The organism is Microbacterium bovistercoris (assembly GCF_003387575.1).
GTDB classification, from domain to species: domain Bacteria; phylum Actinomycetota; class Actinomycetes; order Actinomycetales; family Microbacteriaceae; genus Microbacterium; species Microbacterium bovistercoris.
In genome coordinates this window covers 114,447-169,393 of the sequence record NZ_QUAB01000015.1, presented here as the reverse complement: position 1 = coordinate 169,393, position 54,947 = coordinate 114,447, and the positions used below count along the sequence as shown (strand labels likewise).

Here is a 54,947-nt window from a genome sequence, read left to right as displayed (position 1 = left end):
GGATGCGCGACGCGAGCGTGGCCAGCACCTCGTTCATGTTCATGTTCGACGAGGTGCCGGAACCGGTCTGGTACACGTCGATCGGGAACTCGCCGTCGAGCTCGCCGGTCACGACCTCGTCGGCCGCCTGTGCGATGGCGTCGGCGATGGCGCCGTCGAGCGTGCCGAGCTCCTTGTTGGCGAGGGCGGCGGCCTTCTTGATGCGTGCGAGAGCGGCGATCTGGGCGGACTCGAGGCCCTTGCCCGAGATGGGGAAGTTCTCCACGGCGCGCTGGGTCTGCGCGCTGTAGAGCGCGTTCGCGGGCACGCGCACCTCGCCCATCGTGTCGTGCTCGATGCGGTAGTCGGTCATTCCGATCCCTCCTTGGTCGCGGGGTTCATCCCGTCGTCGATGCCCACCGAGATCACGGGCACGGCGGTGCCCTCGGCGAGGCGGTAGTTGGCGCCGACGATGCCCAGCCGGCCCTCGGCGACGGCGGCGCTGATCAGTTCGGACGACTGCAGCAGGTTCGCCACCGTGTTGCGAAGGTGCTCACGGCCGACGAGCTCGGCGTCGATGTCGGCCGGCGTGGATCCGCCGGTCTCGGCCAGCACCTTGCGTGCGGCGGGAACGATCGGCGAGATGAGCTTCCAGATCGCCGGAGGCAGCGGGGCGGCATCGATCGCCGTGCCGTCGATGGCGGCGCGCACCGCGCCGCACGAATCGTGGGCGAGCACGATGATGAGCGGGACGCCGAGGATCTCGACGGCGTACTCCAGGCTCGCGACGATGGACTCACCGATCACCTGGCCGGCGTTGCGGACGACGAACAGATCCCCCAGGCCCTTGTCGAAGATGATCTCGGCGGCGAGACGCGAATCGGAGCATCCGAACAGCGTCGCCACGGGCGCCTGGCCCTCGGTCAGCTCGTGACGCTTCTCCACGTCCTGATGAGGATGCTCGGGTGTGCCGTTCACGAACCGGCGATTGCCTTCGAGCATCTCCTGCCATGCGGCGGACGGGGTGAGGGTCACTGTGCCTCCTCGAGCTTCTCGATCTGGGGGGTGAGGGTCTTCGCGAAGTCGGCGGTCTCGTCGGCGCTGCGCGAGCCGTAGAGCAGCACGTAGTCCGATCCGGCCTGCGTGCCGAGCGCGTAGGTGATGTTGCCGGATGCCTCCGGGTTCGCGATCTTGTAGACGTCCCACTCCACACCGTCGACGTCGACGGTGCCGGAGGGCTGCGCGCCGCGCAGCGGCGTGGCCGCCCACATCCGATCGGCGTCAGCAGCCTGGCTGAGCTTGAGGAAGCCGCGCTCGTCGTCGGCGGTGGGAGCGAGCGTGACGTTCCAGACCGTGACCCCGGCGCCCGTGATCTCGGCGGCGGTGACGCGCCAGTCCTCCGGGGGATCGGGCACGATCACCGGACGGTCGAGTGAGGTCTCGGCGTTCTTCGCGATGCCGGCGAGATCGATCGGCGGCTGGGCGACGGGTTCGCCGCGCGGCACGGCGAGCACGATGACGATGACCACGCCGATCGTGACGAGCAGAGCCGCGATGAGGTTGCGGAAGGTCTGGCTGGAGCGGTAGATCCGGCTCGACTCGGCCTTGCGGTCGGCGGTCTCCTGCGGGGTCTCGGGGCGGCCGAGCTCGGCGACGATCGGGGCGCCCTTGCTCATGACTCGTCCTCGGATGCCGCGGGGCGGGCCGCGTCCAGGCGGCGCTTCGCGCCCAGCAGCCACTCCTCGCACCGGGTGGCGAGTGCCTCGCCGCGCTCCCAGAGGGCGAGGGACTGCTCGAGGGTCGGCGCTCCCTGCTCGAGTTCGGCGACGACCTGCACCAGCTCATCGCGCGCCGCCTCGAACGACAGCGATTCCACGGGGGTCTCGGACGCAGTCACGCCTCCCATCCTACCGGCGTGTCCTGCGCATCATCTTCCATGGGAAAGAGGGGTCAGGCGCCCTCGGAGACCTCGCCGTCGGAGCGGGCGGCGACGGAGCCGCGGTCGACGGTGATCGTGAGAGCCGTGCCGGCAGGCGCATCCGCGGCATCCCGCAGGATCGTGCCGTTCTCGAGGTGCGCGATCGCATAGCCGCGCGCCAGGGTCGCGGCCGGCGACAGCGCGCGCAGCGAGGCGCGCAGCTCGGACGTGGTCCTGCCCGCCGTGTCCAGGCGACGCGCGACGCTGTCGCGGCCGCGCGCGGACAGCAGCAGCACCTCCTGCGCGCGGGAGTCGATGATCGGGTCGGGGGAGCGCAGCACAGGGCGCGAGCGCAGCTGCGCGAGCTGGGCGAGGTCGTGCGACACCCGCTGGGTGAGCCGCGTGGTCGCGCGGGCCCGCAGCTGCGCGATCAGGGCGCGCTGCTCCCCGACATCCGGGACGACGCGCTTCGCGGCATCCGTCGGGGTCGACGCCCGCAGGTCGGCGACGTCGTCGAGCAGCGGGTGGTCGTTCTCGTGGCCGATCGCGCTGACGACGGGGGTGGCGGCCGCGGCGACGGCCCGGACCAGGCGCTCATCGCTGAAGCCGAGCAGCGTCTGCGGGTCGCCGCCACCCCGGGCGATGATGATCACGTCTACGTCGGGATCGGCGTCCAGGCGCTTCAGCGCGGCCAGGGTCTCGGGTACGCACCGGTCGCCCTGCACGGCGGCGTACTCGGTGCGGAACCGCACCTGCGGCCAGCGCAGTTCGGCATTGCGGTGCACGTCCTTCTCGGCATCGGACTTCTCGCCGGTGATCAGGCCGATCTGATGCGGCAGGAAGGGCAGCGGCTTCTTGCGGGAGGGGTCGAACAGGCCCTCGGCGCGCAGCTGAGCGCGCAGCCTCTCGAGCCGCTCCAGCTGGTCGCCCAGTCCGACGTGCTTCATCGCCGAGACCTGGAAGCTGAAGTCGCCGGCCTTGACGAAGTAATCGGCCTTGACGGCGGCGACGACGTGGTCGCCGACGCCGAGGTCGGAGGGGATGCGGGCGCGCACGCTCGACCAGATGCGCAGCGAGATCTGCGCGTCGGAGCGGCCGTCCTTCATGCGTGCGAAGACGTTGCCCGCGCGCTGGTTCCACGAGGTGATCTCGCCCTCGACCCAGACCGTGCCCCACTGCGCGACGAAGTCGCGGATGGTCGCGTTCAGCCGGGCGACCGAGGTCGGCGCATCCGCCGACGAGTCCCGCGGCGAGACGGAGTCGGGCGGGGGAGCCTCACCGGGAACGGCGGTAGCTTCGAAGACGGTCATCGCTTCGATTCTCGCATCCGGCCCCGACACGGCCACCAGACACAGCTCCGGTCTCACTGGTTGCGGGTGTTCGGGGGAGAACACCCGCAACCAGTGAGACCGGAGCGGGGGAGGGTCAGTGCTTCTCGACGAAGACCACGGCGGTGCGGGCGGGGATCGTGACCGTACCGGTCGACGGGTCCCACGAAGCCGTCGCCGCCACCGCATCCGCGCCCTTCGCCTGCACGGCGTTCAGGGTGAACGCGCGTCCGGAGAGGCCGTCGAGCGGCTGCGTGATCGCGGCCGGCGAGGAGTTGAACACCACCAGGGCGCCGTCGAGCTTCCGGTCGACGTCCTTCCCGACGGTGTCGTCGATCAGCATCGCGATGAGGCCGGGGGCGGCATCCTTCCCGCTCGCGGGGAACGAGACCTTCTTCTCGATCAGGTCGGCGCTGCCCAGCCGCAGCAGCGGAACCGACTGACGCACCCGCAGCAGATCGAGGGCGGCACCCTCGGCTGCGGCGATGTCGGACGCGCCGGGCTTGAGCGCCGGGTCGGCGAGCAGCGGTGCCATCACCGCCCACTTGTCCTCGTTGTCCGCGGCCGGCGGCAGCCCTGCCCCGAACGTGGACTGCTTCCCGGTCCAGTCGATGCGGTTGAACCAGTCACCGGAGTCGTAGCTGTTGCGATCCAGCGACTTCGATCGCAGCAGCTCGGTGCCGGCGTGCCAGAACGCGGGCGTCTGCGCGAACGCGACCGTGGCCAGCTGCAGCGTGTTCATCCGCACCCGATCCGCCATCGGCGTGCCCACCGGCAGCTTCATGACGGACAGGTCGTACAGCGTCTGGTTGTCGTGCGCGTCGACGTAGGTGATCACCTCGTCCGGCTGGTCGGCGTAACCGGCCGGGGCGCCGCGGTAGTCGAGCTGGTCACCGCGCACGAGATCGCCCGTCGACGACGTGAGCGTGAAGTCGCGCAGGTTGCCCGCGAGGCCCAGCTTCACCAGGTCGGTCTGGTGCGCGAGGTCGGCCAGCTGGTCGGCGGGAGACGCCGTGCCCGGCCGCCCGTTCGGGTCGGTACCGAGTCCGGTGCCGAAGCCCTGGGTGAACGTCGAGCCGCCGTCGACGGGGCTGCCGCCGTGCACGGCATCCCGCAACCGGTCGCTGAATGTGCCGATGCCGGTGCCGCCGAGCTGACCCTGCGTGGCCTGCTCGAACAGGGCGTTGTCCGCCACCTCGCCGAAGTTCCAGCCCTCGCCGTACAGGTAGATCGCCTTGCCGTCGACGCCGTCCTTCTTCAGCGTGAGTTCGTCCAGCGCCGCGCGCACGGCGAGCATGTTCTGCTTCGAGTGGTGCCCCATCAGGTCGAAGCGGAAGCCGTCGACGCGGTACTGAGACGCCCAGAGCACGATCGAGTCGACCATGAGCTTCTGCGCCATCTCGTGCTCGGTCGCGACGTTCTGGCAGCAGGTCGACGTCTCGACCGCACCGGCGGCGTTCAGCCGCTGGTAGTAGCCGGGCACGATCCGGTCGAGCACGCTGCGCTGTCCCTGACCGGCCTCGGCGGTGTGGTTGTACACCTGATCGAGCACGACCTGCAGGCCGTCCGCGTGCAGCGCGCCCACCATCTCGCGGAACTCGCTCACCCGCGCGCCGCCCTCGGCGTCGGTCGCGTAGGAGCCCTCCGGCGCCTGGTAGTGGTACGGGTCGTAGCCCCAGTTGAAGCCGTCCTCGGATGCCACGGCCGAGGTGCACGCCTGCTGCTGGTCGGAGTCCGCCGGCAGCGACGCGAGGTCGCAGTCCGGGGTCTTCTGCGCGGAGCGGCGCTCCTCGATCGTGGCGATGTCGAAGGTCGGCAGCAGGTGCACGGTGTTGATGCCGGCGGCGGCGAGCTGGCGCAGCTGCTTGGTGCCGGCCGAGTCGCGCGTGAACGCCTTGTACGTCCCCCGCTCGGAGGCCGGAACAGTGGTGTCGCCGATCGAGAAGTCGCGCACGTGCAGCTCGTAGATCGCCCGGTCCACCGCGCGGTCGACCTTCGGGCTCGGCGTCTTCGTCCACGCCTTCGGAGCCCACTTCCTGTCGTCGAGGTCGATCGCGACCGACCGCGCCGAGTTCGTGGTGAGGGCCACGGAGTAGGGGTCGGTGACCGAGTTCTGCTCGATCTTGCCCGTCGTCGGCGCGTACACCGAGAGCAGCCAGCGGTACTCCGCGCCCTGCTTCACCGGGTCGTCGCCGATCTTCGGCTTGGCGACGGTCCAGACCCCGGATGCCGCGTCGAAGGACGCCTCGAACTCTGTGGCCTTCCCGTCGGTGCCGAACACCTGCAGCGCAGCGCTCTGCGCGGTCGGCGCCCACAGCGCGAACGTCGGCCGGCTGCCCTGCCAGGTCACGCCGAGCGCCTTGGTCGCGCCGGCGGTCGCGTACAGGTCGTCGAGCACGCCGGGCACCTGCGCGCCGGTGAACGCGGTGAGCGTGTCGCCCGCGCGCTGCGCGACGGCGAGCTGACCGGTGAGCAGCTCGTGCAGCCGGTCACGGCCGAGGTCGCCGACCTTCAGCGCGAGGTACTTGTCGCCGCCGAGGGCGGGGAAGCGCGCGATCTGCTCCTTCGTCAGTTCGCCGAGCGTCAGTTCGACCGGGTCGGATCCGCCGGTGACGGTGCCGTCGGTCACCGCGAGCCCGGCATCCGCCGCGTTCTCCAGCGTCCACGAGAGTGCGCTCGCCGCGTCCGTGCCGAGCAATGTGCGCGGCCAGGCGACGGTCTGCGCGTCGATCCACTGCGCGCGCGACTCGCCGGTGCCCGCCAGCGGCGGGTCGGCGGCGACGATCTCGAGCACGTGGGTGGCGAGGGTGTACCGGAAGGTCACCTGCTTGCCGTCGGTCGCGCTGAACGAGTAGTTCGCGCCGCCGGGTGCGCCGTCGACGCCGTAGTTCTCATCCCAGCTCAGGCCGTGCGCGACCTTGGCCTCGTAGGCGCCGGTCGGGATCGCGGAGGTCGTGTACTCGTACACGCCGTCCTTGTCGGAGTCGAACATCATCGTCGCCAGGCAGTCCGGCGCCCAGTCGCCGGGGCATCCGGCGGCCTTCTGGAACGAGCCGGGCACGGTGATGATCGGGCCGTCGGCGCTGGAGGTCAGCTGGTGCGTGCGCGGATCCCAGTAGAAGGTGACCTTCCCGCCGGTGTGGTGGTAGGTCGCGTTGGGGCCGTCCTTCACGCCGCCGACGCCGTAGTTCACATCCCACGAGCCGTTCAGCGCGACCTTGTACTCGTAGTCGCCCGCAGGCAGGTCGAAGGTGCCGGTGTAGACGCCGCCCGCGGCGAGCGTCAGTTTCGCCTGCTCGCAGCCGGGCTGCCAGTCTCCCGCACAGCCCATCTCGGAGTTGTGGCTGCCAGGAACCGTGACCAGCTCGATCGGGTTCTCCGGCTCCGGCGCCTCGACGAGATTCACCGCGTTGCCGACGCTGGCGTAGGAGGATGCCGCGACGCGGCGTCCTTCCGCATCCGTGCTGATGGCGCGGTACTCGACGAGCGTGCCCTTCTTCAGCCCCCTCGTGTCGTGGAAGACGCGCGGGGTGGTGTCCTCGGCGGTGCCGAGCTCGTGCCACTCGCCGCCCGCGACGCGCCAGGCGAAGGAGGTCTCGGACCAGGCATCCGGAACCGTCGCCGAGACGGGGGAGGTGCCGGAGATGCCGGCGCCGGCGGCCGGAGCGGCGACGGCGATGGTGGACTCGGCCGCGGTGGTCACCTTGCGGTCGGCCCGCAGGACGATCGCGCCCAGGGCCGGCACCGTGATCTTCGCGGTGCCGTCGGCGGCCGCGGTGACCGCGGCATCGGTGCCGTAGAGCGGCGAGAAGGCACCTGAAGCGGTGAGCGTCGGCACGGTGACCGTCTTCGCCGCCTTCGTGTTGTTCACGGCGACCAGGTGCTCGATCTTCTCGTCGCGGTCGACGCGGCTGAAGGCGTAGACGCCGGCGCCGCTGTCTGCGTAGCGCTCGACCTGGGCACCGTCCTGCAGTGCCGGGTTCGCGGCACGCAGCTTCGCGAGCGCGGCGATGCGGGTGTACAGGGCCGTGTCGGTGCTGTAGCGGTCCACGCTGCCGGCGTTCGTGCCGTCGACGAGCGGCTGGTTCGCGTATTCGGCGACCTGGGTCGCGAACAGCGTCTGCCGGGCGTCCTTGTCGCCGCCGGGGCCGGCGAAGCCCTGCTCGTCGCCGTAGTAGACGACGGGCTGGCCGCGGGTGAGGAACATCAGCGACTGCGCGAGCTCGTCGCGCTGCAGCGGGGCATCCGTGTTCCGCAGGAACGAGCCGATCCGGCCCATGTCGTGGTTGCCGAGGAACGTCGGCAGAGCGCTCGCCGACGAGTACGGGGTGGTGTAGTAGTCGTCGCCGGCGAACAGGGCCGACAGGCCCTTGGCCGAGTTCCCGGCCGCGAAGCTGGTCGCCTGCGACTGGAAGGTGAAGTCGAGCACCGAGCTCATGTCGGTGTCGCGCACGTAGGGCGAGAGCTTGACCGGGTCGGCGTCGTAGACCTCGCCGAAGGTGAAGAAGTCGTCGTTGCCGATGCTCTTCGCGTGCTCCTTGATCGCGGTGGTCCACTTCTGCCAGAACTCGAAGTTCACGTGCTTGACCGTGTCGATGCGGAAGCCGTCGATGCCCATGTCGACCCACGGCTTGTACACGTCGACGAAGCCGTCCACGACCTTCGGGTTCTCGGTCATGATGTCGTCGAGCCCGTCGAAGTCGCCGTAGGTGACCGACTCGCCCGACCAGGTCGAGTTGCCGCGGTTGTGATAGAGCGTGGGGTCGTTCAGCCAGGAGGGGACCTTGAGATCGGCATCGGATGCGGCGATCACCGGCGTGTAGGGGAAGCTCGTGGCGCGGTCGAGGGTGGGGAAGCCGTCGGTTCCGGCGTAGTCGGCCGGGTCGAACGCCTCGCCCGCGGCGTCGCGGTACGGCTTGTCCTTCTGCTCGACGTACGAGTAGGTCTTCTGCTCGTAGTCGATGACGTCGGCGGTGTGATTGGTGATGATGTCGAAGAAAACCTTGATGCCCTTGGCGTGCGCCTCATCGATGAGCGCGGCGAGTTCCTCGTTGGTGCCGAGGTGCGGATCGATCTTCGTGAAGTCGGTGATCCAGTAGCCGTGGTAGCCGGCGCTGGCGTTCGCTCCCTCGCCCTGCACCGGACGGTTCAGGAAGCTCGGGGTCAGCCAGATGGCCGTCGTGCCGAGTCCGGCGATGTAGTCGAGCCGGTCGCGCAGGCCCTGGATGTCGCCGCCCTGGTAGAAGCCCTTGTCGGTGGGGTCGAAGCCGGTGGCGAGGCGGTCGCCGTCGAGGCCGCCTCTGTCGTTCGCGGTGTCGCCGTTGGCGAAGCGGTCGGTCATCACGAAGTAGAAGGTGTTGTCGGCGCCGGCCTCGCGGACCGGCTTCTGCGCGAGCGCGGCATCGGTGGCCTCGTCGTAGGCGCCGCGGGTGCTGAGCAGTTCGAGTCCGACGCGGTGCTGCGCGTCGTCGAACACGACGCGCACCCGGCTGTCGCCCTCGAGTACGAGCGGGATGTTGTCGCCGCCGCCGTTCAGACCGTACGCCTCATCCCAGGAGTCGTTCACGGCGACCTTGTACTCCCAGGTGCCGCCGGGCACCGTGAACTCCGTCGCGAAGACGTTCGGGTCCTCGGTGGCGGCGAGCTCGGTCGCCTCGCAGGCCGGTTGCCAGTCCTCGGCGCAGCCGAGCTCGGACTGCAGGCTGCCGACCAGCGCGAAGGTGCGGTCGGCCGCGGATGCGGGAGCTGGGGGGAGGGCGACGAGCGCGGTCGCCGCGAGGGCGCCGAGCGCGCTTGCTGCGAGGATGCGCGCTGCGCGTGAGCTCAAGGTCATCTTCGACTCCAGGGGTCGGGCACGACGGCGTGCCGGGGGCCGGCGCGGATGCCGGAGGGTGCTCGTGCACCGTAGCAACGGATGCACGTGAACTGCAAGCGTTTACAACAAGTTCGTCATCGGATCCCGCCCGCTGCCGTTCTTCTCCCCGCAAGCGCTTGCAGGATGCCGCGTTCCCGGCCCTCATCAAGGGAGGCGCCGATAGACTCGAACCCGTGAGCGCCGTATCCCTGCCCGTGCCCCGCATGCCCCGTCCGCTGCGGACCGAACCGCTTCGCGACGTCCCGGTGGACGGCGTCAAGCGGGTACTGCTGGCAGCCCCGCGCGGCTACTGCGCCGGGGTCGACAGGGCCGTCGTCGCCGTCGAGAAGGCGCTCGATCGGTTCGGTGCTCCGGTGTACGTGCGCAAGCAGATCGTGCACAACATCCACGTCGTCACCGAGCTCGAGGCCAAGGGCGCGATCTTCGTCGACGAGGTCGATGAGGTGCCGGAGGGGGCGCACGTCGTCTTCAGCGCTCACGGCGTCTCGCCCGCTGTGGTCGATGCGGCATCCGCCCGCGGCCTGAACGCCATCGACGCGACCTGCCCGCTGGTCACCAAGGTGCACCGCGAGGCCGTGCGCTTCGCGCGCGACGACTACGAGATCCTTCTGATCGGCCACGAGGGCCACGAGGAGGTCGAGGGGACCGCGGGTGAGGCGCCAGGGCACGTCACCATCGTGAACTCGCCGGAGGAGGCCGACACCGTGCAGGTGAAGGACCCGTCCAAGGTCGTCTGGCTGTCGCAGACCACGCTCTCGGTCGACGAGACGATGGAGACCGTCAACCGGCTGCGCACCCGGTTCCCCGAGTTGCACAATCCGCCGTCCGACGACATCTGCTATGCCACCCAGAACCGTCAGGTCGCGATCAAGAAGGTGGCGGCCGATGCCGACCTCGTGATCGTCGTCGGCTCGGCGAACTCGTCCAACAGCGTGCGTCTGGTCGAGGTCGCCCTCGAACACGGCGCCAAGGCCGCCTACCGCGTCGACTACGCCGACGAGGTGCAGCAGGAATGGCTGGAGGGCGTGAACACCGTCGGAGTCACGAGCGGGGCATCCGTTCCGGAGGTCCTCGTGCGGGAGGTGCTGGAGCAGCTCGCCGGGGCGGGTTACGCCGACGTCGAGGAGGTGCGCACCGCGGAGGAGGACCTGATGTTCTCGCTGCCGAAGGAGCTGCGCCAGGATGCCGCAGGACAGCGCGACGCGCGCGCCCTGGGCGGCCGCACCTCGGCCGGTGACGGATGAGCGACGACCGTCCGCAGTACGGCGAGTACGCGACTCCCGAGGAGCAGCGTCGCGCGGCCGGACTTCCAGCCACACCGCCGCCGGCCGCACCGGCCGCACCGGCGCCCGCTCCGCAGCCGGTGCCCCTGCAGACGGACGAGGCGCCGAAGGCGCGACCGGTCGACCGCCTGCTGACGATCGCGATGCTCGCGTACGGACTCGTCAACGTGCTCTCATCGATCCCGCAGTTCCTGAACATGGGCGACTCGCTGACCCAGGCGATGAAGGTGCTCGGCATCCCCGGCGAGTTCACCAACCTCGGGCCGGCGCGCACCTGGGGCGTCGTCGCCGTGGTCGTGATGCTCGCCGGCTTCGCCGCCACCGTGTACGTCGCGTTCCGTCGCATCCGCGCGGCGAAGCCGGCCTGGTGGGTGCCGCTGGCCGGATTCGCCCTCACGATGGTCGTCGTGTCGCTGTGCCTGATGGTGCCGATCATGGGCGATCCCGCGTTCTTGAACGCGTCGCTGGGCTGAGCGGGCGCCCGCAGCGTCGACGCCCACGCTCAGCCGCGACTCACAGCACGGCGGAGAGGAAGTCCTTGGTGCGCTGCTCGTGCGGGTTGGAGAAGATCTGCTCCGGAGAGCCCTCTTCGACGATGCGCCCGCCGTCGAACATCAACACCCGGTTCGAGACGTCTCGCGCGAACTGCATCTCGTGCGTGACGATCAGCATCGTGACATCCGTGTCGCGGGCGATGTCGCGCAGAATGCTCAGCACCTCACCGACCACCTCGGGGTCCAGCGCGCTGGTGACCTCGTCGAGCAGCAGGATCTCGGGCTCCATGGCCAGGGCGCGGGCGATCGCCACGCGCTGCTGCTGACCACCGGAGAGCTGCGTCGGATGGGCACCCGCCTTGTCGGGCAGCCCTACCATCTCGAGGAGCTCGTGCGCGCGGGCGACGGCCTTCGCCTTCGGCGCCTTCAGCACGTGTACCGGCGCCTCGATGATGTTCTCCAGTACGGTCATGTTCGGGAACAGGTTGAACTGCTGGAACACCATGCCGATGCGCTTGCGCATCTCGTTCTTGTGCTTCTCCTTGAGCTCGACCCGCCTGCCGCCGCGCTGGACGTGGGTGAGCGGCTGCTCGTCGACGTAGATGTACCCGCCGTCGGCCTCTTCGAGGGTCATCACCAGCCGCAGGATCGTGGTCTTGCCCGATCCGCTGGGTCCGATGAGCGTGACGCGATCGCCCTTGCGGACGGTGAAGTCGAGGTCGTGCAGCACCACGTGATCGCCGAACTGCTTCTCGACCCTGTCGAACCGGATGGCGGGCACCTCCCCGTCGTCCAGGGCGATGGCTCCGGTGTGGGTGTCAGGCTGTGTAGGCAAGGCGCTTCTCCATTCGCCCGACAAGCAGTGAGGTCGGGTAGCTGGCGACGAGGAACAGGATCCCCGCCATGATGATGGCTTCGATGAACCGGAAGTGCGATGCACCGTACTCCTGCGCGGCGCGCACCATGTCGGTCACGGTGATTACCGCGAGGAACGGGGTCTCCTTGAACATCGAGATGACGTAATTGCCGAGTGCCGGCAGGGTCGAGCGCAAGGCCTGCGGGATGACGACGGCGGTCCAGGTGCGCCCGCGTGACATCGACAGGGCGGTGGCGGCCTCCCATTGGCCGCGCGGGACCGCGTCGATCCCGGCCCGGTAGACCTCGGCCATGTAGGTGGCGTAGTGGATGCCGAAGATGATGACGCCGAGCGTGAGCGGCGGCACCGTGGTGAACGCGTAATAGGCGAACAGCAGCTGCACCACCAGCGGGGTCATGCGGATGAAGTTCATCACGAAGGTCAGGATGCCCGCGATCGGGCGCGGTGTGCTCTTGCGCGCGAGCGCGATGAGCAGGCCCAGCGCGGCCGCGATGATGCTGCCGAGCACGGTCACGTACAGGGTGACGGTGAGGAAGGCCCAGAGCATCTCAGGCAGGGCGGCGAGTGCGTGGTCCCAGTTCCAGATCACTCGGTCGTCGTTCACGGGACATCTCCCTCTCGATCGACGGCGGGCGCTGCGACCGCTTCTCGCAGTCGGGTGCCCTGTCCGAGGCGGTGCTTGGCGCGCGCCTCGAGGGCGTTCATGACGATGGTGAGGAGGTAGGCGATCACGAAGTAGACGATCAGTCCCAGCGTGTAGGCGAAGAACACGTCGGTGTCGATGCGCAGCCGGTTCAGCTCGGCCGTGAGCTCGACGATCGTGATCAGGTAGACCACGGCGGTTCCCTTCAGCAACTGGATCAGCAGGTTGGTGAGCGAGGGGATCATCAGCGCCCACGCCTGCGGAAAGATCACGCGCGACATGCGCTGGGCGGGCGACAGGCTGAGCGCCGTCGTCGCCTCCCACTGTCCGCGGGGGACGGAGTTGATCGATCCGCGCACGACCTCGGCGCCGTAGGCGCCGTAGTTCAGGCCCAGGCCGAGGATGCCGACGAGCGCGGGAGGCAGCTCGAGATTGAACGGCGGCAGCGGCAGCACGAAGAACAGGAAGAACAGCTGCACGAGCAGTGACGTGCCGCGGAACACCTCGATGACGGTACGGGCGATGCCCCGCAGGATGATGTTGTCGGATCGCGCGAGCAGGCCGAGCGCGATGGCGATGGCGAACGCCAGCAGGGCGCCGCCCACCGTGAGCTGGAGGGTCATCAGAAGACCGTCGAGCAGGTGGGGCAGCGCCCGCTGGAGCGCCTCGAGATTGTCTGTCACGTCCGGCGGTGGTCAGCCGAGGTCGCCGGAGCAGAGGTGCTCGGTCGTGAGGTCGGCGGGCGGCAGGTTCTCCGCGGTGAATCCGAACGGCTCGACCAGGTCGAGGTAGGACTGCTCGTCGCCGGTGATCTTGGCCAGCTCCTCGTTGTAGGCCGCCAGCAGATCCTTGTCCTCCTTGCGGAAGACCGTCGCGCCGGCGCCGATCTGCTCGACACCGTCTAGCTCCTGCACGAAGGCGCCGGTGGTCTCGAGCGCGTCACTGTCGTCGGTCATCCAGTTCAGCGAGACCGCGGTCAGGGCGAAGGCGTCCGCCCGGCCCGACTCGACGGTCTCGAGCCCGGCCGTCGCGCTGTCGACCTTGATGACGTCCGTGATGCCGAGGTCGTCGGCGTACCCCTCCTCGATCGCGCCGGACTGCACCGCCAGTGTGATCCCGCCCTTGTCGGCGACGGAGTCCAGATCACTCAGATCCTGCGGGTTGCCCTTGGGGACGGCGAGCGTGGTGGTGTACATGATCTCGGGGTCGCTGAACGCAGCCTGCTCACAGCGGTCGGGCAGGATCGACATGCCCGCACTGACGACGTCCCAGCGGCCGGCGTTCAGCCCGGGGATCAGGGAGTTCCACTCGACCTCTTCGACCTTGATGTCGTCGATGCCGAGCTCCTCGAAGATCTTCTTGTGCATCGCGATGGTGGCACCGGTGGGTTCGCCGTCTTCGACCCATGAGTACGGCCGCTCCGAGGCCACGGCGAGAGTGATCGTGCCGGACTCCCGTGCCTGCTCGAGCGTGCTCTGGTCGGCGGAGTCGGTGTTGTCGCCGGAGGCGCAGCCGGCCAGGGCGAGCGTGAGCGCCCCGGTCAGCGCCAGGGCGGATCGCGTGAGTGTGTGTCGCTTGCGCATCGTCGTCTTCTTCCGTTTCGTGTCTCAGGTCTTTCGTTCGCACGCAGGCAGGGTCCTGCATATGCGGGTGAACGGACACTCACGATACGGAAGGTGTCTTTCCAAGTACAATCAGACGCGCAGATTGTCGACAATGTGACAGAAACGTTGCCGTCGACTCGACACGGCGCAGCCGGAGGATGCCGAGAGACGCGGCCCCTGCGGCGAGAATGGTTCAGACGCGCAGCGTCACAGTGCACAAGGAGGCGGGATGGCCCGTGACATGCCCAGATCGGTAGGGCGCGCAGCCGTGCCGCGCGTTCCGCGGATGTCCACGGTCGACCTGATCGCGATCGAGTTGCGCAAGGCAATCTTCTCCGGCGCGCTGCCGGCCGGGTCGCCGCTGGGAGAGGTCGAGATCGCCACTCAGCTCGGCGTCAGCCGCAGCCCCTTCCGTGAAGGGGCGCAGCGTCTCGTCCAGGAGGGACTGTTGATCGCGGTTCCCGGCCGCGGGATGAGCGTCGCCGTGATCGAGGGAGATCAGATCGACGACGTGTACCTGGCGCGCCTCGCGGTCGAGACGCAGGCTGTGCGCCGCGTCGCGGCAGCTCGGGATGCCGGCGCGCTGGGGCGGCTGGAGCATGAGCTGCGCGAGCTCGTCATGGCCAGTGAGGGCGCGGATGCGCGGGCCATCGGCGACGCCGATCTGGAGTTCCATCAGGTGCTGGTGGATGCGGCGGGCAGCGAACGCCTCACACGGTTCATGGCCACGCTGGTGATGCAGACCCGCATAGTGAGCTTCAGCGCTCGGGAGGGCTACAGCGTGCGGCGCTCGGTGTCGCCGACGTATCGCGAGCTGCTGGACGCCCTGCGCCGCGGCGACGGCGAGGCCGCCGTGGCTGCGCTGCAGACGCAGTTCGATGAGGCCGTCGCGCGGCTGCGTGGACGGGGGCCCTCGGTCGACCTGGTCGAGCCGGGCGAGACGGGTGAACCTGCGGAGTTCGAGCCGATCGCTCCCATAGCCGGGGAATGACAGAACCCGGCCCCGCACGATGCGGAGCCGGGTTCTGCGTGTCTCGCAGGAGAGCGATCAGCGGGCGTTGCCGTTGTTGAAGTGGTAGTCGCCGTTGCCTTCGCCGCCCTGGCCGTTGTTCACGCCGGGGCCCTTCGCGTCGGTGCCGGGCTCGACGTGGTTGGTCTTGGTGTGCACGATGTCGTAGTAGACGCTCGTGTCGCCCGCGTTCGGGAACACGCGGTAGGTGAAGACGTTCTTGGTCAGCTCGGTGATCGGCACGGTGCGCTGGAACAGCACGTTGCCGTTCGCGTCCTTCGCGTTGATCCAGCGCGAGGAGCCGTCGGCGGCGACGGTCCAGTCACCGCGCAGCTTCGGGCTGTCGTCGAGGTTGTACATCGTGTACGTGCCGTCGGCGTCGAAGTAGGCCCAGCCGACGAAGTTCGAGACGGCCGGGTTGTCGAGGGCGACGCGGTTGCCGTCCTGGTCGACGGCGCTCGTGGTCTTCCACGGCGTCGAGGCGAGGGTCTCGGAGGGGGTGAGGTTCTTCCACGAAGCGGATGCCGCGGCGGGCGCGGGAGCCTCGGCGGCCATGGCGGTGGTGGGCAGGACGCCCGCGACGGCGATCGCGATCGCGGAGGCGGTGAGGATGGAGCGACGGGTGATGTTCATGTCCTCAACGCTACGAATCGGCGCAGGGGCGCCACATCATCCGATCGGCTATTGCTGACCGCGCCGAAGGGCTGATCACATCCCTCCCCAGACGGCGCGCGCCCCCGCATCCCCGGTCAGCACGGTCACGACGATCGTGCCGACCGCGGCGATCACCGCGGCGGCGGTGATCACGATCCGCAGGATCCGTGCGGTCGCGGGCGCGACGCGGCGCAGCATCCGATCCTGGAGCTGCACGAGCACGGCGGCCACGAGCAGCGCGATCGTCCACGGGATGAGCATGAGACCGAGGGCCTCGTGCCGCAGCACCGGCGGGGTGTAGCCGACGGTCTCGGCGAGACTCCGCCCGGCGAGCACCGTGATCGGGACGAGCCCTGCGACGATCACCGCCGCGATCGGGGGCGCCCATCCCATCCGGCGCCGGGCTGCCGGCCAGAGCGCCGCCAGAGCCACGGCGAGAGCCGTCAGGGGAGTCAGCACGACGGTGGCGTGCACGAGCAGCGGATGCATCGGCAGGCCCGCGATGCGGAACCCGTCATCGGCGAGGAAGATGTCCATAGGTGAAGAACGGAATCCGTCCCGCCCAGGTTCATCTGAACCTCCGAACACTCCGCCTCGTTACCCACGTGAGGAGGGATCCGTGAGTGAACAGGACGACGAGCGGCTCACCGCGCTGTACGAGCTGCACGCCGGGCCCATCCGGCGCTACGTGACGAGCCTCGGCGGCCGGGCATCCGCCGACGACGTCGTGCAGGAGACGCTGCTGCGCGCCTGGCGCACGCCGCGCGTGCTCGAGCAGGACCCCTCCACCTGCCGCGCGTGGATGTTCACCGTGGCGCGGCACATCGTCATCGACGAGGCGCGCAGCGCCCGGAACCGCCACGAGAACGCGGTGGCCGACGTTCCCGAGCGCGCCGCCGATGACGAGACCGACCGGCTGTTCGACGCGATGCTCATCCAGGACGCGCTCGCCGCCGTGAGCCCCGAGCACCGCGAGGTCGTCGTCGCCGCGTACTACCGCGGTCGGAGCGTCGGTGAGCTCGCCAGAGAACTCGGCATCCCGGAGGGCACGGTCAAGTCCCGGATGCATTACGGACTGCGAGCCCTGCGGCTCGCACTGCAGGAGAGAGGGGTGACCCGGTGAGCGTCGATCACGAGCGGTATGCCACCTGGGATGCCGCCTATGCGCTGGGCGCGCTCTCGGCAGCGGAGCGCGCCGAATACGAGGATCATCTCGCGCACTGCGCCGCGTGCCGCGCAGCAGTGGCCGAGTTGGGGCCGACGGTGTCGCTGCTCTCGCGGCTCGGCGCGGATGACGCGCAATCGATCGCCGATCAGGATGCCACGGATGCCGGACCCGTACGGGTGCTCGCGGCCGCGCGAGCACGGCGCAGCCGCCGCCGTCGGGTCGTCGCCTGGGCGAGTGGGATCGCCGCGGCGGTCGTCGTCGGCGTGGTCGTGTCGATCTCGATGCTGACGCCGCGGCCCGCACCGGCGATCGCTCTGGAGCCCGTCGCCGGCGCTCCGGTCGCGGCAGAGGTCGCGCTGACTTCGGTACCCTGGGGCACGAAGCTCGACCTGGTCTGCGAATACGACGGCAACGGGTACGGCAGCGGCAGCTACGTGCTCGCCGTCACGGATGTGGACGGGAAGACCACCACGCTCTCGACCTGGAACGTGAAGCCGGGTGCCGTCGCGAAGCTGTCGGCGGGGACGGCGCTGGCGGCATCCGACATCCGCTCGATCGAGATCCTCGACGCCGGGGGAACGGTCATGGTGCGGCACTCGTTCGAGTGAACTCCCTTCCGCGCTGTCTCGTTCACCGAGGAGAGGCCTCGCCGAGGCCGGACGAAGGGACGACATCATGCGCAAGGCTCTCGCGATCGGCGGCATCGCCCTCGCTCTTCTGCTGGCCGGCTGTTCCGGCGGGCCGTCCGGGACTCCGGACACGACCGCTCCGAGCAGTTCGTCGGACTCCTCCGGTGACGGCGGGTACACGGACGACAGCTACGGCACCGGCGGCGGATCGGATTCGTCTTCCAGCACCGCCCTCATGGTCGCGAGCACGTCGCTCGGCGACGTCGTGGTCACCGGCGACGGGATGACGGCGTACATGTACGACAAGGACACCCAGGGCGCGACGACGAGCGCCTGCACCGGCCAGTGCCTGGAGAAGTGGCCGCCGATCCTGTCGGACGAGGCCACGCCGAAGGTCGACGGCGTCACCGGCGACCTCGGCACGATCGACACCCCCGACGGAAAGCTCCAGGTCACCCTGGACGGCTGGCCGCTGTACACCTTCGCCGGTGACAGCGCGAAGGGCGACGTCAACGGGCAGGGCGTCGGAGGCATCTGGTGGGTGCTGAAGGCCGACGGCACGCTGATCCGCGGCTGACGCAGGAACGACGGATGCCCCGGACCGTGCGGTCCGGGGCATCCGTGTTCGCTTCGACAGGCTCAGCGACCCATCGGGACCGTCAGCTCTTCGACTGGCCGTAGGAGCCGAGCTGGCGGGTCGACTCGACCACGCGGGCGGCCATGGCGGTCTCGGCGACCTTGCCCCAGGCGCGCGGGTCGTAGAGCTTCTTGTTGCCCACCTCGCCGTCGACCTTGAGGACGCCGTCGTAGTTCTTGAACATGTAGTCGGCGATCGCGCGGGTGTACGCGTACTGCGTGTCGGTGTCGATGTTCATCTTCACGACGCCGTTGGCGACTGCGAGGGCGATCTCCTCGTCGGTCGAGCCGGAGCCGCCGTGGAAGACGAGGTCGAGCGGCTTCGCGCCGGTGCCGTACTTCGCGGCGACCTGCTGCTGGATCTCGCCGAGCAGCTCGGGGCGCAGCTTCACCCCACCCGGCTTGTAGACGCCGTGCACGTTGCCGAAGGTGAGGGCGGCGATGTAGCGGCCCTGCTCGCCGAGCCCGAGGGCCTGAACGGCCTGGTCGACGTCGCCGAAGGTCGTGTACAGGGCCTCGTTCGAGCCCTCGTGCGCGACACCGTCCTCCTCGCCGCCGACGACGCCGATCTCGACCTCGAGGATGGCGTTGATCGCCTTCATACGGGGGAGCAGATCCTTCGCGATCTCGATGTTCTCGGCAAGCGGCACGGCCGAGCCGTCCCACATGTGCGACTGGAAGATCGGGTTGCGCCCGGCCTTCACCTCTTCCTCGGATGCCGCGATGAGCGGCTCGACGAAGCCGGCGAGGGCGTCCTTGGGGCAGTGGTCGGTGTGCAGCGCGACGGTCACGGGGTAGGACTTGGCGACCTCGGTGGCGAACTTCGCGAAGGCGAGCGCGCCGGTGGCACGGGCCTTCACCGTCTGGCCGGCGAAGTAGTCGGCGCCGCCGGTGGTGACCTGGATGATGCCGTCGGAGCCGGCCTCGGTCAGACCCTGGAGGACGGCGTGGATCGTCTGCGAGCTGGAGACGTTGAACGCGGGGTAGGCGAAGCCGCCGGCCTTCGCGCGATCGAGCATCTCTGCGTACTGATCCGGGGTGGCAACGGGCATGAGAACTCCTGCGATCGATGAGCGGTTTCAGCCTCACTTTAGCCGGGGAGGAGCATGGATGCTTTCTGTGTGAAGCCCTCGGAAATCATCTCGCTCTTCACTGATGTTAAGAACGGACATTCCTTCGCTTGCGAGAGCGTGAAACTCGCCGATTCTGCCCTTCTGGCTGGCTATGCTGACCGGCATGGTGAGCCTCACTGCTGATCTCAGCCCCCTTCGTCCCGACCGCAACCTCGCACTCGAACTGGTGCGCGCCACGGAGGCCGCCTCGATCCGCGCGGTGCCGTACATCGGACGCGGGGACAAGGAGGCCGCGGACGGCGCGGCCGTCGACGCGATGCGAGCATTCCTCGGCACCGTGCACTTCCAGGGCCGCGTGGTGATCGGTGAGGGTGAGAAGGACAACGCCCCGATGCTCTTCAACGGCGAGACCGTCGGCACCGGCAGCGGGCCGGAGTGCGACATCGCCGTCGACCCGATCGACGGCACCTCGCTGACGGCCGCGGGAAGGCAGAACGCACTCTCCGTGATCGCCGTCTCCGACCGCGGCACCATGCTCGACGCCTCCAGCGTGTTCTACATGGACAAGCTCGTCACGGGTCCTGCCGGAGTCGGCGTCGTCGACATCCGGCTCCCCGTCGGTGAGAACATCCGCCGTCTGGCTGCCGCGCTCGACAAGCCGGTCGACGAGATCGTCGTCTCGGTGCTGAACCGCCCGCGGCACGAGAAGCTCATCGCGGAGATCCGCGAGGCCGGTGCAGGCACCCGTCTGATGAGCGACGGCGACGTCGCCGGCGGCATCAACGCGGCGCGCCACAACGCCCGCACCGACATGTGCATCGGCGTCGGCGGCAGCCCGGAGGGCATCGTGACGGCCTGCGCCATCAAGGCGCTCGGAGGCCACATCCAGGGTCGCCTGTGGCCGCGTGACGACGACGAGCGGCAGCTCGGCATCGACGCCGGTCTCGACATGGACAAGGTGTACGAGGCGGACGACCTGGTCAAGGGCAACAACACGCTCTTCGTCGCGACGGGTGTGACCGACGGGCAGCTGGTCTCGGGCGTGCGCCGCGAGGGCGGGTACGTCTACACCGAGAGCGTGGTGCTGCGCGGTGCGTCCGGAACGCTGCGGCGGATCTCGTCGGAGCACCTCGTCTCGAAGTGGCTCTGAACCTCTGACACGGCCCTCAGTACGCACTTTTCCAGGTGCGGCTGGCAGAATGGGCAGGTCGTGATCGCGCTTTCGCGGTCGGAACGAGGAGGACGCACGATGACATCGCAGAAGGACCAGGCCGGCAAGGCCGTCCCTGAGGCGCACGTCACCACCGAGACCGGCCGTATCCTGCGCGTCAGCGACCTGCCGGAGGGCACGGTCGTGAAGCTGTCCACGCCGGCTCCCGGTGCTCAGGCCGCTGTGGTCGATCCGGCCCGACGCGCGGACGTGCTGTTCCGCAAGCGCCGCGACGAAGGGCACGAGGTCAGCGTCTGGTGGATGATCGGCGCCTTCGTCGCCACCTCGGGCATCGTGTGCGCGCTGCTGTGGTGGGTGCCGGGCGGCGCCTGATCGGCTCGGGGTCGTCTCAGGCCTCGTCCTGACCGAGTCGGGCGCGCAGCTCGCCGATGTCGGAGAGCAGCGTCAGGTCCGAGACGTCTGAGTCGCTTTCGCGCGCGTCATCGTCGGCGCCCTCGAGCAGCTCCTCCGCGGTGAACCGTCGCACGGGCGTCAGCACGGGCTGAGCCGGTGCACCGAGTGCCGACTGGTCGACGCCCGGGAATCGGCGGGCGGTGACCAGCACCCGGCTCTCCAGCGAGCCCGCGAATCTGTTGTAGCTGTCGATCGTGCGCTCCAGTGCACGGCGCAGGTCGTCGGCATGCCCGGCGAGGGTGCCGAGGCGGTCGTAGAGCTGGGTGCCCAGGTTCAGCAGGCTGCGGGCTTCGTCGGAGACCTCCTGCTGCGACCACGTGTAGGCGACGGTTTTCAGCACCGCCCACAGATTGACCGGCGAGGCGAGGGCGATCCGCTTGCCGAAGGCGTGCTCGAGGAGTGTCGGATCCTCGTCGATCGCCGCGGCGAGCAGTGATTCGCTGGGCAGGAAGCAGATGACGAACTCGGGACCGGCCTCCAGCCCCGACCAGTAGGCCTTCTTCGCGAGGGCGTCGATGTGGGCGCGCAGCGCCTTGACATGCTTCTGCATGAGCGCGCGCCGGGTGCCCTCGTCGGCGCTCAGCCCGAGCGCGCTCGCCTCGAGATAGGCATCGAGCGGCACCTTGGCGTCGACGGCGATCGATGCGCCGCCGGCGAGTCGGATCACCATGTCGGGGCGGCCCTGGCCGCGATCCGACGAGATCGTGGTCTGCAGATCGAAGTCGACGTGACGGGTGAGTCCCGCGGCCTCGACGACGCGGCGCAGCTGCGCCTCGCCCCAGACGCCGCGCGTCGCGGTGGAGCGCAGGGCGCCGGCGAGAGTCTCGGTGGTGGCCCGCAGCGCCTCGTCCGACTCCTGTGCGAGTCGCAGCTGCTCGCTGATCGTGCCGAACTGCACCTGGCGATCCTGCTCGAGCGAGGTGACGGTCTGCTGCATCCGGTGCAGGCTCTCGCGCACCGGCGCGATCGCGGTCAGCACGGCGTTCTCGCGCTCAGCCCGCTCGGCGGCGGCCTGCTGCTCGGCGCGCGAGTGCTCGACGGCATCGCGGTAGAGGTCGTACTGCCGATCGCGGTCTTCGCGCAGCGCGGCGATCTCGACCTCTGCGCGCGCGAGTGCCGTTGCCGAGCGGGAGTGCGCGACGAACCACCCGCCGGCGGTGCCGAGGAGCAGTGCGATCAGCGCGAGGGCGACAGCTGAAGCATCCATGTCCCCATGATGCCGCGGGCCTCCGACATCAGTCGGAGGCGAGCGCGGCGACCGCGGCGGCGAGCTCCTCACCGGTCGGCACGGCCTCCGGGGTGACCAGCCACAGGATGCCGAGGCTCTGTGCCAGCGCGAAGTACAGCTTGGCCACCGCCTCGGCTTGGGCGTCGTCGAGCTCGGGGCGCGTCTCGCGCAGCTGAGCGGCCGTTCCGGAATAGGCCTCGGACATGGCGCCCGCATACTCCTGCGAGGCCTCGGGGGAGCGCAGCATCCGCACCACGTTCTCCAGGCTGGCGATCAGCGCCTCGCGGTTCTCGGCGAACGCAGCGGGCATCGCGTTCCACACGGCGGCGAAGGCGTCGAGCGGGGGCAGCGCCGCGGTCTCGCGCAGCGCGGCATCCATCCGGTCGCCGATCCCCGTTCCCAGTGACTGGGTGAGCGCCTCGGTGATCAGCTGCTCCTTGGATCCGAAGTGGTAGCCGATCGCGGCAAGGCTGACTCCGGCCGCGCCGGCGATGTCGCGCGCCGTGGCCTTTGCCACTCCGCGCTCGAAGATCACCTTCCGCGCGCCGGCCAGCAGGTCCTCACGATTGCCCATGCCCCCACTCTAGAACAAGTTCAGACATTCGTGCTAGACATTCGTCTCAGATCAGAGTAGAACAGTCGTGTCAGACAAGCGTCTAAAACAGGGAGAGTCGAAGATGAGCACCACCACACCCCGCGTCCTGGTCTCGGGAGCCGGCATCGCCGGCCTCGCCCTCGCACTGCAGCTGATCAGGGCCGGCATCCGCACCACCGTCGTCGAGCGCGCCGCGGCACCGCGACCGGGCGGGCAGGCCGTCGACCTGCGCGGCGCGAGCCGCGAGGTGGCCGAGCGGATGGGGCTGCTGCCGGGCATCGAACGGCGGCGAGTGCACGAGATCGGGATGTCGTACGTGGACGCCCGCGGGAGGGTCTTCGGACGGATGTCGATGGCGGACTTCGACGGGAACGGGGCCGTCGCGGAGATCGAGATCGCCCGCGGGGACCTCGCCGAGGTGCTCAGGGAGAGTCTCGCCGAGGCCGATGCCGATGCCCCCGGGCTGCTCGAGGTGCGGTACGGGGACCGGATCACGGCCCTGGAGCAGCACGACGACGCCGTCGACGTCTCCTTCGAGCGCGCGGCGTCGGAACGGTACGACCTCGTGGTCGGCGCCGACGGTGTGCACTCCGCGACGAGACGTCTGGCCTTCGGCGCGGAGGAGCGGTTCGCGCATGCTCTCGGTGGCTACGCCGCGTTCTTCACCCTGCCCACGCCCGCCGACATCGAGGACGGCTGGTTCACGATGCGGTTCGTACCGGGCATCGCCTTCGGCATCCGTCCGGATCGAGACCCGTCGACGTCGAAGGCGATCCTCACGATCCGCGCGGATCGCAATCCGGCGCTCCGGGGCGACAGGGGTACGCAGCAGGCGCTCATCAGCGAACTGCTCGAAGGTGCGGGATGGCACGCCGACACGATCATCGACGCGATGGCCGATGCTGACGACTTCTACTTCGACGAACTGGTCCGCATCGATCTCGATTCGCCCGTGGCCGGCCGCGTGGTGCTGCTCGGCGACGCGGCGTCGTGCGGATCTCCCATGACGGGGATGGGTACGGCGACGGCACTGATCGGCGCCCATCTGCTTGCCGCTCGGATCGTGGCGCGGCCCGACGACCTGCCCGGTGCCCTGGCGGCATACGCGGCCGACATCGCGCCCTTCGCCGAGGTGGGGAAGAAGATCCCGTACGGCGGCATCGAGCGGATGGTGCCGGCGAGTCGATTCGGTGCTGCAGTGTCCAGGATGCTGGTCCGCGTGACGCTCTCGAAGCCGTTCCGCCCGCTCATGCGCCGAGCTTTCGCCGCTGGCGGCACGGAGCTCGCCCTTCCGACGGTCGAGATGAGCGAGCCGGTGCGCTGATCGGCCGCAGCGCCCCGCCCAGGTCGCAGTTCGTCCCGCTCTACGGCGCCGAGAGCGGGACCGATTGCGACCTGAGTGTCGCGTCGGGTCGCAGAACGGAACGAACTGCGACGCGGGTGCCCGGCAGACCCGCTCAGGCTGCGGCGCGCTCCGCGAGCAGCGGCGCGAACTCGACCACGGGGACGCCCAGCACTGCCGAGAGCGCATCGACGTCGACCGCGCCGGCGCGGCGGGCGGCGTCGATGACGATCTGGGCGCAGGCCCGGGCATCCGCCAGCGCGTCGTGGTGCGGGAACTCTCCGAAGCCCGCCGCCGCGGCGGCCTTCGGCAGCCGGTACGACTCGAGATCGTAGGTCTTGCGCGCCACGGCCAGCGAGCACAGCGAGCGGTAGTTCGGCGCATCCAGGCCTGTGGCCTGGCAGGAGCGGCGCAGCACGTTCAGATCGAAACCGGCGTTGTGCGCGACGAGCACGTCGTCTCCGGCGAATGCGTGCAGCCGGTCGATCTGCCCCTCCCAGCTGGGGGCGCCCACGACGTCCTCAGGACGGATGCCGTGGATGCGGACGTTCCACTCCTGGAAGTCGTCGTAGCCCGCGGGCGGGCGGATCAGCCATCCGGTCTGCGCGACGACCTCGCCGCCGCGGACGCGGACGAGGCCCACCTGGCAGGGGGAGGCCGGGCTGGAGTTCGCCGTCTCGAAGTCGATCGCAGTGAAGTCCAGAGCCACGTGTTCACTCTCTCCTCCCGCCGCTCGCACGCGTCAGAGGCGCGCCGTAGGCTGGCGACATGAGCATGAGCGAGCGCGCGACATCCTTCGGAACAGCGGCGAGCAGCTATGAGGCGGGGCGCCCGGACTATCCGTTCGAGGCGGTCGCCTGGATGCTCGAACGGCTGCCCGAGGGGGCCCGCCGCGTCGCTGACGTGGGCGCCGGAACCGGCAAGCTCACCCGGGTGCTCGCGGATGCTGCGGACGGCGAGGTGGTCGCCGTCGACCCGGATGCCGAGATGCTGGCTGCCCTGCACGTGCAGTCGCCGCAGGTGCCGACGTTCGTCGGCACGGCCGAATCGCTGCCGCTGCCGGATGCCGCAGTGGACGCGGTCGTCATGGGGCAGGCCTGGCACTGGGTCGATCCGGAGCGGGCATCCGCTGAGATCGGCCGGGTCGTAAGACCGGGCGGCGTGCTCGGACTGATCTGGAACGTGCGTGACGAGCGTGTCGACTGGGTGCGCCGACTCACCCTGATCATGAGCGGCAGCCCCGCGGAGGAGATGATCTCAGGCGACGGCCCCACGATCGCTGCGCCGTTCGGCGGCGTGGAGAGCGAGCGCTGGGAGTGGACGCGCGCCATGACCCGCGAGCAGCTGCTGCACATGGCGCGATCGCGCAGCTACATCATCACGGCTTCCTACGAGAAGAAGGCGAGTATCGAGCGGGGTATGAACGACCTTTTCGACGAGCTGGGCGTCGTCGGCGATCTCACGATCGACCTGCCCTACGTCACCGCGGCCTTCCGCGCGGTGCGCGGCTGAGAAGGCGCAGGCGTCCGCCCCGGTAGAATCGACTCCCGTGGCTCTCACTATCGGTATCGTCGGCCTGCCCAACGTCGGCAAGTCCACCCTCTTCAACGCGCTGACCAAGAACGACGTGCTCGCGGCGAACTATCCGTTCGCGACGATCGAGCCGAACGTCGGCGTGGTGAGCCTGCCCGACCCGCGGCTGAACACGCTTTCGGAGATCTTCGGCAGTGAGCGCATCCTGCCCGCGACGGTGTCGTTCGTCGACATCGCCGGCATCGTGCGCGGCGCCAGTGAGGGCGAGGGGCTGGGCAACCAGTTCCTCGCCAACATCCGCGAGGCCGACGCGATCGCGCAGGTCGTGCGTGGTTTCGCCGATGACGACGTGGTGCACGTCGACGGGGCGATCAACCCGAAGAGCGATCTGGAGACCATCAACGCCGAGCTGATGCTCGCCGACCTGCAGACGCTCGAGAAGGCGATCCCGCGGTTCGAGAAGGAGGTGCGGGGCAAGAAGGCCGACCCGTCGGTGCTCGAGGCCGCAACCGCCGCGAAGGACGCGCTCGAGCGCGGTCAGCTGCTGTCGGTGTCGGGGATCGACCTGGCGCCGATCAAGGAGCTGGGCCTGCTCACCTCGAAGCCGGTCATCTTCGTCTTCAACGTCGACGAGGCCGTGCTGACGGATGCTGCGCGCAAGGCAGAGCTCGCCGAGCTCGTCGCCCCCGCGCAGGCGATCTTCCTCGACGCGAAGATCGAGTCGGAGCTCATCGACCTCGATCCGGAGGATGCCGCGGAGCTGCTGGCCTCGACGGGGCAGGACGAGTCCGGCCTCGACCAGCTCGCCCGCATCGGCTTCGACACGCTCGGCCTGCAGACCTATCTCACGGCGGGCCCGAAGGAGGCGCGCGCCTGGACGATCCACAAGGGCGACAAGGCCCCCGCGGCCGCCGGCGTGATCCACACCGACTTCGAGAAGGGCTTCATCAAGGCCGAGGTCATCTCGTTCCAGGACCTGGTCGACACCGGCTCGGTGGCCGAGGCGCGCGCGAAGGGCAAGGCCCGCCTCGAGGGCAAGGACTACGTCATGCAGGACGGCGACGTGGTGGAGTTCCGGTTCAACGTCTGAGGCGGTGTGGCGCTTGTCGCGCGGCTAGTTCTTACTGGGGATCGTGGTCCTGTGCATGAAGCATGGTCGATGGTCCGCCCGCCCCGCCTTCTTTCATGCGCCCTGGACTGGCGAAACGCGGCGGCGGGCCCGACAGGTTCGGCATACCTACGCGGCTGGCGTTGACCACACCCTGATGACCTTCTCGTCTGGGCCGAAGAGCGCGGTCACGACGCTTTCCTGATGCAGGTCCTCGTCTTCGGAGTCGGTCGCGGGCAGGTGTGCCGAGAGCCGCCATCGAACGACATCGCCCTGCTGCTCAAAATCTCGTGCTTCGATGTACCGGGATCGTTGCGGGGTCGCCCGCACCGTGGTTCCGATGACGACAAGATCCTCACGGCTGAGCGTCTGCTCGCCCGTGTGATAGACAAGGTCGGCGGCGAACAGGCTTTCGACGTTCTGTCGGACATCGCCTTCGTCCGAGACATACTGGCGGTCGATGAACCTCGCGATACGCGCAGCCCTGTCCATGCAGCAATGGTACTGCCCAGCGAATGTCCCGCCCGGAACTGCACGCTGCGCGGTCGTCACTTCGGACGGTGCGGCTTCTCCGCACACCGCTAACGGTGACGCGACGTCGTGGAGTTCCGGTTTAACGTCTAACGTTATTGACGCTTTGCGTTATAGTATCTCTTTGTGATCAGATCGTTCGCCGACCGCGAGACCGAGCACGTATGGCATCGCGAACCGGCGAAGAGGATTGATCCGCGTATCCACAAGATGGCGAATCGGAAGTTGCATCTTCTCGACGCTGCATCGACGCTCGGCGCCTTACGAGTTCCTCCGGGCAACCGCCTGGAAGCGCTTAAGGGCGATCGGGCGGGTCAGCACAGCATTCGGATCAACGACCAGTGGCGGATCTGTTTCCGTTGGACTGAGGCTGGGCCCGAGGATGTCGAGATCGTCGACTACCACTGAGGAGGGATCATGTCTGAGAAGCTCTACCCGCCGATCCATCCGGGCGAGGTGCTGATGGAGGACTTCATCAAGGGGTTCGAGATCACACAGAACAAGCTGGCCGTGGCCATCGGCGTGCCGCCCCGACGGATCAATGAGATCGTGCACGGCAAGCGTGCGATCACGGCCGACACGGCGCTTCGGCTGGGACGTTACTTCGGTGTGGCGCCGCAGTTCTGGCTCAATCTGCAGACGCGGTACGAGCTGGAGCTTGCCGAAGATCGTGTGTCTGAGCAGATCGCTGCGATCACGCCGTTGCAGGCAGCATGACGCAGGCAGAGGTTCAGGACATCGCGTCTCTGACAGCGCGCGTTGAACGGAAACTCCGGCATCTCGGGCGGCCAGTGGTCGTGGGTGTGTCAGGATTTGCGGGATCTGGTAAGAGCACGGAGAACCTGAACCAGCGCCGACGGGAGACGTCCTACTGGTCGACCTTGTCGGGCTGCTTCATCCCGAGGCTCTGCCCTTTCTCGATCTGAGCGTATGGGTCGATATCCCGCTCGAAACGGCTCAGGAGCGGGGGATGCGGCGCGATGAAGCGCTCGGCCGCGACTTCATCCGGCTCTGGAACGAAGTCTGGGTTCCCAATGAGCTCGACTTCGAGAGCAACTTCTTCCCACGGGAACGCGCCGACGTGCTCTACGTCGGTGACCGCTAACGGCGACGTGACGTGGTGGAGTTCCGGTTTAACGTCTGAGCGCTCGCGGACGGACGACATCGGCGACGATTTGTAGCGCTGGATACAGAGGGCCTACGACCGCACATCTCGTAACTTCTGCGGCCAGTCCGAGGGGCTGTCCGTTCCGCGTGGCAGGAACGTGACCGCACAACTTTGATTCGCGCACATCCTGCGGACCGACGACGCGAAGTACTCGGACACGACCGCCATCCTGCGAACGGCGTCCGGTCGATGTGGGACGGACGTTGGAGGTCATGGAGGTTATCGAGATTCGATTACTCAGCCGCGATGCTGACGCGGGCCGGATGAGTCATAAGAAGCGGTCCGCGCCACCCTACCTCTGCTCCAGCGGGGTTGTTCCCGTCTTGTCCTCATTTAGGGACACGCTGGTTGACATCGCGGAGAACGATTCGCGTCCACCGTATATTCCAGGACACTCTTGTCCTGGAATGGAGGCACTGTGGCCGACGAAGACTTCGACGCGCGACTGGATCAGATGAAGCGCGTCCTCGAGGTAGTCGCGACCATCGAGGGCAATACCGATCTGCAGAACGCCGCGTTCTCGCACATGTTTGGCAAGTCCACACTGCACGTCAGGACGCCTCAGATTCACGTTGAGGCGTCCGGCGACGCCGACGCTAACGCCTCTGACTCGACGGTGGGCGACATTGCGGGCGGCGCGGGTGGAGGCAACGGAAAGCCGAAGCCTAAGCGGACGACCAAGGCAGCGAAGGTCTCGATCGACCAGACCCTGGAAACCGCCCCCGAAGGCGTGCAGTCCTGGCGTGACTTCATCGCGGAAAAGAAGCCCGCGACGCAGAACGACAAGAACACGTGCGCCGTGTACTGGATCAAGGAAGTCGCGAAACTTCCGAAGGCGAACGCGAACCAGGTGGTGACGCTTTACGTCGACGCTGGTTGGACGGCACCCAGCAACCCGAAGAACTCGCTGTCCATCACTGCTACGCGCGCGGGTTTCCTCGACACATCAGACGGCGACGACATCAAAGTCTCCCCTCGAGGCTACGGACTCGTTAGAAATGACCTCCCGTCGAAGTCTGCAAAGTGACGCTCGTAGAGTTCCTCGCCGCGGTGAAGAGGGCGAAGCGCGAGACGGTCGCGCTCGCCGTCCTCTACTGGAACGAGCGGTACGGCAACAAAGAGTCAATGACCGCGGCAGAGGTCAAGTCCGCCGTCGTGAGCGCGCGCATCACCAACGCGAAGAACATCAACATGGCGGACGTGCTCGGTAAGGCCGGGGCGAACGTCGATGTGGTCGGCAACACAGCCAACGGCTCGAAGCTCTGGCAGTTGACGGAGACGGGACGTAAGTCGGTCCGCGCGAATCACGGACTACCGGAGAACGAGCCCGAGCTAGAGCAGAGCGTTGGCGACCTCGAGAAGGTCGTAGCGAAGGTCACCGATCCTGGCGCGAAGAGCTTCCTCGAAGAAGCTGTGCTGTGCCTCAGAGTGGATGCTCGTCGCGCCGCAGTCGTCTTCGTGTGGGTCGGCGCTGCCGCTGACCTAAAGCAGCGTATTTGGTCGCACGGTGCGAGCGCGGTGACAACGGCTTTCCAGAAGTACTTACCCAAGGCAAGCCTCAAGACTCACGACGACCTACTTAAGTTCCAGGAAGTCGACATCCTTAAGGTCGCGCAGGATCTCGGCATTATCGACAAGGCTCAGCACAAGATCCTCGGTCAGGCGCTCGACCTCCGGAACCAGTGCGGACACCCGAACAAGTACTGGCCGGGCATCTCGAAGGTGAAGGCTCACGTCGAAGACGTGGCCGGCATCCTCTGGCTGTGAAGGTGAGGGATCTGAACGCCATGCTGAAGCGCCTGCGGCAGCAGCGGCGACCGATGCTGATGGTTGGGACGGTGCGGCTGTTTTAGCCGCACCGTGACGCCTGTCTGTGACGCGACGTCGTGGAGTTCCACTTCAACGGCTGAGCGCTTAGGCGGCTCACCGGCTCGTAGTGCCGATACTCTCTTCGCATCGACCGGTGGCGAACGGAGCGCAAGTACGAGGAGCATCATCCTGAGGCGCCGCGAGTTCGACGAGTCCGTGTCATGTTGGATCCGCTGAGTCGTCGGACGATCTCCGGATTCAGCCAGGAAACCGGCTCGAAACGAGCGCTCGGGCGGGACTTCTCGCGGCTCTCGCACGACTTCGATCGCGTCTTCTCGCCGAAGGATCAGGCCGACGTGATGCTCTACGCGTGGTGCCTCACCGTGGCGTAGCGTGGTGGAGTCACGCTTCAACGTGTGACTCACCCCGAGCTGTGGCGGGGGAATGCCGGAGGAGTCCTGAATGAATCTGCGGTCGAACGACGAGCGCCGAGTGCAGAGCGTTGAGCGACGAGATCGTGACGATAGCTCCGCAGCAGATCGCATGACGTCCCGCGTGGTCTTGTGTCCAGACGGCGTCTCGATCGCGGTCAGCGACCTGGAGGGCGACGGGCCGGTCGTCGTCCTGCTGCACGGCCTGGCCGGGAGCTCGCGGGAGCTGCTGCCCACAGCGCGGGAACTCGACGGGTGCCGGGTGCTGCTTGTGGATCAGCGGGGGCATGGTCTGAGCACGCGGCGTCCCGATGATCTGACGCGCGAGGCTTTCGTCGAGGACGTCGTCGCGGTGATCGAGGAGCTCGTCCCTGGGCGGAGAGCAACCCTCGCCGGCCAGTCGATGGGAGCGCATACCGCCTTTCTCGCGGCTGCGGCTCGTCCGGACCTGGTCGAGGGACTCGTCATGCTGGAAGGCCATGTCGCGGGCAGCCATGACCCGGAATCGGCAGCGGCTCTGGGCAGGTACTTCGCGTCCTGGCCGGTGCCGTTCGCAGATGAGGACGCCGCGCGCGCTTTCCTCGGCGACGACGCGATCGTCGAAGCGTGGGTGGCGGACCTTCAAACGCAGGGGAACGGGCTTGTCCCGCGCTTCGACCCCGACATCATGCGACGCACGATCGAAGCCGTGCACGAGCCACGCTGGGCCGAATGGGAGACTCTCCGGGTTCCGACGCGCGTGATCTTCGCGAGGAATGGGATGTTCGACGACGCCGAGAAGAATGAATTGATCCGGCGACGCCCTGAAACGGACAGGATCGACCTCGCCGGCGGAACTCATGACGCCCATCTCGATGCGTTCGAGGAGTGGGTCGGCGTACTCCGTCAGTGGCTGTCTCGAGGTGAGCGAACGCTCGACGGCCGTGATCTCGGCGGAATAGGCTCTCGTCCATGATCCGGGGCAATCGAGCTTCCTTCACCGTTCACAGCGACACGAAGAACGTGGCGGAGATCTCCGCAATGCTCGGGATCGAACCAGACGATTGGGGTGACAAGGGCGACCTCACGCCCGCGGGACGAGCCGGTCGAAACTATGCGCCGGAGCGTCTCACGTATCAGCGGACATATTGGGCGCTTACTCAGACCGTCGATGGACCGAGTGCCGACGACCGGACCGGCTTCTCCGCCCTCCGGACTGCGCGACCAAGACGACCGCGCCGCCGTCGACCGGGACAGCGAGCAACGGTACAAGCGTTGCCCAGCCCAGCATCCCGCGTGGAAGTCATGACTCCGGCCACCTGATCGTCCGCCGCAGGCCAGGATGTACTCATGAGCGACAACGAATCATCCGCAGGAAGAGAGATCGACGAGATCATCGCCGCCGCCGGCGGGTGGAAGGGGGAGACGCTGGCGCGGCTCCGGCGAGCCGTCCTCAGCGCCGATCCGGACATCGTCGAGGAGATCAAGTGGCGGAAACCCTCGAAGCCGGAGGGCGTCGCCACCTGGGTCTGCGACGGGAACGTTTGCCTGGCGGACGTGCTGAAGAAGGCCGTGCGGCTGACCTTCCCGAAGGGCGCCCAGCTGGATGACCCGGATCGCCTGTTCAACGCGAGGCTGGACGGCACAACGGTGCGTGCGATCGATCTCGTCGAGGGGGCGACGGTCGACGAGGACAAGCTTCGTCTGCTCGTGCGGGACGCGATCGCCGAGAACCGGCGCAGCTGAGTGCACCGGCCACGACGTCGTCTCCTCCTCGCGCTGGCCGCGGTCGCGACTGTCGCCGCCGGGCTCGCCGTGCACTTTCTGGCACCGGCGGGCCCCGTCAGCGATGCGGTGGGTGACGTCCTCTACGCCGCACTGATCGCGCTGCTCGTCGCATTCGTCGCGCCGTGCGCTCGCTGGCGGGTCACGGCTGCAGTCGCGCTGGGGTGGTGTGTCGGCGTCGAGCTGTTGCAGCTCACCCCGCTGCCCTCCCAGTGGGCGGCATCCTTCCCTCCGCTCCGGCTCGTCTTCGGAACAGGCTTCTCACTGTGGGATCTGCTCTGGTATGCGGTGGGGGTCGCACTCGTCGTGATCTGTCGGATGCGCCGCGGCAGCCGACGTGCGAGGCTGGGAGAGTGACGACGTTCGACAGCCTTCCGACGGCGGGGCGGGAGTGAGCGCTCGGCCACGACGCCACGGAACCGAGTCGGCACCGACCTGGGAAACGGCGCCGTCCGCGCTCTTCGCGAGCGCGCTGGGCAGGCCGATCGACAGTGCCGAGGTCCAGGCGGTGCTCGACGCGCTGGGGCCGCACGTCGAACGGCCGATCGGGATCTCGGTCGCGCGTTACGATCCCGAGATCGCTCGGACTGTGGCATGGGACTTCCCGGCAGTGCCGCGCATCTGGCCGTCGATGGCCACGAACCTGGGAGTCCGCGACGGCGCGGTCGTGTGGCTCACCGTCGCCGGTGAACTCGTCGAAGACGCGCGTGAGCCCCGCGTCTCGTTCCGAGTGCCCGATGGCATCGAGCAGATCTTCCGGCCGCAGGGCGCCGAATGGAACTGGGCTCCGGCGATCATCCGGCGGCGCGGCGACCTCCTCCTCGATCTGGATGTGGGGCAGGGCCACTGGGACGGCAGCTACCGATTCCCGCTCACCCCGCGGCAGTCGGGGCGACTGCAGGCGGACCCGCTCCTGTACCGCGAGGTGTGGGAGGGGCTCGTGCGCATCTGCCAGGGGCGCGCGTTCTTCGACGACCCGTCCACGCTGCCCGGCTCCGCGCAGTCGCTGATCGACGCACGGTGCGGCAGGGACTGATGCCCATGGACATCCGCCCCGTCGACGGCCGCGACGAGTACCCGCGTCTCGTGCAGATCTGGCGCAGTGCGGTCGACGCGACGCACGGCTTCCTCGCGGCAGCGGATCGCGACGACATCGAGGCGCACCTCGCCTCGGACCACCTGCCGCAGGTCGACGTGCACGTCGCGGAGCGCGAGGGACGCATCGTCGGGTTCGTGGGGATCGCGGATGACAAGGTGGAGATGCTCTTCGTCGATGCCGCCGAGCACGGCCGCGGTGCCGGGACCGCGCTGCTGAGCTTCGCGCTCGACCACGGAGCGGTCGCGGTCGACGTCAACGAGCAGAACACGGCGGCGGTGGAGTTCTACCAGCGCCGCGGGTTCACCGCCGTCGGGCGCAGCTCGCGGGACGACCAGGGCCGGCCGTATCCGCTGCTGCGGATGCGGCACCGCGTGCCGGCCTGGGAGGGCATCTCGACCGCTGATCTGCAGCGGCTGCACTGCCAGGCGACCCACGACGCTATCGAGCGCGCCCTGCAGCGCGGAGGAGATGCCTGGATGGACTGGCGCCTGCCGGTCATCGATCGAGGGCGGCACGCGATCTTCCCGCTGGTCGTAGCAGACGCGAGCGGCGATGGCACCACGGTCGCCGAGACCATCGGGCGGCTCAGGACGCACTGGGGCTACCTGCACGGAGGTCACGACTACCGGCTCGGGCACCTCGATGAGACCGAGGGGTACGGCCGGAAACTCGCCGAGGCCGGGGCCGCCGGGCGGAACCCCTTCTGGTGGGCCGTCGGCGGCCATGCCGTCGTCTTCGTCCACTCGGCTGACGACGGTGCGGAGACTCTGGCGCTGCATGTCGTCCCGCTGGAGTGGGTGCGACGGCATCCGAGCGAGACCACGAAGAGGACGAACTCGCGCGGCCGGCGCGCGCTCCGGCAGAGCGAGGAGGTTGCAGTGACGTGGACCTGGTCGGATGTGGTCCTTCCCGGGCGTGGAAGGATGGACGCATGGCATCCGTCCAGACCTTGAGCGAAGCCGATCGTCGTGTCGTCGCCCGATGGGCGCTGGCCTGCGCAGAGCACGTGCTGCCGCTGTTCGAGGCGGATGCCGCGGCCGAGGCCGAGATCCGTGACGCGGTCGACCGCACGCGCGCGTACAGCGCGGGGGAGGGCAGCAGCGCCGGGGAGATCAGGAAGCGCCTGATCGCGGGAAGAGCGGCGAAGGCCGCATCCAGCCCAGCCGGAACGGCGGCAGCAAGGTCCGTCGCACAGGCCGCTGCCGTCGCGCACATGGGTGCGCATGCGCTGGGCGCCGCAGCCTACGCGGTGAAGGCCGTCTCGCTGACGGATGCCGCGACGCCGGATCATGTGCAGCAGGAGATCGACTGGCAGGTGGCGCAGCTCACCGATCGCGAGCGGGCCGCTCTGCGGCTGCTTCCACCACTGGGTTCCGACGCCTCCGGCCCGCTCGGCGAGGGCCTGCTCGCGCGCGGCATCCTCGGCGACACGATCAGGCAGCTGCAGTCCCGGATATCCGGAGAGGGTCAGTAGACCCGGCGGATCTGCTGCGGCCAGCCGCAGGCCTCGGCGATCCTGCCGCCCCACATCCGCGCGGTCTCCTCGTCGGGGACGTCCACGATGGTCAGGCCGCCGATGTACTGCTCGCCCGGGGCGTACGGTCCGGTTCCGAACTCCAGCTCACCGCCGGTGTCGTCCGCGGTGATCGCCGCGTCGAGATCCTCGTCGACGCCGGCGGCGAACACGAGGACGCCGGCGTCGCGCATGTCATCGACGACGGCGTTGCAGAGGCGCCCGCGCTCGACGAACCACTCCTCGGGGTGATCGCCGACCCACTGCTGGTTGAAGTAGATGATGTACTGGCTCATCGTCGGTAATGTACCCGCTCGCGGGCCGCGGAAGGGGCGCTAGTTCCGGGTGAACATTCCGCCGAGCCAGCCGGGCGAGGACGCCAGCAGGTCGTCCATCCCCGTTCCGCGCTCGTGGCGGGTCAACGTGATGTGCGTGCGGCGCGCGATGCGCTCGAACCCGGTGCAGACGGCGTCGACCTCGTCCGGTTCGTGCACCCACAGATCGGCGAGTGCATATCCGTAGTCGAGGGCCCGATCGGCGTGCAGACCCCGCGACCCCCGACGTCCTGCCCGCGCCAGCAGAGCCGGGAAGTCGCGGGGGATGAAGACGATCCGGGTGCGGGAGTGATGCGGGAAGAAAGTCAGATTGATCACGGCACGCGGCTGCCCGGCGAAGCGCTCCTGACGCTGCCCGACCACGGCACCTGCTCGCGTGTCGCGGACGACCATGATCTCGGTGATCTCGTCCCAACCGATGCTCAGGCCGCCGCGGACGATGACGCCCGTGTCGGTGACGGCCAGGTCGATGGCGTCCGCGCCGCGCCGGGTGAGCACCGGAAGAGCGAGTGCCGCCAGTGCGGTCCCCGCGAACAGGAACACCGCCGAGATCGCCGGCACGAGGATCAGCGCGCCCAGATTGTCGTCTGTGAAGATCTCTTCGCCGAGAAGCGTGAAGTTCGAGGGCGCACGCCAGTCCCAGTACCTGACCGACGGCGGGCCGAACAGCAGCTGCTGCAGTTCGTTCAGGTAGGCGACCAGGCAGTATCCGAGGAACACGGCCGCAGGCAGACCGAGCACGAGGTACGCCACCGTCCGCTGGAGCAGCAGTCCCTGGCCGTCCGTGCCCGAGATCAGGGCGCCCTCGGGCAGAACGGCGGTCTCGTTGGGTGCGTCCCGGACGCCGGCACCCGGGCGGACGCGCCGGAACAGCGTCGACACGCGAAGGCGCGCTGCCATCGGGACGGTGAACATGAACAGCGCCATCCAGACGCACGCGATGACGCACGGGATGAGGAACACGCACAGGACGATGACGGCGAAGAGGTTCTCGAACTCCTCGAAGCCCATGAAGATCGCCCACACCAGGAACCCGGCGAGCACCAGCATCAGCAGCTTGAGCACGAAGATGCCGACGGCCTCCGCGACGTAGTAGCCGGAAGCCCTGGTCAGGTATGTCGTGAGTGCTTTGCGAGGATCGTCAAGGGGCGCGCGGCGGCGGGAGGAAGTCAGGGGAGTGTCGCTTTCATGGGGTTCGTGCCCGCCCAGCCTAATCGAGCCGCCTGGGACGACGACGCTGAGGGCAAGTAGGGTTGTTCCGGCACATCCCGAACGGCACCAGGAGGAGCACCCGTGGCAGAGAACAGCATCTTCGAGGCGGACGGCCGCTCCGTCTCCTACGTCGACGAGGGCCCCGGTCCGGTCGCGCTGGTCCTGATCCCCGGTGTCGGCATGGACGGCGGGGCGCTCGGCTCCATCGGCCACTACCTCGCCGAGGAGGCCGGCTTCCGCGTGCTGCGTGTCGGTGCACGCTCCGAGGACAGCACCGTGGCGGAGCGCGTCGAGGACGTGCTCGCGGTGATGGACCACGTCGGACTCGAGGATGCCTGGATCGGCGGCCACGGTGCAGGAGGCACGGTCGCCCGCGTCTTCGCCGGCGAGCACACCGACCGCGTGAACGGTCTGCTGCTGCTCGGCGTCGAAGAGGACGAGACTCCGCTCGCCCCCGCCATCCCGATCCTCATCATCCAGGGCACCGAGGACGTCGTCACCCCGCCCGCGAACGGTGCGGCTCTGCAGGCCACGGCCACCGACCGCGCCAGCATCACCAGCATCCAGGGCGCCGACCACTTCTTCCCGATGACGCATCCGATCGAGACCGCGGTGGTCATCGAGGAGTACCTCGACTGGGACTGACCCTCAGGCGGCGGGCGTCACCCGCACCCGGATGCTCTTCATCAGCGGCTGGTCGCTCTGCGCGCTGAAGTCGGCCGCGCCGATCAGCACGTTCAGCTCGGGCATGTAGCCGGCGGCGCTGCCGCGAGGCACGTCGTACTCCAGGGCGCGGAACCCGCGCACCTCGCGCTGCGAGCCGTCCTTCGAGGTTGAGACGATGTCGACCAGGGCTCCCTCCTCGAGGCCGCGGTCGCGCATGTCGCGACGGTTCATCAGGATCAGCTCGCGGATGTTCCTCACCCCGCGGTACCGGTCGTCGTTCGAGTAGATCGTGGTGTTCCACTGGTCGTGCGAACGCATGGTCTGCAGCACCAGCACGTCGGCATCCTCGGGGATGACGTCCGGCAGCGGGGCGTGCGAGAACTCGGCCTTGCCCGACGGAGTGCGGAAGTCGCGCTCGCGGGCGGGCTGCGGAATGCGGAATCCGTACGGCTGCCTCACCAGCTCGTTGAACCCGTCGAAACCGGGAAGCACCTGCGCCATCACGTCGCGGATCGTGTCGTAGTCGGCGACGTAGTCCTCCCAGGGCGTGGCGCTCTCGGGCATCGTCGCGCGGGCGATTCCGGCGATGATCGCGGGCTCGCTGAGCAGCTGCGGCGAAGCGGGGCGCCGTGCGCCGATCGAGAGCTGCACCGAGCTCATCGCGTCCTCCGTCGAGATTCCCTGCGGACCGGTGCGCTGCTCGTCCTTCTCGGTGCGCCCCAGGCACGGCAGGATCAGTGCCTTCTCGCCATGTACGAGGTGACTGCGATTGAGCTTGGTGCTCACATGCACGGTGAGGTTGCACTGCCGCAACCCCGCGGCGGTGAACGGAGTGTCCGGTGCGGCGCGCACGAAGTTGCCGCCCATGCCGACGAACACCTTCACGGCCCCGGCGTGCATCGCGGCGACCGTGTGCACGGTGTCGAGTCCGCGCCCGCGCGGCGAGCGGATGCCGCACACCTCGTCGAGCCGCTCCAGGAACGCCTCGGTGGGGTTGTGGTTGATGCCGCAGGTGCGGTTGCCCTGCACGTTGCTGTGCCCGCGCACGGGGGAGGGGCCGGTGCCCGGCCGGCCGATGTTGCCGCGCAGCATCAGCAGGTTCACGATCTCGCGCACGGTGTCGACGCCGTGCTCGTGCTGGCTGACCCCGAGGCACCAGCTGATCACGGTGCGCGCGGACGCCAGGTAGATGCCTGCCGCGTGACGGATGTCGCTCTCGGCCAGCCCGGACTGCTCCACCAGCTCATCCCAGGGCGTCGCCTCGACGATCGCGCGGTACTCCTCGAGCCCCGTCGTGTACATCTCCAGGAAGGCGACGTCGAGCACACCGGGGTCGTCCTCAGCGGCTTCGAAGACGACCTTGGCCATTCCCCGGATCAGGGCGAGGTCACCACCGGGGCGCACCTGCAGGCTGTCGGTGCTGGTCTCGGTGGTCTTGAACCGCGCCATGTCGAGGATCTCGTGCGGCACGATGGTGCGGGTGGAGGCGGCCTCGACGAGCGGGTTCACATGCACGACCCGCGCGCCACGGTCGACCGCCTCGGCGAGCGAGGTGAGCATGCGCGGGGCGTTCGAGGCGGCGTTCACACCCAGGACGAACAGGGCGTCGCACTGCTCCCAGTCCTCCAGGTCGGCGGTGCCCTTGCCGGTGGCGATCGAGGCGGTGAGCGCACGGCCGGATGCCTCGTGGCACATGTTCGAGCAGTCGGGCAGGTTGTTCGTGCCGTACTCGCGCACCATCAGCTGGTACAGGAACGACGCCTCGTTGCTGAGCCGGCCGGAGGTGTAGAACGTCGCCTGGTCCGGGGTCTCCAGAGCACGGAGCTCGGCGGCGATCAGAGCGAACGCCTCATGCCACCGGATCGGCACGTACCGGTCGGTCTCCGCGTCGTACGTCATCGGCTCGGTGAGCCGGCCCTGATCCTCGAGGGCGAAGTCGGTCCACTCGGCGAGCTCCGACACCGTGTGCGCGGCGAAGAACTCACGACCCACCCGCTTGCGGGTCATCTCCCAGGTGACGTGCTTGATGCCGTTCTCGCAGATGTCCAGCCGTACGCCCTTGTCGTCCGGCCAGGCGCAGCCGGGGCAGTCGAAACCGCGGTTGGGGTGGTTCATGATGAACATCGCCCTCGTGCCCAGCACCGGCTGCTGCTGTCGCACCAGCACCTCGCCGACCGAGAGCGCGGCTCCCCAGCCCGCGGCCGGATGCCGGTATGGCGAGCTCGACCAGGACCGGTCGGTGGCGGGGCCGAAGCCGCCCTGCCGCGGCCGATCGGGCATCAGCCCGAGCGCGCTGCCGCTGCCCTGTTCGCCGCCGCCAGAGGCCCCGGGTGCCGTGTCCGTCATCGTCGCCGTCCTTCCGTCACGCTCGACCCTACGCCCGGTTCGGCGTCGCACCCAGGACCGCACCGAGGTCGTGACGGAGTGGCACACTGTGGAGGGGACGAGGAGGCGCGATGACGGTGAACGTGCAGGTGCGGCGGATCTACGACGACCCGGAACCCACGGACGGCAAGCGGGTGCTGGTCGATCGGCTCTGGCCCCGCGGGATCAGCAAGGAGCGCGCCGAGCTCGACGACTGGTGCAAGGACGTCGCGCCCTCGACCGAGCTGCGCAAGTGGTACGCCCACGATCCTGCGAAGTTCGAGGAGTTCGCGCGGCGCTACCGCACCGAGCTCGACGACCCGGAGCACGCCGAGGCGCTGGCCTCGCTGCGCGCGCTCGCCGCGGAGGGGCCGCTCACACTGCTGACCGCCTCGAAGCGCGACGACATCAGCGAGGCGACCGTGCTGCAGCAGATGCTCACCGGGGCCGAGGCATGAGCGGCGGACCCCAGCAGATCGATGCGCCGCTGAGCAGGGCGACGGTGTTCCTCGTGCTCACCGTGACGGGCGGCGACGGTGCGATCGACACCGTCCGTGACGTCGTCACGGGTATCGACGATCTGCTCAAGACCGTCGGTTTCCGCGATCCCTCGGCGCTGCTGTCCTGCACCGTCGGGATCGGCAGTGACATCTGGGCGCAGCTGACCGGTCGGCCGCATCCCTCGGAACTGCATCCGTTCCGCGAGATCAGGGGCGAGAAGCACACCGCCGTCGCCACGCCGGGCGATCTGCTGTTCCACATCCGCGCCGACCGCACCGACCTGTGCGTCGAGTTCGAACGCCTGCTGCTCGACCAACTGGGCGACGCGGTCCGCGCCGTCGACGAGGTGTCCGGCTTCCGCTACTTCGACGCCCGCGATCTGCTCGGCTTCATCGACGGAACCGCCAATCCGGTCGGTCCCGAACTGCCGGAGTCGACGCTGATCGGCGACGAGGATCCGGCGTACCGCGGCGGCAGCTATGTGGTCGTGCAGAAATACACGCATCCGCTGTCGCTCTGGCAGGCGCTGAGCACCGAGCAGCAGGAGGCGATCATGGGTCGGCGCAAGGCCGACAACGTCGAGCTGCCGGATGCCGCGGCTGAAGCCCAGAAGGCGCACAAGACCCTCGCCACGATCGAGGACGAGGACGGAGAACACGACATCCTGCGGGACAACATGCCGTTCGCGCGCCCCGCGCACGGCGAGTACGGCACCTACTTCATCGGGTACACCCGCCGGCTGTGGGTGCTGGAGCGGATGCTGGAGCGCATGTTCATCGGCGATCCGCCCGGGCTGCACGACAGACTGCTCGACTTCTCGACCCCGCTCACCGGAACGACGTTCTTCGCGCCGTCGGCGGAGCTGCTCGCCGCGCTGGGCGACGATCCGGCGCAGGGGTAGCCTCGGACGATGGGACGGATCACCACGAGACGCTCGGTGCTGAGGGTGGCGCTGGACGCGGGGACGCGGCGTCGTGCCGACACGCTCGCCGTCGAGGAGCCGCTCGAGATCCGCGTCGCCGGTGCGCCGCTCGCTGTCACCATGCGCACCCCTGGGCACGATTTGGAGCTCGCCGCGGGGTTCCTCGTGTCGGAGGGGATCATCGCCGAAGGCTCCGGGTTCCGCTCGGCGATCCACTGCGGCGGGCCGGGCACCGGAGGTGCGGAGAACACCTACAACGTGCTCGACGTCGCGCTGGCGCCCTGGGTCGCCCCGCCGTCGGCAGAGCAGGCCCGCGCGTTCTACACGACGAGCTCCTGCGGGGTGTGCGGCAAGGCCAGCATCGATCAGGTCGCGACGATCTCGCGCTACGACGTGGCATCCGACGCCGCGGCCGTCGACGCCGAGACGCTCGCCGCCCTCCCCGATCTGCTGCGCGCGCAGCAGGACGCGTTCGACAAGACCGGCGGGCTGCACGCCGCCGCGCTCTTCGACGCCGCGACCGGTGAGCTGCTGGTGCTCCGCGAGGACGTCGGGCGGCACAACGCCGTCGACAAGGTGGTCGGCTGGGCGGTGCTGAACGACCGGCTGCCGCTGGGCGGCACGGTGCTGCAGGTCTCCGGCCGGGCGAGCTTCGAGCTCGTGCAGAAGGCCGTGATGGCCGGCATCCCGATCCTCGCCGCCGTGTCGGCACCGTCCTCGCTCGCCGCAGAGCTCGCCGAGGAGCGCGGTCTGACCCTGGTCGGGTTCCTACGCGAGCGGACGATGAACGTGTACTCGCATCCGGCACGCGTGCGCGTGGCGGAGCCCGCGCGCGGCGATACCCTGCAGGCATGACCTCGCCGATCCGCGACGCCGTCGCCCATCTCGCGCCGGGCTACTTCGCCCTCGTCATGGGAACGGGCATCATCTCGGTCGGTCTGCACGATGCCGGATGGGAGCCGCTCTCCGACATCCTGATGTGGATCGCCGTGGTCGCCTATGCGGTGCTGTGGGCGCTCTACATCTGGCGGGCGTCCGCGTTCCGCAGCGAGCTGGTCGCCGACCTGCGCGACCCGTCGAAGGCGTTCGGATTCTTCACGATCATCGCCGCCAGCGACGTGCTGGCCGTGCGGCTGAGCATGGCCGGTCTCACCGGCGTCTCCCTGTGGATGCTGCTCTTCGCGGTGGTGCTCTGGTTCGTGTTCGGCTACGCGCTGCCCTGGCAGGTGCTGCTCACCCGCGACGGCAAACCGGTCCTCGCGCGCACCAACGGCAGCTGGTTCATCTGGGCGGTGGCGAGTCAGTCGGTGGCGGTCGCGATCGCGCAGCTGCAGCCGGTGTTCGACGCCGGACCCTGGGCCGGGATGCTGGCGGTGCTGGCCTGGTCGGTCGGGGTCAGCCTCTACGTCGCCGTCGCGATCCTGGTGCTGCTGCGCATCGTGCACTACGGGATCACTCCGCAGGAGTTCGACCCGACCTTCTGGGTCACGATGGGTGCGCTGGCGATCGCGGTGGTCGCGGGCTCGGGCGTCGTCGGCATGGAGAACTCGCCCATGGTCGACGCGGTCCGCCCCCTGGTCACCGCCACCGTGGCCGTGTTCTGGACCTTCTGCGCCTGGCTCATCCCGGCACTGGTCGGCGCCGGCGTCTGGCGGCACTTCGTGCACAGGGTGCCGCTGCGGTACGAGCCGACCCTGTGGTCGATGGTGTTCCCGGTGGGCATGTTCTCGGTGGCGTCCATCCTGGTCGGGCGCGTCGACGACCTGCCTGCCGTCGAGCAGATCGGGCTCATCGGCGTCGCGGTCGCGCTGGTCGTCTGGGCGATCGTGTTCGCCGGGATGCTGCACCACCTGAGCCTCGTGCTCTGGAAGGGCCTGCGCGGACGGGGCGCTCAGACCACCAGCACGACGACCGCCAGCACGAGGTAGATCCCCGCGGTCACGAACGCCATCCGGCTCCGGATGCTGCCGGAGCCGCGCAGACGCACGGTCAGTCGCCCGGCGAGCACCGCATAGGTGCTGTAACACGTCACGGCGATGAGCATGTACAGCAGTCCCAGCACGCCCAGCTGCAGCGCGGAGGGCCCGCGCTCGGGGCGGACGAACTGCGGCAGGAAGGCGATGAAGAACAGCGCCGTCTTCGGGTTGAGGACATCGACCAGGAGCCCGTCCAGGAACAGGCGGCCGCGTTGCGGGACCGCGATCGTCCCGTCGTCATGCTGCTCGGCGCTTCGTGCCCGGAGCGTGTGCACGGCGAGCCAGGCGAGGTATCCCGCCCCGATCCAGCCGACGATCTCCAGCCCCATGGGCACAAGCGCGATCAGTGCCGCGACCCCCGCCGCGGCCATCCCGGTGTGCACGACCACGCCCGTGCCCAGCCCCATCATCGAGAACAGTCCGGCCGCCGTACCGTGCTGCGCGCTGCGCGCGACGACATAGGCGACGGACGGTCCTGGGACTCCCGCGATCAGCAATGACGTGCCGGCGAACGCCAGCAGCATCTCCACACTCGGCATACGACCCATCCCCCCGGTACCGGTGGCGCATCCCCCGATGCCGACCTATGATGATGGCTTCCGGTTTCACGGCACTTTCCTCCCCCTTGCAGCGGGACGTGCCGGGAGATCTGCTTTCGGGGGGAAGCGTGAGATTCGAGACCCTCGGTCCGTTGCGCGTGGATTGCGACGGCGCCGATGTCACACCACCGGGACGGGTGCAGCGACTCGTGCTGGCGACGCTCCTGCTGCGCGTGAACAGGTCCGTCCCCGTCGATGCCCTCGCCGACGGCGTGTGGCCCGACGACCCAGCGGGGCGGGCGCAGTCGCGCCTGCAGCTGGCCGTGCACCGCATTCGCGGACGTCTCGACGACCCGGCGCGGCTCACTCTGGAACCGGGCGGCTATCGGCTGCAGGTCGCGGAGGACGAGTCGGATGTCGCCGCGTTCGACCAGCTCACCGCGCGCCTGCGGGGCGAGCGGATGCCGCCGGACGAGGTCGTGCGGGTCACCTCGCAGGCGCTCGGGCTGTGGCGGGGTGAACCGCTGGAGGACGTGGCCGAGCTCGGCGACGCAGCGGAGGTGCTGCGCTGGAGCGACCGTCGGCGCTGGGTCATCCAGCTCTGGTGCGAGGCGCAGCTGCTGTGCGGGCGCAACGCCGAGGTGATCGATCGCGCGGCGACGGATCTCGACCGCGAGCCGCTGCACGAGCCGTTCGCCGCCCTGCTCATGCGCGCACTGTACGCGGCCGGCCGCCCTGCGGACGCGCTCGCCGTCTACGAGCGCACCCGCGTGGCGCTGCGCGAAGAGCTGGGTCTCGACCCGGGGCCCGCGCTCCGGAAGGCGCAGGCGCAGGCGCTCGGAGATGGGCCGGTGGACGTCGTGCTGGCTGCACCCGCTGAACTGCCCCCGCAGGTGCCGCTCGTCGGGCGGCAGGAGCTGATCGGCCTGATCGGCGAGCCCGGCCCGTCCGCGCCACGCGTGGTTACGGGGATGGCGGGCGTCGGCAAGACCGCGCTGGCGATCGCGTGGGCCCATCGGCACTGCGCGGCGTTCCCGGACGGTCAGCTCTTCGTCGACCTGCGCGGGTACAGCGACGACGCACCGGTCGCGGTGGAGGACGCACTCGCATCCCTCCTGGCGTCTCTCGGCTACATGCCGGAGCGGATACCCTCCGACCTCCACGCCCGCGCTGCACTCTGGCGCAGCCTGACCGCCACCCGACGGATGCTGGTGCTGCTCGACAACGCCCGCGAGACCGAGCAGGTTCGGCCGCTGCTCGTCGGCGGTGGAGCGAGCACCGTCATCGTCACCAGCCGGAACGCGCTGCCGGGGCTGGTCGCGCGCGAGGGCGCGCGTGTGGTGCCCGTGGCGCCGTTGACGCCCGACGACGCCGTCTCGCTGCTCCGAGAGCTGATCGGTCCGATCCCGGCCGAGGACGGCGCCGCGGTGCGCGAGCTGGCACGGGTGTGCGGCGAGCTGCCGCTGGCGCTGCGGATCGCCGCGCAGCGGCTAGCTGCGCGTGACGGACTCGGCCCGGCCGATCTCCTCGCCGAGCTGTGCGACGAGCGGGACCGTCTCGACCTGCTCGACGCGGATGACGGCCCGGCGACCGACATCCGGGCGGAGCTCTCGTGGTCGTACGCCGCGCTGAAGCCGGAGGCCGCGCAGGTGTTCCGGATGCTCGGGCTGCTGCCCCGCACCGAGATCGACCTGTCGGCGCTCGCCGCGCTCTGCAACCTGCCGGAGCGGGTGGTCCGGCGCCATGCGGAGGCGCTCGTCAGGCTGCACCTCGCGCAGAGATCCGAGACGGGTCTGTACTCGCAGGACGACCTGCTGCGGGCCTATGCGGCGGAGTGCGCCGCCGAGCACGACGGGCCGGACGCATCCGCCGCCGCGCGTGCGCGGCTGCTGTCGTTCCACGCCCTCGGCCGGGCCGGGGCGAGGGCGGACATCGCGTGGGGAGCGCGCGGCCGGACCCTGCTCTGACGGGCCTGCTCCGTCTGGCGCGCGGCGCGGACGCACGGAACCGCCGCCTCCGGGAAGGGGGCGGCGGTTCCGGTGATACGTTCAGGCCGGCTGCGGCAGGAGGGTGAAGGACACCGCTCCCTGCTCGTCGACCCCGGCATCGAGCACCTTGTCGGTGAGCGCCTCGGAGGCCTCGTGCTCGAGGAACACGCGGGTGCCCTCCGAGTCGACGATGTCGTCGCCGGGTTCCGGCGCCGGCGCGACCGACACCATGAAGCGGGGCTCCTCGGTCGTACCGGATTCGGTGGGGTGGATGCGCAGACCCGCACCGGGGTCGGTGGTCTGGCGGGTGACGAGGGTCGTCACGATCGTGCTGGCGTTCTCGGTCAGGGTGAGCATCGAGCTCTCCTTCCGGTTGGCGGCACCGCACCGTCCGGCGCGGTGTCCCGGCCACGTTTCCGCACTCGGCCGGCATCCTCAACCGCACAGCTCGGACTCTGACGAGATTCACACCGGAGGGCGGAGCCAGCGCGTACGATGCGTGCCGCGCGGTCAGGCCTCGGCGAGCTCCAGGAACCGGTCGCGGGTGATGGCGAAGTCCAGATGCGGCATCGTGACGCCGCGGTACTCCTTGACGAAGCGGGTGCGCACGGTCATCCCGAGCCGGATCGCGACGTTCATCGAGGCGATGTTGATGTCGCGCACCTGGGCGTGGATCTCATCGACATCCCGGGTCGAGAAGCCCTCCGCGAGATAGGCGGACGCGGCCTCGGTGGCGTAGCCGCGGTGCCAGGCCGACGGGCGGAACAGGTAACCGACCTCGAGCACGTCCGCTCCCGCGATGTGCTGGATCGTCAGCCCGCACTGGCCGATCATCTCGCCGCTCTCGCGCAGCACCACGGCGCGCAGGCCGAGCCCGGTCCGGTAGCGATCCTGCTGGCGGACCAGCCAGGTGCGCACTTCTTCGTCGTCGAACGGACCTTCATAGGCGACCATCGCGTCCGGATCCTGCAGGATCGCGCGCAGCGCGGGCAGGTCGCCCTCGTCGAGGTCGCGGAACGAGAGACGTGAGGTGTCGGCGGGCATCCGTCCATTCTGCACCTGCATCTGTCGGCTGTCGGAGCCGGATGGCAGGATGGGGCGCATGCCCGAGTCCCCCGAGGTGCAGGCGCTCGCCGAACAGCTGGACGAGCGGATGGCAGGACACTCGATCGCGTCGGTCGACGCCGTCGACCGACGGATCGTGAAGACCAGGGAGCGGCTCCCGGCATCCGTGGCCGGCGCGCGCATCGACGGTGTGAGGCGCTTCGGCAAGTACCTCGGGTTCGACCTGGGCGGGCAGTGGATGGTGCTGAGCTTCGGGAGGAACGGCTGGATCCGCTGGCGCCCAGGGGGGACTCCCGATCCGGATGCCGCCGGCTACGCCGTCGCTGACGTCACGCTCGAAGACGGTGCGCTGATGCAGATCGCGGAGACCGGGGACTTCCTCGCGGTGGCCGTCTGGATGGTCGATACCCCCGAGGACGTCGCGGGCGTCGCCGACCTCGGTCCTGACCCGATCTCGCCGGACTTCTCGCCGGCCGACCTGGAGCGGGCGCTGGGCACCCGGCGCAAGCAGATCAAGGCGCTGCTGCAGGAGCAGCGCTCGGTGGCAGGCATCGGCAACGCGTATTCCGACGAGATCCTGCACAGGGCTCGGGTGTCGCCGGTGGTGCATGCCGCGGTTCTCACAGCCGAGGAGCGAGGACGGCTCTATCGGGCGACCGTCGACGTGATGCGCGGCGCGGTCGCCGACCGCCGCGGCGTGCCGGCCGACAGCCTCAAGCAGACCAAGGTGGCCGCGATGGCCGTGCACGGCAGAGCGGGGGAGGCCTGTCCCGTGTGCGGCGACATCATCGTCGATCACGTGTTCGGCGGTGCTTCCGCGCAGCTCTGCCCCACCTGTCAGCCGTCGCGGGCGTCCTGATCCGGCGGGTCGCCCTTCAGCTTCAGCGGCAGCGCGACCCAGAGGACGATCACGATGATCACTCCGATGATCGCCGCCGCCACGGCCGCGGTGCGGTTCAGCGCGACATCGAGGATCAGCGCCGTCACGCCGACGGTGATCGCGCCGATCACCACGAGATCGGCCTTGACCAGGCGGTTGGCGACGTGTACGAGCTCGGGTTTCCGGTGCTTCTGGAACAGCAGGCGGTGCAGACCCACCGGAGCCAGTGCCAGCACCGTCGCCGTCGCTGCGCCCACGACGAGCGCGACGTACAGCGTGCGCTGCACCTCGTCGAGCTCGGAGAACCGTGGTTGGAAGGCGACGGCGAGCAGGAACCCGGTGAGGATCTGCGTACCGGTCTGCATCACACGCAGCTCCTGCATGAGCTCGTCCCAGTTGCGATCGGCGCGATGCTCCGGGGTCTCGTCGCGGCCGGGAGCGGGGCCGCCCGCCGTCATCGCGCGGCTCGCAGCGCCGCCGCGATCGCCGGGTCGAGTCCCGGCACCTCGTCGATCGGCACGGCCAGGGCGAGCAGGGCCCGGCTGAAATAGTTCCGCGCTGCAGCCACCAGAGTGATGTCGACGATCTGGCGATCGATGAAGCCGGCATCGCGCAGCGCCTGCGTGTCGGCATCCGTCATCGATGCGGGGTCGGTCGACAGCCTCCCGGCGTACCGGATCACGGCCTGCTCCGCCTCGGAGAACCCGCTGTCGTCGCCGTGGGCGAAATCGGTGAGGCCGGACTCGTCCACCACCCCGGCGCGCAGCGCCTTGCGACCGTGAGCGAGCAGGCAGTGCGGCGAGCCGATCGCCCGGGCTGCGCCGAGCGTCGCCGCCTCGTAGACGCCGATGCCGATCGAGGGCACGACGGCGCGGATCAGCGCCTCGAAGGCCGTGTACGCCTCGGGGTTCGTGGCCATCGCCGCGGTGTGCCCGAAGACGAAGCCGTCGGAGTCGATGTCGCCCGCATACATCTCGGCCACTTTGCCGGTTGCGCCCTCGGCGGCGGGAGGAGTGATGATCATGCCCGGCACGGTACTCGTGGTGGGCGGCGAACGGAAGGGTCTGGACGGACGCCTCACCAGCGGTTGTGGACGTCCTCCGCCCAGCCCAGGATCCTGGTGACGGGGATCCATTCGCCGCCGTCGGTTCGCACCCGCCCGTCGTAGTGCCCGAAGCACTGATGGGTCAGCGAACCGACCAGCACCAGTTGCGTCCTGGCAGCCCGCACGTGGAACGACGTGAACGTCAGCTCCATGCGGTCGCCGGTGACCCGCCACGGTGCGGACCAGTCCTCTGGATCGAAGTCCCACTCCAGCGCTCCGGCCACCTTGTGCACCCGGCCATCGAGGGTGAAGGCGTTCTGCGAGACGCCGTGCCGCACCGCGAGCGGACCGCCGCCGCCCAGCTGCAGGCCGATGCGCCGTCCCTCGGTCATCCCTGCGCCGGCGCCCCAGTTCCAGTGCGTGCGGTAGGGGAGTCGTCCGCGCAGATGGTCGAGCACCGCCCAGGACGCCCCGGCCGGGACCTCATGCACCACCCCGTCCACGGTGATCGTGCCGTGGGCCGGCCGGTCGACGTCCTTGACGGTGAACTCCGCCAGGAAGGGGGTGAACGGCGCGGCGGTGCCCATCGCCTCGTGCTCGGGCGGGAGGGTCGCGACGATGTCTACCTGCACGCGCGGGGAGCGGGCCACCAGGAGCGTGCCGTCGGCGTCGTCGGCGAACTCCAACGACACCCGGCGCCCGTTCGATGTCGCCGAGCCGCGTCCGATCGTGCCCGGCAGCTGCACGCCGCGCGACAGCGCGCCGATCTCGAAGACGTCGATCTCCTCTTTCGTGGCCCTGTCGAGCAGCCACACCTGGCGCACGTTCGCGTAGTCCAGCGCGCCGATCGTCATCGCGACGATGTGCGTCGGCGTGGTGACCGCCCAGTACTCCCAGCGCTTGGTGCGTCCCCATCCCCGTGGGCTCCTGCCCACGGCATCCGTGTCGATCAGCGGAGTGCGCGTCCAGCCGATCGCATCCGGATTCTGCAGCCCCTGCGCGGTGAGCAGCGCGACCGGCGCGACGATCTCGCGGTCGACGGCGGTCATCGCACGCTCCGGATGGGGATCACGGTGAGGGCGCCGAGCACGGCGAAGACGATGCCGGCGACGAACACCGCCGTGTACCCGCCGCTGAGCAGGATCAGCACGCCCACCAGCGCCGGAGTGAAGGCCTGCGGCAGCGCGGTCGCGATGTTCAGGATGCCGAGGTCCTTCGCCGCCTGGTCGGCTGCCGGCAGCACCTCGTTCATCAGCGCGGTGTCGACGCTCATGTAGATGCCGTAGCCGACGCCGAACACGGCGGCCAGGGCGAACATGCCGCCGACCGACGGCGCGAGCAGGGGGATCACGAGAGAGACGGCCATGATGACGGACGCCAGGAAGACGAATGCCTTCCGTCGCCCCGTGCGATCCGAGAGCCGGCCGACGAAGTAGGTCGTCAGCAGGGCTCCGACGAGCATCACCGCGGTGATCGGCGTGCTCATCGCCGTGGATTCGGAGTTCGAGAGCCCGACGTAGTCGCGCAGGATGTACAGCAGGTACGACTGCACGCTCTGGTAGGCGAGGATGAGGAAGAACCGGCCGGCGAACACCCACCAGAAGTCGGGGAACCGCTTCGGATCGACCCAGAAGCTCGCGAGGAACGATCGCCAGGAGAACGGCTCGCGCTCCATGTCGCGTGAGGAGAAGTCGCGGTTGAACACGACGAACAGCAGGCACACGATCATGAATCCCACGCCGAACGCGGCGTAGCCGATCCCGATGCTGTGCACCGCGATGCCGGCCAGCGCCACGCCGGCGCCCATCCCCACGAAGATGCCGAGCGCCACCACGGCGCTCGCGACGCCGAGGCGCTCCTTCACGAAGTGGTCGGGGACGACGGCCGAGCCGACGGTGGCCACCGAGTTCACGCACAGCATCATCAGCACCCAGTACAGGCAGAGCACCCAGATGCTGGTGGCCCCGGCGAGCAGCACGGTGAACAGCGCGCCCGTGGCGCCGCCGATGATGATCCACGGTGCGCGGCGGCCGAGTCTGCTGCGGGTGCGATCGGACAGCGCGCCGACCAGCGGATGGATGATGATGGTCGCGATCGACGACGCCGTCATGACGATCGCGAGATTCGCGACCTTGTTCTCCTCATCGATCGCCGCGACCTGATCGGGCACCAGGATGACGATGAATCCGGCATAGACCGTCAGGATCGCGGCGTTCAGCAGGAAGAGCCACGTCAGCAGCCGGGTCTGCCGGACGACGCGGATTCCGGGAGCAACGGTGCTCACGGGACTCCTTTCGAGGCGCGCCATCGCGCCGGGACGGATGCCGCGCAAGGGCGTTCCGCGGCGGGTTCGGGTGCTCTCACTGTATTGCGTGACGTGCCGTTGCGGAACAGCTTCCGGAGCCCATGGCTGCCCGCAGGCGTACCATCGAGGGATGACCACGCAGGGCAGCACCACGGAATCCGCGCACGAGCAGCAGTCCCCGCTCGCGCCGCTGACGCTCCTCGGCGCCGCGGATCCCTCCGCGGGCCTGTGCGTCGACGGCTATTGCGTCCTCCCTGGCGCGAAGCGCGAAGAGGACGCGGACTAGCCGTCAGCGCCTGATCAGTGCCCGCCGTGCGCGGGCACCTCGGCGCCGTCGTCCTCGGGCTTGCGGATCAGGAACGCGCCGACGATCGTCACCGTCGCGATGACCGCCGCGATCGTGAACGCCACCCGCGACCCCGCGGCGACCGCGGCCGGCACCTCGGTGCCGCCCGCCGCACCCGCGACCGCGGTGAAGATGGCCATCATCACCGCGATGCCCGCTGCTCCGGCCACCTGCTGCACCGTGCCGATCACGGCGCTGCCGTAGGAGTAGAACTTCGGCGACAGCGAGGCGAGGGATGCGGTGAACAGCGGCGTGAACGACAGCGCGAGACCGATCGAGAGGAGCGTCTGCGCCACCGCGACCACCCAGACCGAGGTGCCGACGCTGAGCGTCGTGTAGAACCACAGCATGCCGGCCGCGAGGATCGAGCCGGGGATGAGCAGGATGCGGGTGCCGCGCGCGTCGTAGATGCGGCCGATCACCGGACCCAGCAGACCCATCGCGAGGGCGCCGGGGAGCATCACCAGACCGGCGTCGGTGGGGGCGATCTCGAGACCGTCCTGCAGGAACAGCGGGATCACCGTGATAGCGCCGAAGAACGCCAGCGACAGCAGGAACATCTGCGCCATCGACAGCGAGAAGTCCCTGGACTGGAAGATGCGCAGATCGAGCAGAGCGTCGTCCTCGCGCTGCAGCACGACCTGGCGACGCAGGAAGAGCCCGAGCCCGATCACGCCGACGGCCAGCGAGATCGCCATCGGCGCCCAGCTGACGCCCGAGCCCAGACCGCCCACCTGGCTGAGACCGAACACGAGCCCGCCGAACCCGAAGGCGGAGAGCACGACGGAGAGGATGTCGATCGGCGCCTGAGTGGTCTCGCCGACGTTCGTCAGCCAGCGCCACCCGATGAACAGCGCGACCAGTGCGATCGGCAGCACGACGACGAAGATCGAGCGCCACGAGAAGTGGTCCAGCAGGAAGCCCGACAGCGTGGGGCCGATAGCCGGGGCCAGCGACATCACGATGCTGACACGGCCCATCATCCGGCCGCGGGAGGCGGCGGGGACCAGGTTCATCAGCGTGGTCATCAAGAGCGGCATCATGATGGCCGTGCCCGACGCCTGAACGATGCGGGCGCCCAGCAGCATCGGGAACCCGACGGCGAGCGCGGCGATCAGCGTGCCGGCCGAGAAGAGCGTGAGCGCGCCGATGAACATCTGCCGCGTCGTGAACCGGCGCAGCAGGAAGCCGGTGGTCGGGATGATGACCGCCATCGTGAGCATGAACGCGCTGGTGACCCACTGCGCAGCCAGCGGTGTGATCTCGAGATCGGTGATGAGGTGCGGGATCGCCATGTTCATCGTCGTCTCGTTCAGGATCGCGACGAAGGCGGCGGTGAGCAGCACCCAGATGACGGCCATGTCCTTGCGCGGGATCATCTGATTCGCGGAGGTCGGGACGGAGCCGGTGTCGACGGCAGACATGAGGTTCCTCCGAGAGGCGCGAAGAGATGGAAGCCGAAGGCGGAACGCCTTCGCAAGAGTTGTTCAGCGTAACGGATGCCGGCGACATTCCATTCCCGTCACAGGGACATCGGTCCGCACGGGTCCGCCGTCGGCGCCCGGCAGTAGCCTGAGTCGATGAGCATGCGCGGTGGTGGCGGAGGAGGGGGCGGCGGACGCGGCGGCGGATTCCGCGGCGTCGACATCGAGGCGCAGCGCAGGCTGAACGCCGAGGCGCCGAAGATCCCCGGACTCGGCAAGCGGGTGATCGAACTGTTCGCGCCGTACGGCTGGCGGATCCTCATCACCGGCATCCTGGTCGTGCTGCTCGCGGCGATCGGAGTGATCCCGCCGCTGCTGGTGCAGCGCATCTTCGACGACGCCCTGTTCCCTCAGGACGGTGGCGGGCCGGTGATCCCGCTGCTCTCGGGGCTGGTCGCCGCCATGATCGGGTTGTACCTGCTCTCGGCCGCGCTCGGCGTGGTGCAGACCTGGCTCACCTCGACCGTCGGGAACGCCGTGACCGGCGACCTTCGGGTGCGCCTCTTCGATCACCTCCAGGCGATGGAACTCGGATTCTTCACGCGCACGAAGACCGGCGTCATCCAGTCGCGGCTGCAGAACGACGTCGGCGGCGTCGCCGGAGTGCTGACGAACACCGTCAGCAGCATCCTCGGCAACACCGTGACGGTGGTGGCGTCGCTGGTCGCGATGCTGATCATCGACGTGCGGCTGACGATCATCGCCGTCATCGTGATGCCGATCCTCGTGATCATCCAGCGCAGGGTCGGCCAGGTGCGGGCGCGCATCGCAGGGCAGACGCAGGAGTCGCTGTCCGAGCTCACCAGCATCACGCAGGAGACCCTCAGCGTCTCCGGCATCCTGCTCTCGAAGTCGTTCAACAGACAGCGCACCGAGTCGGCGCGCTACCAGGACGAGAACCGCAACCAGGTGCGCCTGCAGGTGCGCCAGGCGATGAGCGGGCAGCGCTTCTTCGCCGTGGTGCAGGTGCTGATGTCGTCGATCCCCGCCGTGATCTACCTCGTCGCGGGACTGTTCGTCGCCGGCGGCAGCGGCGACATCACCGCCGGGGCGATCGTCGCCTTCACCACTGTGCAGGCTCGGCTGCTGATGCCCCTGATGGGGCTGATGCGCGTGGCGCTGGACGTGCAGACGTCGAAGGCGCTCTTCGCCCGCATCTTCGAGTACCTCGACATGGTGCCTCAGATCAAGGACGCTCCGGATGCGATCGACGTGGCCGAGGCGCCGGGTCCGCGCGGGCGGATCGTGTTCGACGAGGTCGTGTTCCGCTATCCGGATGCTTCGGCCGACGCGCGTCCGACTCTCGACGGGGTGTCGTTCACCGCCGAGCCGGGTACGCACGTCGCCTTCGTCGGGCCGAGCGGGGCGGGCAAGACGACCATCCTGTATCTCGCACCGCGGCTGTACGAGGTCTCGGCCGGAGCGGTCCGCTTCGCGGGTGAGGACGTGCGCCGCCTGCGTCAGGAGTCGATCATCGACGACATCGGCATCGTCTCGCAGGAGACGTACCTGTTCCACGCGACGATCCGCGAGAATCTCAGCTACGCCAAGCCGGGAGCGACGGATGCTGAGATCGAGGCGGCCTGCCGCGCGGCGAACATCCACCATGTCATCACCGGTTTCGAACAGGGCTACGACACGGTCGTGGGGGAGCGCGGCTATCGTCTGTCCGGTGGCGAGAAGCAGCGCATCGCCATCGCGCGGGTGCTGCTCAAGGATCCGCCCGTGCTGCTGCTCGACGAGGCGACCTCGGCGCTCGACACCGTGTCGGAGCGTGTCGTGCAGGAAGCACTGGACGCCGCGGCCCGCGGCCGCACCACCCTGACGATCGCGCACCGGCTCTCGACCGTGGTCGGCGCCGACGTGATCCACGTGGTCGAGGCGGGGCGGATCGTCGAGTCAGGAACGCACGCTGAGCTGCTCGCCCGCGGTGGGCTCTACGCCTCCCTGGCGGCTGAGCAGCTCTCGACTGCGACCCGGGGACTCGAAGAGGCCTGACGCCCGCGCGGCCACGCTCACGCGCACCCGCGTGGTCGGGTTCGCACGTGCGGATGCCGGTGTCGGGGCCCGGTGGTCGGTTTCGCGGGTGCGGGCGGTGTGCTGGCGGCGTTTTCGACCGCGTGGTCGGTTTTCCACGTGCGGATGCCGGTGTTGGGCCCGGGTGGTCGGTTTCGCAGGTGCGGGCGGTGTGCTGGCGGCGTTTTCGACCGCGTGGTCGGTTTCGCACGTGCGGATGCCGGTGTCGGGACCGCGTGGTCGGTTTCGCAGGTGCGGGCGGTGTGCCGGCGGCGTTTTCGACCGCGTGGTCGGTTTCGCAGGTGCGCGGGGCGTGCAGGGCGCGGCGGGCCCGGGTCAGTGCACCGACATCCCGCCGTCGATGAACAGGTGCTGGCCGGTCACGTAA

At 69.0% G+C, this 54,947-nt stretch carries 61 protein-coding genes (2 of these 61 cut by a window edge); 32 read left to right on the top strand and 29 right to left on the bottom strand.

From position 1 onward, the window contains the following. The 6 genes from DY023_RS03545 to pulA all read right to left on the bottom strand — a co-directional run. Window positions 1-352 carry the 5' portion of a class II fumarate hydratase gene (locus DY023_RS03545; RefSeq protein WP_116240957.1) on the bottom strand. The gene continues 1,037 nt to the left of window position 1, outside the view, so 352 of the gene's 1,389 nt are visible here — the first part of the coding sequence; it begins with the start codon at window positions 350-352; its stop codon lies off the left edge, out of view. Continuing rightward, entirely contained in the window at window positions 349-981 is a 633-nt protein-coding gene (locus DY023_RS03540) for a carbonic anhydrase (RefSeq protein ID WP_116240976.1), read from the bottom strand. Before DY023_RS03540 ends, DY023_RS03545 begins: the two co-directional genes overlap by 4 nt. Window positions 982-1,010: 29 nt before the next feature. Further along, complete coding sequence (locus tag DY023_RS03535) at window positions 1,011-1,655, bottom strand: DUF4245 family protein (RefSeq protein ID WP_116240956.1); 645 nt, start codon at window positions 1,653-1,655, stop codon at window positions 1,011-1,013. After that, a complete protein-coding gene (locus DY023_RS03530; RefSeq protein WP_425453406.1) occupies window positions 1,652-1,876 on the bottom strand; it encodes an exodeoxyribonuclease VII small subunit in 225 nt (74 codons plus the stop codon). Before DY023_RS03530 ends, DY023_RS03535 begins: the two co-directional genes overlap by 4 nt. A gap of 53 nt (window positions 1,877-1,929) precedes the next feature. After that, a complete protein-coding gene (xseA, locus tag DY023_RS03525; RefSeq protein ID WP_116240954.1) occupies window positions 1,930-3,207 on the bottom strand; it encodes an exodeoxyribonuclease VII large subunit in 1,278 nt (425 codons plus the stop codon). Window positions 3,208-3,322: 115 nt separating this feature from the next. Further along, window positions 3,323-9,058 carry a pullulanase-type alpha-1,6-glucosidase gene (gene pulA, locus DY023_RS03520; protein WP_116240953.1) on the bottom strand — a complete coding sequence of 1,912 codons (5,736 nt, stop codon included), beginning with the start codon at window positions 9,056-9,058 and terminating at the stop codon, window positions 3,323-3,325. A gap of 245 nt (window positions 9,059-9,303) precedes the next feature. On the opposite strand from pulA, the gene DY023_RS03515 reads away from it, so the two are divergent. After that, window positions 9,304-10,344, top strand: a complete 1,041-nt coding sequence (locus DY023_RS03515; RefSeq protein ID WP_116240975.1) for a 4-hydroxy-3-methylbut-2-enyl diphosphate reductase — start codon at window positions 9,304-9,306, stop codon at window positions 10,342-10,344. Further along, window positions 10,341-10,856: a DUF6264 family protein gene (locus tag DY023_RS03510; protein ID WP_116240952.1), complete on the top strand. Its 516-nt coding sequence runs from the start codon at window positions 10,341-10,343 to the stop codon at window positions 10,854-10,856. The genes DY023_RS03515 and DY023_RS03510 overlap by 4 nt, the downstream gene beginning before the upstream one ends. A 40-nt stretch (window positions 10,857-10,896) precedes the next feature. On the opposite strand, the gene ehuA is transcribed toward DY023_RS03510, so the two are convergent. Genes ehuA through ehuB form a run of 4 tightly spaced genes read right to left on the bottom strand, consistent with a single transcriptional unit; the run spans window position 10,897 to window position 13,980 of the window. After that, window positions 10,897-11,712: an ectoine/hydroxyectoine ABC transporter ATP-binding protein EhuA gene (ehuA, locus tag DY023_RS03505; RefSeq protein ID WP_425453405.1), complete on the bottom strand. Its 816-nt coding sequence runs from the start codon at window positions 11,710-11,712 to the stop codon at window positions 10,897-10,899. Next, on the bottom strand, window positions 11,696-12,358 hold the full coding sequence (gene ehuD, locus DY023_RS03500) for an ectoine/hydroxyectoine ABC transporter permease subunit EhuD (RefSeq protein ID WP_116240951.1): 663 nt from the start codon (window positions 12,356-12,358) through the stop codon (window positions 11,696-11,698). The genes ehuA and ehuD overlap by 17 nt, the downstream gene beginning before the upstream one ends. Then, window positions 12,355-13,080, bottom strand: a complete 726-nt coding sequence (ehuC, locus tag DY023_RS03495; protein ID WP_116240950.1) for an ectoine/hydroxyectoine ABC transporter permease subunit EhuC — start codon at window positions 13,078-13,080, stop codon at window positions 12,355-12,357. The genes ehuD and ehuC overlap by 4 nt, the downstream gene beginning before the upstream one ends. 12 nt (window positions 13,081-13,092) lie before the next feature. Next, complete coding sequence (ehuB, locus tag DY023_RS03490; RefSeq protein WP_116240949.1) at window positions 13,093-13,980, bottom strand: ectoine/hydroxyectoine ABC transporter substrate-binding protein EhuB; 888 nt, start codon at window positions 13,978-13,980, stop codon at window positions 13,093-13,095. A gap of 250 nt (window positions 13,981-14,230) precedes the next feature. Between ehuB and DY023_RS03485 the strand changes: the two genes are divergently transcribed. Beyond that, window positions 14,231-14,992 (top strand): GntR family transcriptional regulator, encoded by a 762-nt coding sequence (locus DY023_RS03485; RefSeq protein WP_116240948.1) that lies wholly within the window; start codon window positions 14,231-14,233, stop codon window positions 14,990-14,992. A 57-nt stretch (window positions 14,993-15,049) separates the two neighbouring features. On the opposite strand, the gene DY023_RS03480 is transcribed toward DY023_RS03485, so the two are convergent. Next, a complete protein-coding gene (locus tag DY023_RS03480; protein WP_220347221.1) occupies window positions 15,050-15,643 on the bottom strand; it encodes a DUF4822 domain-containing protein in 594 nt (197 codons plus the stop codon). Window positions 15,644-15,718: 75 nt separating this feature from the next. Further along, window positions 15,719-16,201, bottom strand: a complete 483-nt coding sequence (locus tag DY023_RS03475) for a DUF2231 domain-containing protein (protein WP_147303252.1) — start codon at window positions 16,199-16,201, stop codon at window positions 15,719-15,721. 82 nt (window positions 16,202-16,283) lie between these two features. Here DY023_RS03475 and DY023_RS03470 point away from each other — a divergent pair, with 82 nt between their 5' ends. From DY023_RS03470 to DY023_RS03460, 3 genes are all read left to right on the top strand, one after another. Beyond that, a complete protein-coding gene (locus DY023_RS03470) occupies window positions 16,284-16,787 on the top strand; it encodes a sigma-70 family RNA polymerase sigma factor (RefSeq protein WP_245958571.1) in 504 nt (167 codons plus the stop codon). Further along, window positions 16,784-17,440: an anti-sigma factor family protein gene (locus tag DY023_RS03465; protein WP_116240945.1), complete on the top strand. Its 657-nt coding sequence runs from the start codon at window positions 16,784-16,786 to the stop codon at window positions 17,438-17,440. The genes DY023_RS03470 and DY023_RS03465 overlap by 4 nt, the downstream gene beginning before the upstream one ends. 67 nt (window positions 17,441-17,507) lie before the next feature. Beyond that, on the top strand, window positions 17,508-18,038 hold the full coding sequence (locus DY023_RS03460) for a COG4315 family predicted lipoprotein (RefSeq protein WP_116240944.1): 531 nt from the start codon (window positions 17,508-17,510) through the stop codon (window positions 18,036-18,038). Between the two features lie 82 nt (window positions 18,039-18,120). Here the strand turns inward: DY023_RS03460 and fbaA are convergent, their stop codons facing one another. Continuing rightward, window positions 18,121-19,149 (bottom strand): class II fructose-bisphosphate aldolase, encoded by a 1,029-nt coding sequence (gene fbaA / locus DY023_RS03455; RefSeq protein ID WP_116240943.1) that lies wholly within the window; start codon window positions 19,147-19,149, stop codon window positions 18,121-18,123. Window positions 19,150-19,333: 184 nt separating this feature from the next. On the opposite strand from fbaA, the gene glpX reads away from it, so the two are divergent. Both glpX and DY023_RS03445 read left to right on the top strand, forming a co-directional pair. Then, window positions 19,334-20,320: a class II fructose-bisphosphatase gene (glpX, locus tag DY023_RS03450; RefSeq protein ID WP_116240972.1), complete on the top strand. Its 987-nt coding sequence runs from the start codon at window positions 19,334-19,336 to the stop codon at window positions 20,318-20,320. 99 nt (window positions 20,321-20,419) lie between these two features. Then, window positions 20,420-20,713: a hypothetical protein gene (locus tag DY023_RS03445; RefSeq protein WP_116240942.1), complete on the top strand. Its 294-nt coding sequence runs from the start codon at window positions 20,420-20,422 to the stop codon at window positions 20,711-20,713. A gap of 16 nt (window positions 20,714-20,729) precedes the next feature. On the opposite strand, the gene DY023_RS03440 is transcribed toward DY023_RS03445, so the two are convergent. Then, on the bottom strand, window positions 20,730-22,001 hold the full coding sequence (locus DY023_RS03440) for a DNA recombination protein RmuC (protein WP_116240941.1): 1,272 nt from the start codon (window positions 21,999-22,001) through the stop codon (window positions 20,730-20,732). Between the two features lie 28 nt (window positions 22,002-22,029). After that, entirely contained in the window at window positions 22,030-22,596 is a 567-nt protein-coding gene (locus DY023_RS03435) for a TetR/AcrR family transcriptional regulator (RefSeq protein WP_116240940.1), read from the bottom strand. A gap of 103 nt (window positions 22,597-22,699) precedes the next feature. Here DY023_RS03435 and DY023_RS03430 point away from each other — a divergent pair, with 103 nt between their 5' ends. Next, window positions 22,700-23,941, top strand: a complete 1,242-nt coding sequence (locus DY023_RS03430) for an FAD-dependent monooxygenase (RefSeq protein ID WP_116240939.1) — start codon at window positions 22,700-22,702, stop codon at window positions 23,939-23,941. Between the two features lie 133 nt (window positions 23,942-24,074). Here DY023_RS03430 and DY023_RS03425 read toward each other — a convergent pair whose 3' ends face one another. Next, on the bottom strand, window positions 24,075-24,668 hold the full coding sequence (locus tag DY023_RS03425; protein WP_116240938.1) for a 3'-5' exonuclease: 594 nt from the start codon (window positions 24,666-24,668) through the stop codon (window positions 24,075-24,077). Between the two features lie 59 nt (window positions 24,669-24,727). On the opposite strand from DY023_RS03425, the gene DY023_RS03420 reads away from it, so the two are divergent. Beyond that, the gene (locus DY023_RS03420) at window positions 24,728-25,471 is read left to right on the top strand and encodes a class I SAM-dependent methyltransferase (protein WP_116240937.1); all 744 of its coding nucleotides are present in this window, start codon (window positions 24,728-24,730) and stop codon (window positions 25,469-25,471) included. Between the two features lie 37 nt (window positions 25,472-25,508). Further along, window positions 25,509-26,582, top strand: coding sequence for a redox-regulated ATPase YchF (gene ychF / locus DY023_RS03415; RefSeq protein ID WP_116240936.1), 1,074 nt, complete (start codon window positions 25,509-25,511; stop codon window positions 26,580-26,582). 147 nt (window positions 26,583-26,729) lie between these two features. Here ychF and DY023_RS03410 read toward each other — a convergent pair whose 3' ends face one another. Then, window positions 26,730-27,092, bottom strand: a complete 363-nt coding sequence (locus DY023_RS03410) for a hypothetical protein (protein WP_147303251.1) — start codon at window positions 27,090-27,092, stop codon at window positions 26,730-26,732. Between the two features lie 165 nt (window positions 27,093-27,257). Here DY023_RS03410 and DY023_RS03405 point away from each other — a divergent pair, with 165 nt between their 5' ends. From DY023_RS03405 to DY023_RS03360, 12 genes are all read left to right on the top strand, one after another. Beyond that, window positions 27,258-27,539: a type II toxin-antitoxin system RelE/ParE family toxin gene (locus DY023_RS03405; RefSeq protein WP_116240934.1), complete on the top strand. Its 282-nt coding sequence runs from the start codon at window positions 27,258-27,260 to the stop codon at window positions 27,537-27,539. 9 nt (window positions 27,540-27,548) lie between these two features. Beyond that, window positions 27,549-27,848 carry a HigA family addiction module antitoxin gene (locus DY023_RS03400; RefSeq protein ID WP_116240933.1) on the top strand — a complete coding sequence of 100 codons (300 nt, stop codon included), beginning with the start codon at window positions 27,549-27,551 and terminating at the stop codon, window positions 27,846-27,848. Between the two features lie 253 nt (window positions 27,849-28,101). Continuing rightward, window positions 28,102-28,236 carry a hypothetical protein gene (locus DY023_RS18345; protein WP_281271900.1) on the top strand — a complete coding sequence of 45 codons (135 nt, stop codon included), beginning with the start codon at window positions 28,102-28,104 and terminating at the stop codon, window positions 28,234-28,236. Window positions 28,237-28,717: 481 nt separating this feature from the next. Next, window positions 28,718-29,326, top strand: coding sequence for a hypothetical protein (locus DY023_RS03395; protein WP_116240932.1), 609 nt, complete (start codon window positions 28,718-28,720; stop codon window positions 29,324-29,326). Further along, window positions 29,323-30,066, top strand: coding sequence for a hypothetical protein (locus DY023_RS03390; RefSeq protein WP_116240931.1), 744 nt, complete (start codon window positions 29,323-29,325; stop codon window positions 30,064-30,066). Before DY023_RS03395 ends, DY023_RS03390 begins: the two co-directional genes overlap by 4 nt. A 263-nt stretch (window positions 30,067-30,329) precedes the next feature. Next, complete coding sequence (locus tag DY023_RS17900) at window positions 30,330-30,500, top strand: hypothetical protein (protein WP_181905704.1); 171 nt, start codon at window positions 30,330-30,332, stop codon at window positions 30,498-30,500. A 151-nt stretch (window positions 30,501-30,651) separates the two neighbouring features. After that, window positions 30,652-31,494, top strand: a complete 843-nt coding sequence (locus tag DY023_RS03385) for an alpha/beta fold hydrolase (RefSeq protein ID WP_116240930.1) — start codon at window positions 30,652-30,654, stop codon at window positions 31,492-31,494. A 374-nt stretch (window positions 31,495-31,868) separates the two neighbouring features. After that, the gene (locus DY023_RS03380) at window positions 31,869-32,264 is read left to right on the top strand and encodes a DUF1801 domain-containing protein (RefSeq protein WP_116240929.1); all 396 of its coding nucleotides are present in this window, start codon (window positions 31,869-31,871) and stop codon (window positions 32,262-32,264) included. Continuing rightward, complete coding sequence (locus DY023_RS03375) at window positions 32,265-32,660, top strand: ribosomal maturation YjgA family protein (protein WP_116240928.1); 396 nt, start codon at window positions 32,265-32,267, stop codon at window positions 32,658-32,660. A 34-nt stretch (window positions 32,661-32,694) separates the two neighbouring features. Further along, a complete protein-coding gene (locus DY023_RS03370) occupies window positions 32,695-33,339 on the top strand; it encodes a hypothetical protein (protein WP_116240927.1) in 645 nt (214 codons plus the stop codon). Further along, entirely contained in the window at window positions 33,339-34,355 is a 1,017-nt protein-coding gene (locus DY023_RS03365) for an acetyltransferase (protein WP_116240971.1), read from the top strand. The genes DY023_RS03370 and DY023_RS03365 overlap by 1 nt, the downstream gene beginning before the upstream one ends. After that, window positions 34,334-34,876 carry a putative immunity protein gene (locus DY023_RS03360; RefSeq protein WP_116240926.1) on the top strand — a complete coding sequence of 181 codons (543 nt, stop codon included), beginning with the start codon at window positions 34,334-34,336 and terminating at the stop codon, window positions 34,874-34,876. The genes DY023_RS03365 and DY023_RS03360 overlap by 22 nt, the downstream gene beginning before the upstream one ends. On the opposite strand, the gene DY023_RS03355 is transcribed toward DY023_RS03360, so the two are convergent. Together DY023_RS03355 and DY023_RS03350 are read right to left on the bottom strand one after the other, a co-directional pair. Further along, window positions 34,870-35,211, bottom strand: a complete 342-nt coding sequence (locus tag DY023_RS03355) for a YciI family protein (protein WP_116240925.1) — start codon at window positions 35,209-35,211, stop codon at window positions 34,870-34,872. The genes DY023_RS03360 and DY023_RS03355 overlap by 7 nt on opposite strands. 39 nt (window positions 35,212-35,250) lie before the next feature. Continuing rightward, window positions 35,251-36,315, bottom strand: a complete 1,065-nt coding sequence (locus DY023_RS03350) for a hypothetical protein (protein WP_116240924.1) — start codon at window positions 36,313-36,315, stop codon at window positions 35,251-35,253. Between the two features lie 228 nt (window positions 36,316-36,543). Between DY023_RS03350 and DY023_RS03345 the strand changes: the two genes are divergently transcribed. Further along, entirely contained in the window at window positions 36,544-37,107 is a 564-nt protein-coding gene (locus DY023_RS03345; RefSeq protein WP_245958570.1) for an alpha/beta fold hydrolase, read from the top strand. Window positions 37,108-37,110: 3 nt separating this feature from the next. On the opposite strand, the gene DY023_RS03340 is transcribed toward DY023_RS03345, so the two are convergent. Beyond that, the gene (locus DY023_RS03340) at window positions 37,111-39,474 is read right to left on the bottom strand and encodes an FdhF/YdeP family oxidoreductase (protein WP_220347220.1); all 2,364 of its coding nucleotides are present in this window, start codon (window positions 39,472-39,474) and stop codon (window positions 37,111-37,113) included. 110 nt (window positions 39,475-39,584) lie between these two features. Between DY023_RS03340 and DY023_RS03335 the strand changes: the two genes are divergently transcribed. The 4 genes from DY023_RS03335 to DY023_RS03320 are packed head-to-tail and all read left to right on the top strand — an operon-like array spanning window position 39,585 to window position 42,843. After that, window positions 39,585-39,950, top strand: a complete 366-nt coding sequence (locus DY023_RS03335; RefSeq protein WP_116240923.1) for a DUF488 domain-containing protein — start codon at window positions 39,585-39,587, stop codon at window positions 39,948-39,950. After that, window positions 39,947-40,894 (top strand): Dyp-type peroxidase, encoded by a 948-nt coding sequence (locus DY023_RS03330; RefSeq protein WP_116240922.1) that lies wholly within the window; start codon window positions 39,947-39,949, stop codon window positions 40,892-40,894. Before DY023_RS03335 ends, DY023_RS03330 begins: the two co-directional genes overlap by 4 nt. Window positions 40,895-40,903: 9 nt before the next feature. Further along, on the top strand, window positions 40,904-41,770 hold the full coding sequence (gene fdhD / locus DY023_RS03325) for a formate dehydrogenase accessory sulfurtransferase FdhD (protein WP_116240921.1): 867 nt from the start codon (window positions 40,904-40,906) through the stop codon (window positions 41,768-41,770). Then, a complete protein-coding gene (locus DY023_RS03320) occupies window positions 41,767-42,843 on the top strand; it encodes a tellurite resistance/C4-dicarboxylate transporter family protein (protein ID WP_116240920.1) in 1,077 nt (358 codons plus the stop codon). The genes fdhD and DY023_RS03320 overlap by 4 nt, the downstream gene beginning before the upstream one ends. Here DY023_RS03320 and DY023_RS03315 read toward each other — a convergent pair. Then, complete coding sequence (locus tag DY023_RS03315) at window positions 42,807-43,430, bottom strand: LysE family translocator (RefSeq protein ID WP_181905703.1); 624 nt, start codon at window positions 43,428-43,430, stop codon at window positions 42,807-42,809. The genes DY023_RS03320 and DY023_RS03315 overlap by 37 nt on opposite strands. A 128-nt stretch (window positions 43,431-43,558) precedes the next feature. Between DY023_RS03315 and DY023_RS03310 the strand changes: the two genes are divergently transcribed. After that, a complete protein-coding gene (locus DY023_RS03310) occupies window positions 43,559-45,397 on the top strand; it encodes an AfsR/SARP family transcriptional regulator (RefSeq protein ID WP_181905702.1) in 1,839 nt (612 codons plus the stop codon). An 81-nt stretch (window positions 45,398-45,478) separates the two neighbouring features. Here the strand turns inward: DY023_RS03310 and DY023_RS03305 are convergent, their stop codons facing one another. Both DY023_RS03305 and DY023_RS03300 read right to left on the bottom strand, forming a co-directional pair. Next, window positions 45,479-45,775: a Fe-S cluster assembly protein HesB gene (locus DY023_RS03305; protein ID WP_116240918.1), complete on the bottom strand. Its 297-nt coding sequence runs from the start codon at window positions 45,773-45,775 to the stop codon at window positions 45,479-45,481. Between the two features lie 153 nt (window positions 45,776-45,928). Next, complete coding sequence (locus DY023_RS03300; RefSeq protein ID WP_116240917.1) at window positions 45,929-46,462, bottom strand: GNAT family N-acetyltransferase; 534 nt, start codon at window positions 46,460-46,462, stop codon at window positions 45,929-45,931. A 58-nt stretch (window positions 46,463-46,520) separates the two neighbouring features. On the opposite strand from DY023_RS03300, the gene DY023_RS03295 reads away from it, so the two are divergent. Continuing rightward, window positions 46,521-47,342 carry an Fpg/Nei family DNA glycosylase gene (locus tag DY023_RS03295; RefSeq protein ID WP_116240916.1) on the top strand — a complete coding sequence of 274 codons (822 nt, stop codon included), beginning with the start codon at window positions 46,521-46,523 and terminating at the stop codon, window positions 47,340-47,342. On the opposite strand, the gene DY023_RS03290 is transcribed toward DY023_RS03295, so the two are convergent. From DY023_RS03290 to DY023_RS03275, 4 genes are read right to left on the bottom strand one after another with little or no spacing between them, the layout of a single operon-like run. Beyond that, entirely contained in the window at window positions 47,321-47,821 is a 501-nt protein-coding gene (locus DY023_RS03290; RefSeq protein WP_116240915.1) for a DUF6328 family protein, read from the bottom strand. The two genes, DY023_RS03295 and DY023_RS03290, sit on opposite strands and share 22 nt — an antisense overlap. Further along, window positions 47,818-48,387, bottom strand: coding sequence for a carboxymuconolactone decarboxylase family protein (locus DY023_RS03285; RefSeq protein WP_116240914.1), 570 nt, complete (start codon window positions 48,385-48,387; stop codon window positions 47,818-47,820). Before DY023_RS03285 ends, DY023_RS03290 begins: the two co-directional genes overlap by 4 nt. Window positions 48,388-48,440: 53 nt before the next feature. Further along, window positions 48,441-49,457, bottom strand: a complete 1,017-nt coding sequence (locus DY023_RS03280; protein ID WP_116240913.1) for a DUF2804 domain-containing protein — start codon at window positions 49,455-49,457, stop codon at window positions 48,441-48,443. Continuing rightward, window positions 49,454-50,692, bottom strand: coding sequence for an MFS transporter (locus tag DY023_RS03275; protein ID WP_181905701.1), 1,239 nt, complete (start codon window positions 50,690-50,692; stop codon window positions 49,454-49,456). The genes DY023_RS03280 and DY023_RS03275 overlap by 4 nt, the downstream gene beginning before the upstream one ends. A gap of 151 nt (window positions 50,693-50,843) precedes the next feature. Here DY023_RS03275 and DY023_RS17895 point away from each other — a divergent pair, with 151 nt between their 5' ends. Further along, window positions 50,844-50,999 (top strand): hypothetical protein, encoded by a 156-nt coding sequence (locus tag DY023_RS17895; protein WP_181905700.1) that lies wholly within the window; start codon window positions 50,844-50,846, stop codon window positions 50,997-50,999. Between the two features lie 14 nt (window positions 51,000-51,013). Here the strand turns inward: DY023_RS17895 and DY023_RS03270 are convergent, their stop codons facing one another. Beyond that, complete coding sequence (locus DY023_RS03270; protein ID WP_116240911.1) at window positions 51,014-52,483, bottom strand: MDR family MFS transporter; 1,470 nt, start codon at window positions 52,481-52,483, stop codon at window positions 51,014-51,016. A gap of 156 nt (window positions 52,484-52,639) precedes the next feature. Between DY023_RS03270 and DY023_RS03265 the strand changes: the two genes are divergently transcribed. Then, entirely contained in the window at window positions 52,640-54,541 is a 1,902-nt protein-coding gene (locus DY023_RS03265; protein ID WP_245958569.1) for an ABC transporter ATP-binding protein, read from the top strand. 354 nt (window positions 54,542-54,895) lie between these two features. On the opposite strand, the gene DY023_RS03260 is transcribed toward DY023_RS03265, so the two are convergent. Continuing rightward, window positions 54,896-54,947, bottom strand: the final stretch of a protein-coding gene (locus DY023_RS03260) for an SDR family NAD(P)-dependent oxidoreductase (protein WP_116240967.1). It continues 722 nt past the right edge of the window; the window shows 52 of its 774 coding nt (coding positions 723-774); the start codon falls outside the window, past its right edge — the gene reads right to left on this strand; its stop codon occupies window positions 54,896-54,898.

Bases quoted from the DNA above. Each gene is read 5' to 3' on its own strand.
- ehuB (WP_116240949.1), bottom strand. From the start codon at position 13,980: ATGCGCAAGCGACACACACTCACGCGATCCGCCCTGGCGCTGACCGGG.
- DY023_RS17895 (WP_181905700.1), top strand. From the start codon at position 50,844: ATGACCACGCAGGGCAGCACCACGGAATCCGCGCACGAGCAGCAGTCC.
- DY023_RS03380 (WP_116240929.1), top strand. From the start codon at position 31,869: ATGAGCGACAACGAATCATCCGCAGGAAGAGAGATCGACGAGATCATC.
- DY023_RS03445 (WP_116240942.1), top strand. From the start codon at position 20,420: ATGACATCGCAGAAGGACCAGGCCGGCAAGGCCGTCCCTGAGGCGCAC.
- DY023_RS03330 (WP_116240922.1), top strand. From the start codon at position 39,947: ATGAGCGGCGGACCCCAGCAGATCGATGCGCCGCTGAGCAGGGCGACG.
- DY023_RS03515 (WP_116240975.1), top strand. From the start codon at position 9,304: ATGCCCCGTCCGCTGCGGACCGAACCGCTTCGCGACGTCCCGGTGGAC.
- DY023_RS03280 (WP_116240913.1), bottom strand. From the start codon at position 49,457: ATGACCGCCGTCGACCGCGAGATCGTCGCGCCGGTCGCGCTGCTCACC.
- xseA (WP_116240954.1), bottom strand. From the start codon at position 3,207: ATGACCGTCTTCGAAGCTACCGCCGTTCCCGGTGAGGCTCCCCCGCCC.
- DY023_RS17900 (WP_181905704.1), top strand. From the start codon at position 30,330: ATGTTGGATCCGCTGAGTCGTCGGACGATCTCCGGATTCAGCCAGGAA.
- pulA (WP_116240953.1), bottom strand. From the start codon at position 9,058: ATGACCTTGAGCTCACGCGCAGCGCGCATCCTCGCAGCAAGCGCGCTC.
- DY023_RS03315 (WP_181905703.1), bottom strand. From the start codon at position 43,430: ATGCCGAGTGTGGAGATGCTGCTGGCGTTCGCCGGCACGTCATTGCTG.
- DY023_RS03420 (WP_116240937.1), top strand. From the start codon at position 24,728: ATGAGCATGAGCGAGCGCGCGACATCCTTCGGAACAGCGGCGAGCAGC.
- DY023_RS18345 (WP_281271900.1), top strand. From the start codon at position 28,102: ATGCGGCGCGATGAAGCGCTCGGCCGCGACTTCATCCGGCTCTGGAAC.
- DY023_RS03265 (WP_245958569.1), top strand. From the start codon at position 52,640: ATGAGCATGCGCGGTGGTGGCGGAGGAGGGGGCGGCGGACGCGGCGGC.
- fbaA (WP_116240943.1), bottom strand. From the start codon at position 19,149: ATGCCCGTTGCCACCCCGGATCAGTACGCAGAGATGCTCGATCGCGCG.
- DY023_RS03535 (WP_116240956.1), bottom strand. From the start codon at position 1,655: ATGAGCAAGGGCGCCCCGATCGTCGCCGAGCTCGGCCGCCCCGAGACC.
- DY023_RS03340 (WP_220347220.1), bottom strand. From the start codon at position 39,474: ATGACGGACACGGCACCCGGGGCCTCTGGCGGCGGCGAACAGGGCAGC.
- DY023_RS03510 (WP_116240952.1), top strand. From the start codon at position 10,341: ATGAGCGACGACCGTCCGCAGTACGGCGAGTACGCGACTCCCGAGGAG.
- DY023_RS03540 (WP_116240976.1), bottom strand. From the start codon at position 981: ATGCTCGAAGGCAATCGCCGGTTCGTGAACGGCACACCCGAGCATCCT.
- DY023_RS03295 (WP_116240916.1), top strand. From the start codon at position 46,521: ATGCCCGAGTCCCCCGAGGTGCAGGCGCTCGCCGAACAGCTGGACGAG.
- DY023_RS03475 (WP_147303252.1), bottom strand. From the start codon at position 16,201: ATGGACATCTTCCTCGCCGATGACGGGTTCCGCATCGCGGGCCTGCCG.
- DY023_RS03485 (WP_116240948.1), top strand. From the start codon at position 14,231: ATGGCCCGTGACATGCCCAGATCGGTAGGGCGCGCAGCCGTGCCGCGC.
- DY023_RS03440 (WP_116240941.1), bottom strand. From the start codon at position 22,001: ATGGATGCTTCAGCTGTCGCCCTCGCGCTGATCGCACTGCTCCTCGGC.
- DY023_RS03360 (WP_116240926.1), top strand. From the start codon at position 34,334: ATGGCATCCGTCCAGACCTTGAGCGAAGCCGATCGTCGTGTCGTCGCC.
- DY023_RS03335 (WP_116240923.1), top strand. From the start codon at position 39,585: ATGACGGTGAACGTGCAGGTGCGGCGGATCTACGACGACCCGGAACCC.
- DY023_RS03300 (WP_116240917.1), bottom strand. From the start codon at position 46,462: ATGCCCGCCGACACCTCACGTCTCTCGTTCCGCGACCTCGACGAGGGC.
- DY023_RS03320 (WP_116240920.1), top strand. From the start codon at position 41,767: ATGACCTCGCCGATCCGCGACGCCGTCGCCCATCTCGCGCCGGGCTAC.
- DY023_RS03385 (WP_116240930.1), top strand. From the start codon at position 30,652: ATGACGTCCCGCGTGGTCTTGTGTCCAGACGGCGTCTCGATCGCGGTC.
- DY023_RS03365 (WP_116240971.1), top strand. From the start codon at position 33,339: ATGCCCATGGACATCCGCCCCGTCGACGGCCGCGACGAGTACCCGCGT.
- DY023_RS03480 (WP_220347221.1), bottom strand. From the start codon at position 15,643: ATGAACATCACCCGTCGCTCCATCCTCACCGCCTCCGCGATCGCGATC.
- fdhD (WP_116240921.1), top strand. From the start codon at position 40,904: ATGGGACGGATCACCACGAGACGCTCGGTGCTGAGGGTGGCGCTGGAC.
- DY023_RS03430 (WP_116240939.1), top strand. From the start codon at position 22,700: ATGAGCACCACCACACCCCGCGTCCTGGTCTCGGGAGCCGGCATCGCC.
- DY023_RS03355 (WP_116240925.1), bottom strand. From the start codon at position 35,211: ATGAGCCAGTACATCATCTACTTCAACCAGCAGTGGGTCGGCGATCAC.
- DY023_RS03410 (WP_147303251.1), bottom strand. From the start codon at position 27,092: ATGGACAGGGCTGCGCGTATCGCGAGGTTCATCGACCGCCAGTATGTC.
- glpX (WP_116240972.1), top strand. From the start codon at position 19,334: ATGGTGAGCCTCACTGCTGATCTCAGCCCCCTTCGTCCCGACCGCAAC.
- DY023_RS03290 (WP_116240915.1), bottom strand. From the start codon at position 47,821: ATGACGGCGGGCGGCCCCGCTCCCGGCCGCGACGAGACCCCGGAGCAT.
- DY023_RS03285 (WP_116240914.1), bottom strand. From the start codon at position 48,387: ATGATCATCACTCCTCCCGCCGCCGAGGGCGCAACCGGCAAAGTGGCC.
- DY023_RS03435 (WP_116240940.1), bottom strand. From the start codon at position 22,596: ATGGGCAATCGTGAGGACCTGCTGGCCGGCGCGCGGAAGGTGATCTTC.
- DY023_RS03400 (WP_116240933.1), top strand. From the start codon at position 27,549: ATGTCTGAGAAGCTCTACCCGCCGATCCATCCGGGCGAGGTGCTGATG.
- DY023_RS03305 (WP_116240918.1), bottom strand. From the start codon at position 45,775: ATGCTCACCCTGACCGAGAACGCCAGCACGATCGTGACGACCCTCGTC.
- DY023_RS03460 (WP_116240944.1), top strand. From the start codon at position 17,508: ATGCGCAAGGCTCTCGCGATCGGCGGCATCGCCCTCGCTCTTCTGCTG.
- DY023_RS03270 (WP_116240911.1), bottom strand. From the start codon at position 52,483: ATGTCTGCCGTCGACACCGGCTCCGTCCCGACCTCCGCGAATCAGATG.